Raw genomic sequence first — 49,184 nt, 5'->3', positions numbered from 1 at the left:
TGCCGCCTGCGCCGCCGCTGCCTCGCCCTTCCTTGCCGCCGCTGACGGCGCTGCACCAGGCGCTCGCGCGGCGGCCGGTCCGGCTGCAAGTGGAACTGTGCGACACCATGCTGACCTTGGCCCACCTCGACACGATGGCCGTGGGCGACGTGCTGGCGCTGCCGGCGCGCGTCGACCACCCGTTGCGTGTGGCCGTTGCCGGCGGCACCGCCATCTGCCACGCCCACCTGGGCGCCGTGCAAGGCCACCGCGCCGTTGAATTGCTGAATCAACTGAAAACACCGACATGAAAGAAAACGAATTGAAATCCCCGCCGCAAGTCATCGAACTGCCCGAACTGCATCCGCACGGCGGCGCCCACCCTTCGCTATTGAGCGGCAACATGGACGTGATCCGCAACGTCAAAGTGCGCCTGACCGTTCGCGTGGGCGAGGCGGAAGTCAGCGTGGGCGAATTGATGCAAATGAAGGAAGAACATATCCTCAAGCTCGACGCCACGCTCGACATGCCGGTTGACGTGCTGCTCGAAGGGAATGTCGTGGCGCGCGGCCAGCTGGTTGCCGTCGACGACAATTTTGGCGTGCGCATCACGGAAGTGCCGCAGGCCGGGCAGCCATGAAGTTGACCCGCATGATGGCGGCCTGCCTGCTCTGGCTGGCGGCGCAGGCAGCGGCCGCCTCCGACACGCCTGCCCCCCCGGCGGCCTCGGCGCCGCCATCCGCATCCGCATCAGCGTCAGCAGCCGCGTCCCCGATTCCATTCAAGCGGGAAAAGCACAGCGAAGATACGCTGGCTTACCAGAGCCTTGCGGCGCTGGTGCTGGCTGCGCTGGCTGCCTATGGGATTGCGCTGGGCCTGCGCCGGCTGCGGACCGGCAGCGTGGCGCTGCCCATGCAGCGTGCGCGGCGCATCCGCGTGGCGGAATCCGTGCGCCTGGGCCGCCATCACACGCTGCACGTGGTCGAATACGACGGCGAACAATTGCTGCTGTCGGAAGGCCAGCACGGCGTGACGGTAGTCAGCCGCAAGGATGGCGCCACGGGAGCGGCACATGACTAACCGCCAAGCCCTGCAACAAGCCGGCCTCGCGCTGCTGCTGGCCGCGATGGCGGGCGCCGCCTGCGCCGCCACCGGCGCGGACGTGGCGCTGCCCGGTGTGGACGTGCGCTTCGGCGCCGCGTCCGGCGGCCAGGTGTCGTCGGCGCTGAAAATACTGCTGGGCCTGACGGTATTGAGCATCGCGCCTGCACTGCTGGTTTCCGTCACGTCGTTCATCCGCATCGTGGTGGTGCTGTCGATGCTGCGCCATGCGCTCGGCATGCAGGAAACGCCGCCCAATACCGTGCTGATGAGCCTTGCGCTGTTCCTGACGCTGTTTACCATGTCGCCCGTGCTGACCCAGGTGAACGAGCAGGCATTCCAGCCCTTCATGGAAAACCGGCTGGAAGCGGCGCCCGCGTTCGACCGTGCGCTGGCGCCGATGCGCGACTTCATGGTGCGCCAGACCCGCGAACAGGACTTGCAGCTGATGGTGGAAATCGCACACAGCCCCATGCCGGAAACCGTGGACGACATCGCCACGGTGCAGCTGATTCCCGCCTTTATGCTGTCCGAACTGCGCTCGGCATTCCAGATCGGCTTCGTGATCTTCCTGCCGTTCGTGCTGATCGACCTGATTGTTTCCACCATCCTGATGTCGCTGGGGATGATGATGGTGCCGCCGGTGACGATTTCACTGCCGCTGAAGATCCTCGTGTTCGTGCTGATCGATGGCTGGAACCTGGTCGTACGCGCCTTGCTGGGGACGTTCCAGTAACGCCATGCCGCTGCCTTCGTTCGGTCCCGGCGCCCTGGCCGCCCTGCCCCTGCCCGGCGAAGAAACGCTGTGGGCCGCCGTGCGTGCCGGCGACGACGCCGCGCGCGCACGGCTGCTGGAAGCGTACCTGCCGTTTGCCGGGGTCATGGCGGCGCGCATGTACGCCGGCCGCATCGAACATGACCTCGACTACGAAGACTACCTGCAATTCGGCACCATCGGCCTGATCGAGGCGGCCGACCGCTACGATCCGGCCCACGGTGTGCTGTTCAAGACTTACGCGGCGCACCGCATCAACGGCGCCATCCAGAATGGCCTCGAGCAGATGAGTGAAAAGCGGGTGCAGGTATCGACACGCCAGCGGCTGCGCGCGGAACGGCGCGAAGGCGCCGTTATTGCGGAAGACAAGGACGTATTCCAGCAACTGGCCGATATAGCGGTCGGCCTGGCGATCGGCTACCTGATCGACGAACCGGAGGCTTACCTGCAGGAAGACGCATCGGCGCCGCCGGTGCAGTATGGCGGCATGGAACTACAGCAGTTGCGCAACCGCATGCAGGCGCTGGTGGACGGTTTGCCGCCGCGTGAACGTTTGGTGATAAAGTATCACTACCTTCAGCAACTGCCGTTCAACCTGATTGCGGAGTCGATGGGATTGACCAAAGGCCGCGTATCGCAAATCCACAGCAAGGCGCTGGCTTTGCTGCGGGAGGCAATGAAGGCAGTCAAGGCATGCGACGTGGCGTGGTAAGCTGCGGCAACAGCAACAGGAAACCATATAGATGCCAGCGATAAGCAGCGTCCAGCAAATCGTCGCCACCCTGCGCGCGGAAATGGCGGACCACGTGGCGCGCCGCCACCGGGCAGCGGGGACACGCGTCCCGGCCAGCCCGTCCGCGCAAGCCCCCATGGGCAGCCTGATCAGCCAGCGCGTGCAGGCGCTGGACCCCGATGACCCCAGGCGCAACAGCAAGGCTTTCCGCATCTTTCTGGAATCCGTGCTGCTGTCGGAATTTGGTATGGAGCTGATCAACGACCATGCGTTTTACCGCATGGTGGACCAGGTACAAGAGCAGATGGAACAGGATCCGCGCATTGCCGATGCGATTGGACGCGCGGTGGAGAGCTTGCTGAAAAAACCCTGAGCTGAATCGCGTGCCGCAAGATCAGGCGCCGCGCGCCGCCAGCAGCGCGGCGCGCAAGCGCTCGATCTGCGTATCGAGCCGCGCATCGAGTTCCCCGCCGCCGCCTTCGACAATACAGCCCCCCAGCGCCAGCGTGGTATCGGCCACCCAGGATACCGGCGCGCCATTGTCCGCCGGCGCTTCCAGCGCGCCCACGCTGCGCAATGCGGACAAGTCGTCCGGATGCAGGCGCACCGTGACGCCGTCGCGCGCCGCCACGTGGGACACGGTTTCACGCACGATGCCGCGCACGCCTTCGGCTGTGATGGCCTTGTCGCCCAGGATGCGGCAGACGGATTCAAACGCAATGGCCACCGCCATCTCTTCCAGGCCGGCCACGCCGTTTTCCACTGCGCCATGCAGCTTGTCGACAATGGAACGCATGCGCGCCAGTTCGGCGGCAAATGCCTGGCGCGATTCCGCTGCACCCGCTTCACGGCCTTCTTGCAAGCCGCGCTGGCGCCCCATTTCACGGGCGGTTTCCGCTTCCTGTTTGAACTGGGCCAGTACCGATTCGCGGGCCTGGTCGATCAGGGCTTGCAGGTCCGGCTGCGGGGCTGCGGCGGATACAGGAGACGCTGCGGGCGACGCGGTCGGCGATGCCTCGGAAGATGCTGCCGGCAACGTAGCCTCGGCCGGCGGCTGTACGCGCTGCCGGCGCGATGGCAGTTTGCGCTTCTGGTCGGACAGCGGAGGAGAACGGAGTATGGATGCCATGGAGTGTTATCAATGTGCGGACGACATGAGACTATGTCAGATGGCGGGCGTTTTGAGAAGCGGTAAGCAGCCCTTGCCGCAGCCATGTTTTCCATCGGCGGCCCGCAACGGCCGTCCAGATAGCCGGCCTTGAGACGAGTGGATGCGTTTTACGCAAGGACTAGTTGCTGCATGGTTGCGCCAGCGTCCTGTAAAACTGTGGGGAACATGTTAGTTTCCCCACAGTGTTCCCCCCTGGAAATTGGTTTATGTTATGGTACCTTCGCGAGGCAAGGAGGTGCTGTTTTTTGTGCGCCAATCCAATGTTCAAGCCGGACTGGCAGGAAGCGGTACAGTCCGATACTCACTTACTCGGCTTACGTGGGGCTCTTCAATGCAAATACTCGGTTTTCTTGCGCTTTTCTGCTTCTTACAATGTGCGCACGCATTGGGACCAGAGGAGCAAGAGTTTGTCGGCGTAATTAACAAGAGAATCATTACACTGAAATTTCTGGATGATCCTCATTTTTATGGGGGCGGAACGCCTCAGCTCTCCCGATGCGCGCACGAATGGATGGATGATCGGGGGCGTCTTACCTGTCATTCAAAAGACAAAGGCGACAGCGGCGTGATCTATGTCGTGGCGGAAAAGAAACCGTCCCGCCTGTTCAATGAGGCACGGCAGCTGTACAAGAGTCTCTATCCAAGCGGAAAGGTCGGAACTTGGAATGAAAAAGGTGTCTACTCCGATAATTTCTACGTTTGCACACAAGGCTGCTCGAAATCGGTTCCCGAGTTCTTCATTTTGATCACGCATGGTGACTAGCAGCGAATGTTGCCCTCGTCTAGCGATTAAGGTTGGATCGTGCACAGGGCCGCAGTAGGCGCTGGGTTTTTCTCAAGCAGGTTATATCGCTCCCGCAGGCTTACCGCCGCGTATACGCACCACAGCCTGGCGGGAAGCGACGTACAAATCCCCATTGGGCGCCACGGCCAGCGCCATCACTTCGCCGAACGCACGGGGCAACGTGGCAGCTGTTCCCGGCGGACCGCCCGCGCGGCCGGCCACCGTGCTCACGGCGCCGCTGCGCGCCATGCGGCGCACCAGCGGGCCGTCTGCAATGTAGGCGTTGCCGTCGCGGTCAAATTGCATGGCGCGGATCGCGGAAAAGGCAGCATCGCGCACGGCGCCGTCCCGATAGCCGGGTTTGCCCGGTTGGCCAGCCACGGTTTGCAGCGCGCCATCCGGGCCCACCCTGGCAATGGAAAATGCGTGCGCAATATAGAGCGCGCCGTCCGGCGCCGCCGCAACAATGCCACACGGCTCGGATATCGCGCCGCCGGCGCCGGGTCCGGCCGACAAGCGTATTTCCCTCGCCTGTCCGGATGGCGGGACAACGGTCAGCATGCCGCCGAAGCAGGAATACAGGTTACCGGCACGATCTGCGTGCAAACCCTGCACCGGATGCTGCAGCGCGAATGCAGCACGGCCCGGCGCCAGCCTCTGCCACCAGCGCTGCACCACGGCGTCCTGGCGGCTTCCCACCCGGCGAATGCTTCCGCCGGGGGCGATCTGGTAGACGCCCGCATCGACCCCGGCATAGATTCCCCCCCGCTCCGCAGGCGCCAGGTCCGGTCCGGGGAAAAACTGCGCGGTATCGCCTGCGCCGGCGTCCCGTACAGTGAAGCGGCCATCCGCCGTCAGCGTGGTAACACTGCCACCGGAAACGCGGCGCAGCCGGTCGCCATCCCGGACGTACAGCACGCCGCCGTCATCAAGGGCCATATTGGCGATGCCGGTAAACCGGGCTTGCTGCGCAGGTCCGTCGCGTCCCGGAGCAAATGCCGACAATGTCCCCTTGCTCCCGCTCCCACCCCACCGGAACAAGGCGCTACCGTCCCATGCGGCGGCGTACACTGTCCCTTGCCCGTCGTAAGCCACCCCGGCAAATCCCTGCTCCAACTCCTGTGCTGGTCCGGCCAATGCCATGGCGCGGCCGTCAGGCGCCACCTTGAACAGGGTTTCTTGCGAAGGCGACGCCACCAGCAGGCCGCCTGGCGCCGCCGCTACATTGACAGCATACGGGCGCTGCCCAGGCTGGTCACCGCCGCGGCTGTCAACCAGAACACGCCGCGGCAGGCACCGTTCAGGGTCGCAGCGGGCGCCGGCTGGCGCGTTGCGCTGCGCCACTTCCAGCCATGCCGCCGCCCCGCCCTGCGGCAGGCGCAGCACCGCGCTGCCATCGGTAACGAGCAACGTGCCGTCACCCGCCACCGCCAAGCCTTGCGGAACCAGTTCCGCCGCGCCCCCTTCCGGCCCAGGCTGTAGCGGCAATGCAGCGACAAAGCCGTCCGGGGCGATCCGGCGCACCTTCAGGTTGCCGCTGTCGGCAACATACAGCACGCCATTGCCGCCGGCCGCCAGCCCTGCGGGATACGCAAACCGCGCCCGCGCTGCAGCGCCGCCACTGTCGCCCCCCTCCCCCGGCCTGCCTGCCACCAGCGATACCATGCCATCAGCCGCAATGCGGCGTATCACGTGGTTCAGGGTGTCGGCCACATACAGGTTGCCATCCCCTCCAACAGCCAGGCCGGACGGCCCGCAAAAGCGCGCCTGCGGCCCCGGTCCATCACGGTAGCCGCATTGCTCGCGGTCACCGGCCACATCCACTATGCGTCCGTCGCCGCCGACTTTGCGCACGGCATTCCCATCGGTAAAGTACACGGCGCCATCGCTGCCGCCTGCCACGCCTTGCAGCCGCAAGCCGCCCGATGCCGTCTCTGGTACAGGCATAGTGGCGCCAGCCACCAGCTCCCAGCCTTCAGGCGTCGCGCCCATGGCGCTGGCGACGGCAGGCGCAGGGCCGGCGTCCCGGCAGCCCGCGAGCCAAGCCGCACCCACAGCCAGCGCCAATCCCGGCAATATCCAGTTTTGTCGCTTCACCATAAACCTGCCCTCAGATTATTTCCACATGGAAACAATACACGGATGGACTCGCTTTTACCAGCTTTGTCCATCCGAGACATCATTTCCCTTGCAGCTGCGCCAACAGCGAACCTGCCACCGACTGGCTCAACTGCTGCATCCAAGCCTCCATCGACAGTTCACTGCCATCCGCCTGCACCTGAACCTGTACGCCAGGTATCACAATCGACGCACCGGCCACAACCGGCGCCAGCGGCGTCGCCGTGACCGGCACATCGGCCTGTACCGCCGTGGCCGACGTATCGTTCAGGTAGCTGACGTATGGATTCAGCCCGGCCGGCGTGCCGCAACCGCTGCCGCCCAGCACCTGCACGGTGAAGCCGCGCGTCACCGTTGCGGCGGAACCGTTGGACAGCTCCGTGCTGGTGGCGCGCACCTGCAGCGCAATGGCGCCAGTGAAATCGCGTGGCGGCGTCAGTTTCAACGCCGCCAGGTTCCAGCCGCTGACGTCCACCACCGCGCCGCTGACGCCGATGCTCAACTGGCGCGTGCCGTCACTGAGCACGCTGCCTTTCGGCAAGCCGATCAGTTCCGTCTTCAGCGCGGCATCGACGTCGCCGTCTGCCAGGCGTGAGCCGATCACCGGCAGCGCAATGGCAGCATTGGCGAAGCCGTACGCCACGTCAGCGCTGCGCGGCAGGGTTTCCACCACTTTCAGCGCATCGATCATGGCGCCTTTGGCCGTACTGGTGTCGGTACCGCCTTCCAGCTGGATGCGCAGCGAGCGCGGCTGCCCGTTGCCCGTGAACGTGAAGCTCAGCGCTTCCCAGTTCAGTGCACTGTTGCTGCTGGTGCCTGCGTAACTGCCCACCTGCACGCCGTCGACATAGACGCCGATGCGGGTATTGGCTGCCGCCAGCCCCAGTGCGCCGGCATAGTTGAGGCTGAACGTGTAGGTGGCGCCCGCCACGGTGCCGATCTCGCGCTCGATGCCGACCGACTGGTAACGGCTGTTGCTGCCGCTGTTGACGCCATTGGTCAGGCCCAGCCACTCGCTGCCGGCGCCTGGCGCCGGGTGCACTTCCACGTTCTTGCCCAGTGCATTCGGCATCATGTCGCCATTGCCCCAGACCAGGAACGCGTCGTCCTTGCCGGCCCGCACCGGCAACCCATCCCATCCGGCGAACTCATCATCGTTGATGACGGTCGCGCCATAGGTCGTGTCGCACACATTTTCCCAGCTGGTATCGACCACGACACGCGATACGCTGGCGGCGGCCGGCGCCAGCACGACGACCGGCGCCTGGGCAACCGCATCCACCTGCACCGTGATGGCCTTACTGATGACAGCCTGGCTGCCGCCCACGGATTCGGTGGCGGTGGCGTTCACTTGCAGGTTCAGCGCGCCGCTGAACGTGACAGGCGGCTTGATGGCCAGTGCATACGTGTTCCAGCCGGTGATGTCGGCCACCGGCTGCGCCGCCGTCACCGTGAAGCTGCGCACGCCGTCGCTGATGAACGTACCTGCCGGCAGGCCGGACAGGGTCAGTTGCAGGGTTTCCGAACCATCCGTATCCGTCAGGCCAGCCTGGATGCCCTGCAAAATCACGCTGCCGCCCTGTGTGCCGCGGTTCAGCTGCACGCTCTGGTTCAGCGCAATGTTATCGACCATCATGCCGCGCCCGCTCTTCTCGCGCTCGGTCGCGTCGGTGACGATGCGGATGGTCTGCTTGCCGCCTTTGCCCGTGAAGTTCGCCACGGCTTTTTGCCAGTTCAGCGCATTCTCCCCGCTGGTGCTGTCATAGCTGGCGATTTTCACGTCGTCCACATACACCGCAATGCGGGTGGTGTTGGCGCCATAGCCGAGACGGCCTGCCAGGTCGAAACTCAGGCTGTAGCTGGCGCCCTTGTCGGTGGTGATCTCCCGGGCAATGCCCAGGGTCTGGAACTGGCTGCCGCCGGCGTCGTTGATTTCCAGCCAGTTGTTGCCGCCGCCGGACGCCGCCGCCACCGTGTGCAGGCGGTCATTGCTGTCCGCCATGCGGTCGCCCGCCGTCCAGATTTCAAAGCCATCCTTGCCGCCGCCCAAGCCTTCGCCCTGGCCGTGCTGGTCAGTGCGCGTGACCAGGGTCCAGCCGTCAAACACGCTGGCCGCGACCAGCGTCGATTCGTCGGACACGTTCGGCGCTGCTTCCCAGCCGGTGCGGAACACTTCGCGCTGCACGGTATTGCCCAGCAGCGCCAGGCTGGCCGCATCGGCCACGGCGCGCAAGTCCAGGTTCACGACGGCCGACGCGCTGGCGCTGCCATCGGACACCGTATAGGCCAGGCGCGCATAGTGCTCGCGCTGGTTGCCATAGCCGGCCTGCGCGTAACCCGCGCCGCCGGAAGCGTTGGCACCTGGCACGAAGCGCAGCTTGCCCGCATCCAGGTCGGCCTTGACGAAGCGGCTGCCCGCCGCCGTGGCGGCCCAGCTGCCGTTTGCCTGCAAGGTCTGCAACAGGCCGTCCGCAGGCAAGGCCGTGACCGTGATGGTGAGCGCGTCGCCATCCGCATCGGCCACGCTGAAGTCGCTCCAGCGCAGGGTCAATGCCGTGTCTTCCACGCCTACCGCCACGGAATTGGCGGCAGTCGGCGCATGGGACACCGGCGTCACCGTCAAGGTCACGGTCACCACGTTGGAATCAGCCGTGCCGTCGTTGACTTTATACGTAAAGCTGTCGGCGCCGTGGTAGCCGTGCGCCGGGGCGTACGTAAAGGTGCCGTTGGCGTTCAGCGTCACCGTGCCATGCGCGGCGCCTGCCACGATCACAGCCGCCAGCACATCGCCGTCCACGTCGGATGCCGTCGCGTAGGCCGACAACGTCACCGTGCCGTTTTCCAGCAGCGTGGCCGACTGGGCTGCCAGCACCGGCGCGTCGTTGACCGGCGTGACCGTCAGGTACACGGTGGCGATGCCGGATTCCGCCGAGCCGTCGCCGACCCGGTACGTATAGCTGTCCTGGCCATTGTAGTTGGCATGCGGACGGTACGTGACGAAACCGTTGCCGTCGATGGTCAGCGTGCCATGGGCCGGACCAGCCACAATGCGCGCTGCCAGCGTGTCGCCATCGGCATCGGAAGCGGATGCCAGCAAGTTGACGGCGACGCTGCCATCTTCGGCCAGCGTGACGCGCTGGTCCGCCACCACCGGCGCGTCGTTGACGGCCGTGACGGTGATAGCCAGCGTAGCCTCGTTCGACTGCAGCGCGCCATCGCCCAGCACGAAGCGCACGCGGTCGCTGCCGGCATAGTTGGCGGCCGGCGTGTAGCGGTAGCGGCCATCGCCTTCGCGCACCAGCGACCCATGCAGCGGGCCGGCAATAATCGACGCGTCCAGCGTGGTGCTGTCCACGTCCATGCCCAGCGTGCGCAAGTCGAACACGATGCTGCCGTCTTCCTGCAAGGTGACGGCGCCATCGCGCGCCACCGGCGCATCGTTGACCGGGTTGACAGTGATGCTGACGGTGGCCACGGCGGATTGCGCCTGGCCATCGCTGACGCGGTAGCTGTAGCTGTCGCTGCCGAAGTAATCGGCGTCCGGACGGTACGTCCAGCTGCCGTCGGCATTTTGAACCAGCGTGCCGTGCGCGGGACCATCGACGACCTGCGCCGTCAGCGCATCGCCGTCAATGTCGCTGGCGCTTGCCAGCGGCTGCATGGTGACGGCGCCGTCTTCATCGACCGCAAGCGACTGGCCGGCCAGCTCTGGCGCATCGTTGACGGCGTTGACCGTCATGGCCAGTGTGGCTTCATTCGAGGCCAGCTCGCCGTCAGTCAGTGTGAAGCGCACGCTGTCGGCGCCGTTGTAATTGGCGGCTGGCGTGTAGCGGTAGCGGCCATCGGCCAGGCGTTCCAGCACGCCATGGTCCGGCTGCGCAACGATCACCGCGTCGAGCGTACTGCTGTCGACGTCCAGGCCCAACTCGCGCAGGTCGAACACGATGCTGCCGTCTTCGTCCAGCGCGGCGTGACCATCGTGCGCCACCGGCGCATCGTTGACCGGGGTGACGGTGACCAGTACTTCGGCTACGCCGGACTCGGCCTGGCCGTCGCTGACGCGGTATGTGAACCGGTCCGCGCCAGCGTAGTCGGCATCCGGACGGTACGTGAAGGTGCCGTCCGCATTGACGGTGACGGAACCATGTGCCGGGCCGGACACGATGGCGCCGGTCAGCGCGTCGCCGTCGATGTCGCGGGCGCCTGCCAGCGGATCGATCACGGCTGCACCATCTTCGGCCACCGTAGCCGTTTGCTGTTCCGCGGCAGGCGCGTCGTTGACCGGGGTAATGGTCAGGCGCAGCGTTGCTTCCTGAGATTGCAGCTTGCCGTCGCTGAGCATGAAGCGCAGCGCGTCGTCGCCGTGGAAATCAGCGGCCGGGGTGTACGACCAGCGGCCGTCGGCCAGTTGCGCCAGCACGCCGTGCGCAGGCTGCTGCGTAACGATGGCCGTCAGCAGGTCGCCTTCCCCGTCGATGCCGAACGCCGCCAGGTTGAACACGATGCTGCCGTCTTCCTGCACGTCCAATGCGGCATCCTGCGCCACCGGCGCGGTATTGGCCGGCAGCACGGTCAGGCGTACGGTGACGGGCTGCGATGCGCCGCTGCCGTCGCCGATGACGTAGGTGAATGCGTCGTCGCCAGCGTAGGCGATGTCGGCCACGTACGTGAACGTGCCGTCGGCATTGCGCGTGACGGCGCCATGCGCAGGCTGGGCCAGCACGGTGGCCGCCATCGTGTCGCCCTCCACGTCGATTGCCCCGGCCAGCGGGTCGAACGTGTAGGGCTTGCCGGCCATGATGGTCCCAGCCGTGTCCGGGGCGGTCGGGACGTCGTTGACGGAGCGGACTGTCAGGCTGACGGTGGCCACGTTGGACGTGCGGCCGTCAACCGTGTAGCGGTAGGTGAAGGTGTCGGTGCCGTGGTAGTTGGCGTCGGGAATATAGCGAATCTTGCCATCGCTTTCCATGACGACACGTCCGTGCGCTGGCCCTGTAATAACATCGATCGCACCACCCGTCTCTCCCGCAAGCAAATCATTGCTCAGAGGAGAAAATACCAGTGGCGTATCTTCACTCGCCTCTATGACGTCATCCTCGGCAATTGGAGCTTCAACCAACCGGATGTCCCGTATTGTGACGGTGCTTTGTGCTTCACCAAATCCAATCAAGCCGAATGACAGGGTCACTGGCGATCCGCTAACGACACCAGCGCCGGCAGACACCTGGGACAAGTCCACATAGTAGGTCGTGGAGCCATCCGCATTGAACTGCCTGTGCACGGATGATGCAACGCGTTCAGCACCGCTCCCTTGTACATTTAACAAAGCATCACTATTGCTGAGGCCAATCGTTCCCGCAACGGATGCTCCGGTATTCGCATTCAACAAAGCGACTTCAAATGCATCATCAGGTGCCGCCTGATTTTCCACACCCTGCAAACCCTTTGCCACGGTAAAGGACAGGAACTTATCGTTGGAGTTGACCATGAAACTTTGCGTTAACCGCGCATTTCCAGTGTCATGTTCCGCCAGGATCGCCATGCCGCTGCGATAAGTCACATTGCCTTCGGCAACCCAGCTGCGTGCCATGCTTTCGCCAGCATCACTAAAGCCACCGTTCAGCAGCGTGCCGTTCACGACCACCTGAGTATTATTGGACACGCCCATAGAGGCGCTACTGTCTGTCAACGCCAGCGTCCAGCCGCCGTAATCTGTGCGCTGCAAGTTCCCATTGAGCGTGCCTTCATAGGCTGTCAAGCCACCTCCAGCAAGTACAGCCAGTCGTCCAAGTTCCGCCAACTGCTGCTTTGTCGGTAAACGCCGCATTCCGGGCATCAAACCAGCCGCCATGAAATCATCAGGATTCCCCGCGTGTTGCAACCCCAACGCATGGCCGAGCTCGTGCAGCACTACAGACAGCATATCCATCTTGCCGTCTGCCGCCGATCCCGGTCTTGCCTGCCACACGCCTTCCTGTGAGGTAGGCAAGAATTCACTTGTTTCATCAGGCGTGGTGTCGACGAACCAGCCATATCCGGCAGCATCATCATCGAGCACTATCGCAGCATTCCTGCCCACGCCTGAAGCTGTCCCCAACACATTGCCGCCCAAGTTTGTAAACCGGAGGTTGTTTTGCATTGGTGCGTAGGCCGTCCAGTCAGGGCCGTAGCCTGTCCCGCTCAGCTGTTGCTGCACATAACTTATCAAAGTACCGGCCGTAGTCGACAACAGGCTTTGCTGGACTATTCCCGTGCCGGTGACAGGCAATGCGTTCCCAGCCACGTCGCTGCCAGCTGCACCGATATCCGTTTCCAGATGATTGGCGCCGCCTATCGCCATTTGTACCGGAGGACGGATATAGATATGGAAGTGGTCTTTATGAGGCTCCACAAAACTGCTGCCGATCCTCAGCTCGTCAAGTACCTTGTGTATTCCCGGATATTTATTAAACCCGGGGTCACCGACGTGGATATACGAGATAAGACTGTCATTACTGGTGTTGTCGCCATGAAGCAAAGCGTTTTGAATTTGACGTTTTTGCTCTTCATTTCGGCCATTGGTGATAGCCCAGTTAGTACCGTCTTTCAAGTCATTCTGGGTAGCATAATACATTGCCAACATGGCCCGGGTGGCGTCACGTTGCTGGTTTTTCTGGCCATTGGTGTCGTTTTGCTGCAGAAGATTAGTCAAGTCCAATGCGCGTGAGTTCGACCATCCGGTACCGGCGTTCGCAGGAATAGTTACAGCCTGACCCGCACCACTCGAGCCAAAGTTATCGGGATGGACATAACCCTTCAGGCCGAAGTCCATCGCCATGCCGATGTCATGCGACTTATGGCTGCTACGAGAGGTCTGCAAATTTCCGTCAACGGTCCCATTAAAGCGCATGCGGCCCGGCTTGAACTCTGACGCGGCAAATTGAGCCGCCGCCATCAAATCACGCAGCCAGCTGGAAGCAAATTGCTCCGAATTACCAGCGCTGTATGGGCCGGTTTGCGTGTTATCCCATCCTGGCAAGGATGGGTTCGTTGCCTTACGGTCAAACAATTCCATCCAGTGCGGAGCGTTGTAGGCGTTTAGCCAGGACAACGTCTTAGTGCGTTCGGCCCCTGATTCTTCGAGCACCCCGTCAGCACCAACGTTATCAGCTATTGCAGGACGATTGGCCATCGAGGCAGCCAGTTCATCCATCGCTTTCGCTTTCGCCTGTGCAAAGACAGGATCGGTATGGTTTCGTACAGCGTTCTCGATATTTTCCTTCAGGGTGCGAAGCGCTGCCTCTGCATCGGCCTGCGCTTGCACCTTGGCGTCACCTGTCAGGTTAGGGTTAAGTGCGATCGGATCCGCACTATCCCACACAATTTGCCCATTCGCAGAATTCGCCAGCGAGGGAAGCCCGTTTGATTGGTTTTTCACGCCGGTTGCAGAGACATTCACCGTGTATTTCACAGTAACAGTAAATTTTCCTGGCGGAACAGATTTAACTTGTTTACTGCCGGATTTCGAGCCCTCACCGTATCCGTACCTGATCAGCTTCTCAAATACTTTAAGGGACAGCTTATCGTTCACATCGAATTTCCCGTCAACGGTAATATTACGAGGCTCGTTGCCGTTTGCAGCCGAACCCATGGCGGGAATGCCGAGATAGGCAAGACGCTGCTCCACCCGAAGCACATCAAGAATGTCGCCCTTGCCTTCAGCAACTTCACCTTTCAGCAAGAATTCGCTGTAACCCGGATTATCCAGCGGCCGATCTCCGAACAATGCTGATGGCGCACTCGCATAATCCTCGGCTGCCAGCGCAGCGAACCCTTCCTTGGATTCATTTGCCTTGGCCGGATCACTGGAATCCTTAAACGTGAAATACACTCCGGCGCTCTTTGACACCAGAGTTTGGGCAAGACGCAATTGCTTGACATCGTCCTTGCCCAAGAGCGGCACAAAGAACAGGATCCCCGACTCAGTGAAATCTGCGTCGACCAGGCTATCCTGGCTGCGGGCGTCCGCGGATTTGCGGGAGACCGGGATAGCTTTACCGTTAGCATCTTTTTGAGAGCCAACAACCAACTTGAAGCCCTCTTTCAGCGCGCTATCTGTAAGGCGCTCGAGGTCGTACGCTGCCAATTCGAACTTCGACAGTGTCGCCATGCGCGCCACCACGCGCGCACGCTCCGGCGCGGGCATATCCGCCAGCGCTTTGGTCAAATACGAGCTGTTCAGCTTGTTTTCCTGGACAAGCAATTTTTTTGCGGTCAATTCCTTCAGGTTGACTCCGATGACGTCCCCCATGCGGCCGAACGCCGCCACTTCCACTACCGGCGGATCAAATACGGTACCGGCAGGCGGGCTGGATGGAGCCGGCACATTAAGCATGTCTTGCGGCTGCAGGATGATGTGTTTCATTTCCCTGTCTTTTTCCGGCATCGCCAACGCAGCCCGAATGAGTGCATCGACGTTCCACGCAGCATTCTGATGCGGCTTTTGGGCAGGGTCGAAGATGTTTGCGCTGAAGCCGCCTTTAAGCTGGCCGAGCAACACTTTGCTATCCTCGGACAAGGACAAATTGATGACCCCGTAACCATCGAGCGGCAATGTCGCTCCCAGGTACTTGGGATCTCCATGCTTGCCGAACGGGTCCTTCACCACCCCCAGCTTCCCGCCAACGGAAACTTTTTTTGCCGTAGCGGAGCCGCCTACCGCCAGCGGCGGAGCCGATGGGGAATACACGAACATCGGCACCTCATACATGGCTTTCCAGTACGGGTCCAGGAAGTGGTAGTTATCGTCAGCAACAATTGCGTATTCTTCACCTTCAAACTCAACCAGCACCGAACTCTGTGCCCTCTGAATATCGAGACGATCCATCAATACGTTGCTTTGGTTCATCCGAATTGCGGACATAGTTGCCTGCGTAATACGGCCTTCGCTTCTGGTGATCGTCAACGTCGACAGGCCGCGATCATAGTCGGCTACGTTAGAGACAAGGAACCGGTCCGGGTCCTTCGTCGCACTGATCACTTGTGGCGCCTTGCCACTAATTGCATCGCCCGGCAACGTGGCCGTAACAGGCGCTCCAATCGTTCCCTTCGCAAAGTTCAGCGTATCAAGATCAAATACAAGAACGTTGCCTCGCTTGTTCTTGTCGCCCAACGTCACGCTATTCGGATTTTGAGGAACCGCCACGACCAAAGTATGCTTGTCTGGCCCCAGCGTCATGCCGCCCACGCCAAGCGGCGACGCTTCTATCCCCGTACCTTGCAATACAACCGATTTGCCTTTGCGGGAACCGGAACCGATGTCCATTGCAATCAGGCGGCTTCCGCTGGCGCCGCTGCCAAAACTGCGCCCTTCACCAATGAGCAATAAATTACCCGAGGTAGCCAAGCTGGTTACGTTGGCACCAGCGTCCAGCTTAAGGGTATCGATCAGCTTGAACGTCAATGTATCAATTTCGTAGACGACGCCTTTACCACCCACGTAGACCCGGGAAAGGTCTGAACTGAAGATGGCCGGCTGAATTTTGGCTCCCGTAAGATAAGTTCCGAATTCCACGCTGCTTCCCAGCAAACCGAGCAGTGGCGTTAAACCAACGGGCTTACCCTCGCGAACGAATTGGATACCTGTCCGTGTCAGCACGGCAGCCATATCAGATTTAGGCGAAATACGCGCAGTGGCTCCCGCAAACTCCAGCTTGTCTTTACCGATGACAATGCCGGAACCGTTCAATGTGCTTTGCGGAATAATCCGCACAGCCTGCCATTGCACGTTACCAACAGCAAATTCCTTGGGCGCGGGCACCACCAAGACGCCGCTGGCAGTTCCAGGGAATTTTTTCACGTCTTTAGTAGAGCCGTCACTGAGCACTGCACGGATCACAATCTCGCCGACAAACTTGCCCGGATCCGGGTTGTCAACGTTGAAAGTAATGATTCCGCCGTCACTGCTTACCTCTGCGGACGTAATGTTCGGAAGAACAACATTTCCAAACGGTGTTTCTGCAGGTGGCAAGCGACGCCCAATGTCCAGCGTGTAAGTCTCGTTCGGCGCAATTTTCGGCAACTCCACCTGCGAGAACCTTGGAACTCCGAAGTGATAGTCAGCGACCGTGGCTGTCGTGGCTGCGGACGCGATAATGCCGATCACGCTGACGGTCGTATCCAATGCCGCAACACCGATGCCAAATGCAATGCCAACCGAGCTGAAGTGAATCATGTTGCCCGGATCGCCGACCAGGTCAAACTTCCCGCCAATCACCCCCGGAATGCGTTTGCACACCACATACTCACCCGAAGAATCCACCCCCGGATACGGCAAGCTGGCCGTGCGCGCCACGCCATCCGCGCCGACGAAGCCGTTATCGACCAGCCACCACGTATCGGCAAAGCCGCCGCCTTCCACCGGCACCTTGCCCTTGCGGAAGAACACGACTTCGTCGCCCGGCGCGGCGCCCGCGCCTTGCAGCGGGATCGCCAGTTGCAGCGCGACCTGGGTAGGATCCTGTCCTGCCTGCAAGGTAAACGCGCCCACCGCCTGCAGCACGGTTGGCGCAGGCAACGGCATACCGGCGCGCGCTTCGATGTCCTGCAAATCAATGCGGGCAATCGACACGGCCGTGTCGGCCGCCAGCGCGCCAGCACCCACCAGCACGGTTTCACCGGTGACAGCGCTGACCGCGCCACCCGTGGCCGCCGCCACTACCACGCTGCGCGGCGCCGTGACGCCGGACGCATCGGTTGCTTTCGCCGCCTGCACTGTCAGTGCAATATCGCTCTGGCCGATGCCCTGGCTCAGCACGTGGCCAGCTTCGTCTTTCTCGGTCGTCAGGTGGATGACGCTGATGGTCACCCGGCCATCCTTCAGCGCTGTGATGACGCCGTTGGCGTCCACCGTTGCCACGCTTTCATCGCTGGACACATAGCGCGTGCCGTCCGGATAGCTGATGTAAATCGCATCGGCCCCGCCACCCGCGTTTTTCACCTTGATCTGGCGGCTGCCGCCTGGCGTCAAGGTCAATGTGGCCGGGTACAGGTCCGGTGCGAAGACCGACGCTTCACCGGCGTCCTCTTCCGAAGCCGGGTCCACTACCGCGCCGGTATTGAACGCCTGCGCCGCCCGTACCGTATGCCCTTGCGCATCCGTATGGCTGACCGTCACCAGCGCCGAGCCCTGCGCACGGGCGCGCAGCACGCCGTGTCCGGCGTCCAGGTTGATGGCCTGGCTGCCCACATAGCCAAGCGGCGCCAGGTCCTGGGCCGTGATGTCCAGGTAACCGGCATTGCCATCCAGGCTGACGTTGGCCTGATCAGCAAAGTCCGCCACCGCGTGCAGCAACACGTTCTGGCCCACCGTCAAGCCGGTTAGCGGCTGCAACCGCAGCGCCACCAGCTTGGCCCCGCTGACATCCACACCCAGTTCCATCGGCGCGCCGGACGCATAGCCGTCGTCCGCCTGCACCGTAATGACCGCGTGTCCCGCATATCCTGCGTCCGGCGTAAAGATCAGCGTCTGTCCGTCGGACGCCAGGCGCGCCGTGCCGTGCGTTGCGCCCAGCACGCGCCAGAACACGCTGTCGCCTTCGAGGTCCGGCGCCAGCGTATTCAACGCCACGCTGGTGCGCAAGTCCGTGTGCGTCTTCAGGAGGCTGCTCAAGTCGCCCGCCGGCGCGGCCGGCGCCACATTGGTGCGCAAGCCATAGTTGGCGTACAGCACCTGGCGGTCGGCCTGCGTCAGCTGGCCATTGCCGTCCACATCGCCAGCCATGTCGCCGGCATTGAGCGCCTGCTCGAACAGCGCGCTGTCCGTGCCATTGATATTGCCATCGTGGTTGACGTCGCCTGCCAGCGCCACCTGCACGCTGGCGTTGCCTTCCCCTTGCAGGGTCAGCAGCTTCATGCCCTCTTCCGTCACGCGCAGCAACGTCGTGGTGCGCGCGCCATTGCGTACGCTGCCCAGTACCGTGGCGCCAACCGTGTCCAGTTGCAGATCTGCACCTTCGGTCGTGACGGCAATCATGACGGCGCCCGCCGCCCCTGGCGTCTTGACTGTCGACGCCAGCTCGCTGGCGCGGACCGTGAAGCTCAGGTTGACCGGCGTGCCCGCTTGCAGCACGCCGCTCCAGTTGCCGCCACCGGCAGCACTGGTCCAGTTGACTGCCGCGCCCAGGCTGGCCGCCACCGGCGCCGTGATCGGCGTACCATCCGGGTAATAACCGTACTGTGCCCCGGTTGCATTGCCGCCCAGCGCACGGGCCAGGGTCAGGCGGCCAGCGCTGTCGTAGCGGTACGCAAACGATGCGCCGCCGTCAGCCGCGCCGGCAACCGGGCCCGCCACGTGCACGATATGGCCCTGCGCATCACGCAGGAAGCTGACACGCGCAGCGTCGCCACCGCCCGCCAGCACGATACCGGCGTCGCTGACCAGCCACTGCTGGCCATCGGCGAACTCCACCGCCAGCACTTTGCCGTTGGCGTCGAGCTGGTAGCGGGTGCCGTCCGGTCCCGTCAGCGTATAGGCTTCCGGCTGCCATGGCAGGCCCGTGACCGCGTCATACAAACGCTGGCCCTGGCGCTGCAAGCTGACCGGCTGCGTATTCGACCCATTTTGGGTGTCGTAAGTGGACGCCTCCAGGGTCCAGCCATTGCTGGTGGTGAAGTGCGGACGCACCACCACCGGCGCACCGGCCGTGATGCCCTGGCCGTTGGCCGCCACCGCCGACGTAGTTTGGAGGGTAAAACTCAGGTATTGGGTGGCAGCCTGCGGCAAGCCCAGGCTGCCCGGTACCTGCAGCCACACGCGGGCGCCTTCGCGCCACGCCATCGTGGCGCCGGAAACGTCGACGCCCTGCTGGTCGCCCGTCAGGCGGGTGTCAAGCAGCGGCAGCGTCCAGTTGCCGAAATCTTCCGCACCGGCGTGCGCGTTCAGCGTCCGGGTCAGGGCCAGCGCGTGGCCGCCCAGCTGGAATACCGCATCCGTGACGCTGCCCTGCTCCAGTTGCTTGTCCACTGAATCTACGACGATCCGGTTGCTGATTTCACTGGTGCGGCCCGCCAGGTCCCACGCCGTCAGCCGCAGGCGGTAAACGCCATTGGCAAATTGCGCGGGATCGATGGTGGCCAGGTCCAGCTGGCCCGAGACCTGCGCGGCGGCCAGGTCGGCGCCGGCCACACGGGTCCATGCGCCGTCCGTGCCGGATGCGATTTCCAGGCGCCAGCCCATCAATTGCGCGTCGGCGATACTTGCCTGCAGCAGCGTGGAACGGGTTACCGTGTACGGCGCCTGGTTTGCGCTGCCTTGCAGCGCGCCGCCCCAGCCCAGTGCCGGCGCGGCGGTATCGCGCGGATCGCGCACGCGGATGGTTTGCACCGTGGTGTGGCTGTAACCATCGACGTCGGTCGCCGTCACGCGCAATTCCACCAGTCCCGGCGTGGATGGCGTGACACGGACACGGCCTGCGCCATCGAGCGCCACGTCGGTCCAGTTGGCGGCGCCGGCGGCGCGCATTTGCGCCTTGACTTCGGCAATCGCGCCGAAGCTGCTGGCGCGCGCGGTGGCCAGTACCGTCTGGCCCGGCAACACCGGCGTGGCAGGGGTCAAGTCCACCAGCACGGCCGGTTCATTGGCAGCGGCATCGGCCGCCACGCGCAACGTGAACGTTTCCGTGACGGTATCGATACCGTCGCTGATGCGGGCGGTCACGACGAAATCGCCCACCTGGCCCGGTCCCGGCGTCCAGCGCAACTGGCCGGTGGCCGCATCATAGACGGCGCCCGGTGGCAGGTTGTCGAACGCGACGGAGAGCGCCGCGCTTTGCGCCGCGCCGTCCGCATCAGTCATGCGGATGGCATTGGCCGGCGCCGCACCGGCGCCTTTCACCACCGGCAGGCTCATGGCCTGGCCCACCACCAGCGCATGGCTGGAGACGTTCATGGCCGGCGCACGGTTCACGTCGAGCACACGCACCTGCACCGACGACAGCGTGGTCGCGGCGCCATCGGTGGCGGAGAAGCGGAACGTGTACACGCCGTCGCGCGCAGCCAGGTTATTGACCGCGCCCGCGTCCGGCGTCCATTCGAAGTAGCCGGTGGCGGCATCGAAGTGCACACCGGCCGGCGTGGTGTCATCATGCAGCAGCGACAGTACCGGCACGTCGCCATCGACGTCGGCAAAGCGCACGGTGAAGCCCAGCGTCTCGCCTTCGTGCACCAGTTGCAGCGGCGTCGGCAACGCGATCGGCGCCTGGTTGGTGTTGGCCACGCGCACTTCGATCACTTGTTCCGCCGTGGCGGCGCCATCGGTGGCGCGCACTGTCAGGCGATACACGCCGGACGGTAAACCATCTCCGGACGATTGCGCCGCCAGCACGCCGGGCGTCCAGCGCAGGGTCAGGCGGTCCTGGCCACCGCTGCCCGCCGCATGCGCCATGGTCATGCCGGCAGGCATACCGGACACGGTCCAGTGCATCGCGTCGAAGTCGGCGTCGCGCACCAGCACGCTCAAATCAAGCGCCGTACCCTCTGCCGCATTGACCACCGCCATCCCGGCGGCGGACGATACCGTCCCGCCGGCGGCATCCACTGCCAGCACTTCCGGCGCCAGGTTCGATGCCCGCACCACGATACGCACGTCGCGCACGGTGGTGTTGGGCTGCGCCACGAAGTCATCCGGCAAGACGACGCCGGCATGTTCCGGCGGCAAGCCGCTGTCCGTCACTTGCAGGCTGACGTCATAGCTGCCGGTCTGCGCCTGGGTGGGTGTCCAGACGATCCATGCCTGGCCGTATTGCGGGTCTTTCTCGATGCGTGCGCCGGACGGCAAGCCTTGCGCCACATAGCTGAGGGCATCCTGGTCCGGATCGGTCACCAGTACCGGAATGCGCATGGTCTGGCCGGCAATGGCCACCACGCGCGCAGGCACCGTGACTTCCGGCGGTTCGGTCAGGCTGGTGGCGGACAGCACGAAGCTGGCCGACGTCGCCAGCGCCTTGGCCGGATCGCCGTTACCATTGTTTTGCGCCACCACGGTGATGGTGTAATCGCCACGGTCGCCCGCACCCGGGGCAAACGTGATCAATGCCGTAGCATTGGCGCCGCTGCCGGTTTGCTGGAACGAGGCAAAGCGCGGCAGGCCGATGACGGACAGCGTCACCGGCTGGCCGTCGGGATCCACTGCAGACAGCGGAATGCTCAGCTGGCTGCCCTTGCCCACCGTGGCATTGGCAATACTGCCCAGCACCGGCGTGCGGTACACCTGTTCCACCACGATGGGGATCGTCACCTGGCTGAATGCCGGTACACCGCCGTCGCCGTTGTCGGTGGCCGTCACGGTCACGTCATAGCGGCCGGCCTGGGCATAGCCCGGCGTCCAGATGATTTCCAGCGTTTCCTCGTCGAAGCGGGCGCCGGCCGGCAAGCCGTCCACGCGGTATCGCACGCTGGAAGTGCCATTGCCGCCAACGGCAGGCTGCAATGGATCGAGCGGGTTGTAGCGGATCTTCGGTTCAAAGTCCGGATTGTCCGGATCGAACGCGAACACGCTGATCTGCAGCGGCTGGCCTTCCTGCACGTGCCAGGTTTCCTGCTGCGCAAAGCGTGGCGCGCCGTTGGCGTTCAAGACGTTCAGGCGGACGTTTTGCGTCACGGTCGTCGTGACTTCGTCGCTGCCGTCTGCCGGAATGCACGTGGCCGTCAACACCACCGGCAACGTCAGCTCACCATGCTGGTCGTAGCCCGGCGTCCATTCCAGCCAGCCCGTTTCCGGGTTCAGGGTGGCGCCACCCGGCAACATGGCGACGTCATAGCGCAGCGTAACGCGGGTGCCGTCCGCCTGCACCAGGCCGCCCGGCATGCTGCCGCCCAGCTGCAGTGCAAAGCGCTCGCCTTCGCGCAGGGTTTGCGGCGCCACCGGCGCCAGCACCGGCTTGGCGTAGCCCTGGTCCACGCGGATATTGAAGCGCTGTACCGTGCTGGTCTTGCCGTCGCTGGCAATGATGGTGACGTCGTGGTAATCGCCGGCCTGGTCATAGCCCGGGGTCCATGTCAGCATGCCCGTCGCCGCGTTGTAGGCGGCGCCTGGCGGCAGGTTGCGCACCGTGATGGTCAGCGCGTCGCCATCCGCATCGGCGGCCGTGACCGGCAACGCCAGCGCCTGGCCTTCGGTCAGCGTGATGTCGCCGCCGAGGTCCAGTACCGGCGCGTTGTTACCGCCTGCCACCGCAATGGTGAAGCGCTTCAGCGCCACGCCGCCACGGCTGTCCTGCACGCGCACAACAATTTCCGTATTGGCCAGCGAACGCGCGGTTGGCGTCCAGCTCAAGGTCGCCGTGTTGCGGTAGCCGGTGGCTTCCTGCGTCACTGCCGCGCCCGGCGTCAGGGTCAGACCTGCCGGGCCTTGCACGACTTCCCAGAAGAAGCGGCTGCCGTCCGTGTCGTCGGCCGTCAGGGTGGCCGTCCATGCTGTTCCCGCCGTTGCGGCCGGAAGCGCCACCTTTTCCGCTGCGGCAGCGTCACCCGCTGCCAGGACCCCATCGAGCACGGCGGCCAGCACCGTGCGTTCAGCCTGTGGCAAATCAGCCGGCAAATGTAATGCCGCCAGCAGTTGCGCTTCCGTTTCTGTCGCGTTGAAATCAATGTCCAGCAGGCGTGCTTCCAGTGCACTGCGGTTCGCCAGCCCCATACGGGACAGCAGCGCGGACAGCGCCACCGTATCGACTGCCGCAGCCGCACCGGCAACGCTGATCACCGGTGCGCTGTTCTGATACGGCACCGCATACACGCTATGCGCCAAATTGAATTTCACCAGCTGTCCGCTGCCCGCATCGGTGCCCACCACATTGGCGCCGCGCGTCACGGTCACGGTCTGGTCGCGCAGCACGGCGCCCGGCGCCAGCTTGCCGCCCATCGCATCGAGCGCGGCAGTCAAGTCCAAGGTCCACAGGCCGGCCTGGCTGCCAGCGCCGGCCAGGCCGCCCTGCACGGCATTGCCAAAGTATTGGCCCGGGTCCAGCAACAGGGTCAGCGGGCCGCGCAATTCGTCCGCACCAGTGTTCGTGATGGTGACGTCATAGCTGACGGCGCCCGTCGCGTGGTTGGCGCGGGTGTTGCTGAAGCTGAGTTTGACCATGCTGGAGAAGTCCAGCAACGTGGTGAACGCCGACACATAGTTCGACGCCAGCGGCGCCTGCACGGCGCTGCGCAGATTGGCCGACACGTCCAGCATCCAGCCGCCGGCCGGCAACTCCGGCAGGGTCAGGATGGCGGAGCGGGTCGCCGCGTTCCAGCGCACCGACAGCGGGTGCAGCACGAGGTTGCTGTTGCCGCCGCTGGCGGTCAGCGTATAGTTCATCGGGTTCAGTACGCTGGCCAGGTCTTCGGCATCCGCGCCATTGGCGCCCAGCCACATGGCCTGGTCGAAGTTGACGGCAATCGCATTGACCGGCAGCGGCACCATGGCGCCGTTCGGCACCGTGGAGGCCAGCACGTGCGGCGGACGCACCGTGGCGATTTCATCGATCCGCCCCGTCTGCGCCACCAGGATGCGGCCATCGTCGGTGGCAATGATGGCCTTGCCGACAGTGCCGCCGGACGCCACCTGCAGCACGCGGCGCGACTGCAGTTCCACCATGTAGACGCCCGCATCATGGGCAACGGCCGCGGCGCCCTGCGTTGCAGGACGCTGGCCCGGCGCGCTCGACGCCAGCAGCAGGCCCGCCAGCGGCGTGCCGTTGCGGCCGAAGCTGATGCTGTCAATGTTGGCGTTCAGGCGGTATTCCAGCTGCGCCTTGCCTTTTTGCTGGCCGCTCATCGGGAAGCTGATGATGTCGGATGTGGCATTCGGCTGCGACGACGTAATGTCGCCGCCGGTCCAGCGCACGCCCCACAGGCGGCCATCCGTGCCGAACGCGAGGTCGCGCACGCGCACGTTGGAGAAGTGCGTCCACCCGCCGCTGGACGGATCGTACGCTTCCACGCCACTGTTGGACGACACGTAAATGACGCCCGTATCCGGCGCAACCGCCAGCGCCTGCCCCAGCACGGCGCCGCCCGGTCCCGCCAGGCGGGTAATGATGGCGCCCGTCGCGGCGTCGGCCATCAGCAATTCATGGCCCGTCATGATCCACAGCTGGCCCACCCGGTCGAGCGCCATGTCCAGCACCGGCTCATCCAGCGTGAACAGCGGCGCCACGTTGCGGCCGCCCTCTTTCGGGAAGTAATACACCTGGTTGCGCAGTGCGCCCGCGCTGGCCAGGATGCCGCCATCGGACAGTTGCACCATCGCCTGCACGCCGATGCCGCCCTGGCTGGACGCAAAGCCGTCCGCATAGCCGCGCAGCGACAGCGGCGCCAGCACGGACCGCAATTCGCCCGGCTGGCCCGGCGCCACCAGGCCCGGCAAGCGGCTGGCCGCCAGGTCAAACAGCGCGCTCGATACATAGGTACGGTCCTGGCTCGCGGCCGGCAGTTGCGCCGTGGTCTGCAGCACGGTATTGCCGCCCAGCTCGGCCCGGCTGCCGTCGTCCGGCAGCACGGCGTTGGCGATCGTCGCCGCTTCGCGGTTGCCCGCCACGTCGGTGGCGGCCGCCAGGAATTCATAGCGGCGCCCCGCCACGCCGGTAAACACTTCATGGCCTTCCGCCGCAGGCAGCTGGCGCTGCCAGATGCGGAAGTCGCCGCCATCTTCGGACACGTACAAGGTCACGGATTTCACGCCGCTGGCGTCGTCCACCGACTGCCAGTGCACGTCGTAGCGCGGCGCGCCGCCATCGCCTGATGGCAGCGTCGTCACGTCCAGCGTGGTGCGCGGCGCAGCGGCATCGAGCGTCACGCCCGATGCCGCGCTTTCAATTGGCGGCGCGTCCCCGAACAGGATCTGGGCGCGGCTTTCGATGCGGGCGCCGCTGGCGCCGCCATCGGCAATGCCGGACGCCGCTACCGTATAGCTGACGAAGCCGCGCGCCGCCTGGGCGTCGCTGCTGGACGCCAGCAGCAGGCCACGGCGCGGATCGTTCATCGGTTCGCCCGTGGCCGGGTCGATGGCCTGCAACAGCCACGTGGCCGTGCCGGCCTGCGCATCCACACCCGCGCTAACGCGCAAGATGTAGCCCTTGCTGCCGGAAAAGTCGAAATCACCCTGGAACGCTGCGCGGTCATCGGGAATGTGCACATTCAAGTCGCCCAGTTTCAAATCGCCCAGGCGCAAGGTGCGCGCGTCGAGCGCCCGGTCGAGCTGGCTGACGATGCGCACCTGGCCCAGCGCATTGGCGCCCGGATTTTGGAACGATACCGTGTACGGCAAGGCAATGCCGGCCGGCACGTATTGCGCGCCATCGGCGCTAGGCAGCACTTGCGGGCCGCGCACGCTGACGGTAGCCGAACCGGCCGCCGCCTGTGCGGCGCTCTGCTGCAGGTATTGCGCCAGGTTCAGCGCCTGCGGACCGACTGGATTGAATTTTTCATCCAGCACGCCAATGTGGCGCAAGTATTCCAGCTCGGCGCGTCCGCCTGCAAAGACATTGAAGTTCAGGAAGTGCGTGGCGTGCGCCGCATTGGCGTCATAATCAGCCGCGTTCGGCGCCACCGGCACCGGCACGTCCACTTCCGCCGCCCCCGCTTCGCTGACGCGGTGCTCTTCATACTCGGTGCGGGCATGGGCAGCGGCCGTGTCGCCCGGGTAGCGCGACGTGTCGCCATACCACTGCTGTACTTTGTCGAAGAACGCCAGGATGCTGGCCTGGGTCTGGTAGCTGTCGCCGCCTTTGCCCAGCAGGATGCCGGCCGCCAAGGTGTCGTTCAGGCTCAGCACCAGCGCATCGTTGCGCACGGGAGGCGCCTCGCCTTCCGGACGCAGCAGCCCGGCCAGTTCCAGCGCGGCCAGCCAGCCTTTGGTCCACTGCTCTTCGTTGGCAGCCAGCACTTGCAGCGCGTTCGGCGCCTGGGCATCGGCCATGATGGCCGTGCGCAAACGCAGCGCGTAGCGGGTCTGGTCGGCAATGAATTCCGCGCGCGTGATCGGCGTGGCCGCGCCAAACACGTTAAAGCGGAACGGCATGGCCAGCCACTCTTCCTTGGTGACGTGGTCTTCATCGAACGGCGTGAGGAATTTCGCCGTCAAGCCTTGCTTGATGCTGTCCAGTCCTGCAGGGCCGCCATCGAGCAGGCCCGCTGCCTGCCAGTCCGGGCGCAGGCGGTACAGTTTTTCACGCAAGCCGCTGAAGTCGCGCGCAATCCACTCCTTCAGGCCCGGATACGTTTCAATCGAGAAGCTCGCGCCCACCATGCCGCGCGCGCCGATGTCGAACGCGTAGCCTGGCGCCAGGTTGAAACCGCTGGTATTGACTTCGCCATCCAGGCGCGCCCATGGAATGTCGGCGCGCGGCGTACCGTCCACCGGCGTCGGGCCATAGGTTTGCGTATTGACGCTGCCCGGCAGCGGCTGGCCCGGCGGCTGGCCGTTCAGGTTGGAGCCGAACACGACGTACGGCAAATTCAGCCCGCCCAGCACGTATTCGCTGTTACCCATGTCGGTGGCGCCCACGTCGAAGCGCACATAAGGGGTGTCGACGTTGGTCAGGCTTTGCAGCGCCACGCTGTACAGGTTGCCGTCGCCCGGTTCGATGCGCTGCGTGCCGCCGATGCCGATGGTGACGTCGGCTTCCACCATGCGTTCCACCACGTAGCGGTAAGGTTCCGTGACGGTCTTGCCGTCCGGGTTCATGACTTGCAAGTCGTACATGCCATGCGGCACGTCCTTGAGGTCGAACACGGCGCGGATGTGCGTCGCATCCAGCACTTGCCAGCGCTCCGGCTGCACTTCAAACATGCCGGGACGCGACAGCTTGACCAGCGCGCCCGCGGCAAACTGGGCGCCGCGGATATCCACGGTGACCCAGCGGTGGCCGTCGTCGCCGGTACCGCCCGCATCCGGCGTCACACTGGTGATGGCCAGCGGCAGCAATTCCGCGCGCAACGTCACCGGCGTGGCGTCCTCGGTCTGGCGCGAACGCACCAGCACATAATAGTCACCCGCTTTGGTGCTCGGGATCAGCGCCTGCTGGTCGGCCGACAATGCCTGCGTATAGGCTGCATCGTAGTCGTAGCCATTAGGCACGTCGCCATAGCGCACGTAGATTTCATTGGCGCCCTCGTCGCGCTGCGAATCCAGGCTGACGCGCAAGGTCTGGCCGGCCGCCACGCTGACCTTGTAGAGGCGGGTCTGGCCCGTCGACAGCGTGGTCGCCAGCGGATTGGCCACCGCCAGCGGCGGCACCGTCACCGCCATCGTGCCGCCCATGGCGGTCAGGTTGGCGGCTTTCGACGGCGGCAGATGCAGGCCATATTCGTCGTACGTGACGGGACCTTCATACACTTGGTTGTAAATGTCCGGCCGCACCACGATGCGCCAGTTGCCCTCTTTCATTGGCGGCAGCACGGCGTTCAAGCTGGCGGTATAGCTTTGATGGCCGGCCAAGCCGCCGTTATGGTCGACCTTGCCCAGCAGGATATCGTTCAAGCCCCACTGGTTGTCGAACGTCAGGTAGACCGCGTCGGTCCAGCTGCCCAGCGCAGGATTATCGGCCTGGTTGGCCACCGTGTAGCTGATCTGCACGTTGCCGCCCACGGTGCCGGCAGCCGGCACGGTGACGCCGGCAACCCGCATTTCCGCCGGCGGCGGCGTGACGATCAATACCGGTTGCGAGCGTGCCGCGGCATTGTTGTCCTTGTCGGTTTCAAACACGCGGGCGTTGCTGGACGAACCCAGCTCGCGGCCCGGATCGCTGACGACGAACACGTAATACGGGCCATCCATGCCGGCCGGCGCGCGCACGGTCAGGCTGGCGTCGTAGCCGCCGGCAGCCGCCAGGCCGCCGCTGTGGCTGACGTAGCCGAGGTAAGTATCGGATTTCAAATCCAGGTTGCGGTCGCGCGACAAATAAATCATGTCGTTCCAGCCGCCCTGGTCAGCCGGGGTATCGCCGCCACGGTTGTCGACGCGGTAGCTGACCGTAAACGGCTGGCCGGCCACGATGGAATCCGGCGCCGCCACGCCGCTTACCTGCAAGTCCGGCGGCGTCGCCAGCGTTACCGGCAGCGCGATGCTGGCCACGTTGTTGCCCTCGTCGCGGAATTCCTGCACCAGGTCGATGTGTGCATCGGACAGGCCAGGCAAGCCGGTACGTACCGTGCTGACCGCCTGGCCGATGGTATCGACGACGATGCCGGTATCGGCCTTGACGATCAGGCGGAACGCGCCATCGATCGACGACGGCAGCTTGAACGTGGCGGAATTCGTGTACGACTCGCCCGGCGCCAGGTAGCGCGGCAAGCCGTCGCGCAGGCCCAGCGACGTCTGGCGCACGTGCAGCGCGGTTTCCGCTTCATTGCCGCGGTCCACCAGCGCGAAGTCGCCATCGTCCAGCGACGCGTCGCGCGACAGGTAAACGCCGTCGAACCAGCTGTTGGCGCGGGTCGCGCGGGTGCCGTTGTTGGTGACGGTCCACGTCACGGTGACGGTCTGGCCGGATTTCGGGTTGGGTTCCGAAATCGTGATCTGGCCCACCTGCAAGTCCGGTTCCTTGTACGTCACGGCGATGCTGCCGCGGCCGATGTTGTTGGCGCTGTTGGCGCCCTCAAATACCGACGTGGCGAACAGCGCATCGCGCTGCCACGCATTGTCGTCGCTCCACGGCGCCTCATCGGCCGCGTGGTAATACGATTTCTGCGATTCGATCTGCGGCGCCAGCTTGCCGGCCGCATGTTCCGCGTCCGTAATGACGTAGACGTAGTATGGCCCTTCGATACCCGGCGGCAGCTTGACGCTGGCGCTGGCCGTGTAGGCTTGGCCCGCGCCCAGGCCGGCGCTGTTGCTGTGCACCACCGAACCGACTTGCACGGCGCGGCTGGCAATGAAGGTGGGGTCGGAACTGACGTAGATATTGTCGATCCAGCCGCGCGTGCCGCCCCAGACGGCGGCGCCGCTGTTGGTCACGGTCCACGTCACGGTGGTGGCTTCGCCGGAGTCGGCGGCGCCGTCCGTCTGCACCGACGTCACCTGCAGGTCGGCCGGCGCATTGGTCACGGCGCTGGCCACGGATTTCACGTTGTTGGTTTCGTTGAACTCGGCCACCCTGTGGTCCCAGTCCGTCTCCACCACGACAAATCCGCCCGCCACGGATGGCGACAGCTGCACCGTATCCGTCACCGTGTACTGCTCGCCGTTGCCCAGCGAGCGGTCTTGCGCGTAGGCGCCCACCAGCCACTTGTTGCGGGCTTTGGACAGGTCGGCGTTATCGGCGATCCACACCTTGTCCGTCCACTTGCCGGACGTGGGCGCGGCCGCGCTTTGCACCGTATAGCTGAACGTAAAGGCGGCGCCGGCCTGCGCCGCTTCCGGCGCCGTCACGTTGCGCACCACCAGGTCCGGCTTGATGGCGCCAATCACGTCGATCGCGCGCGCCTTGAAGTTTTCCGCCAGCGGCGTACCCGGATCATCCGGGTTGACGTTGACCGCCAGCGTATCCTGCACGATGGCGTTGTAGGTATCGCTCCACACGGTAATGTAGTACTTGCCGCTGGCGACATTGTCCGGCAGCGACACGGCAATTTCGCCGTCATAGCTGGCGTCCCGGGCCAGCATGCCGGCATGGGTGGTTTGCCCGATCAGGATGTCGCCCTTGCCCGGCGATGGCTTGCCCGGCGTGGTGGACAGCCACACGGTGTCGGTCCAGCCGGTCACACTGGCGCTGTTGCCGCGCGTGGCCGCCTCGCCCTTGTTGGTGACGGTATAGCGTACGTTGAACGACGAACCATACGTGGCCTGCGACGGCGCCACCACGCTGCCGGCCACCAGGTCGGCCAGCGGCACCGTATCGATGTGCACCTTGTGCACCGACACATTGTTGGTTTCGTTCGGATATTCCGCCACCTGGTTGTCCACGTCGGTGCGGACAATGATGTAGGCGTCACCACGGTAGCGCAGCGGCACGTCGAACGCGGCCAGCTGGCTGCTGTAGCTTTCGCCCGGCGCCAGCGCAGCCGTGTTGCCGATGCGGCCCAGCAGGATGGCATTGGCATTCAGGTTGCCATCGAGCGACAGGTAGACGGCGTCGCTCCAGCGTCCCGACGTCGGCAAGGTGCCGTTATTGGTGACCGTGAAGCTGACGCCGGCCGACGTACCGGCCGTCACATGGTCCGGTACCGTGATGGTGCCCACGCGCAGGTCTGGCCGCGGGGTCAGGCTGACCACCAGTTCACCGGCCGACAGCGCCACGTTGTTGCTGCGGGCGGCGCCGTGTTCATACACCTGGTCGCCGTTGCCGCCCAGCGCACTGTTGGTGGTGACGCGCACGCGGTAAGCGCCTTCGATGCGCTGCGGCAGGCGCACTTCTTCGCTGCGCGTGTAGCTGATGCCGGGTTCCAGGCCCTGCGCATACGTGTAGGTGCCGAGCAGGATGGCGGCGCCGTTGCCGCTGCTGTTACCGGATATAGGCACCAGCTCGACCTTGTCGGTCCACGATCCGCCCGCGCCGGCCGCACCCGTGTTTTGCACGGTCCACGACAACGTCAGCGGCGAACCTTCCTGCGCCGTGGCCGGCGCGGTAATGGCCTGCACCTGCAAGTCCGGCGTGACGGACAGCTGCACCGGCACCGCCAGCGACGCCAGGCGGTTATTGTCGGCGCGGTTGAACTCGAATACGCCGCCATTGTAGGCGGCCGCCACGTTGACATAGAACTGGCCGGCTATCCCTTCCGGCAGGATGACGTCCAGCGTGCGGCTGTAGCTGCCATCGACTGCCAGCTGGCCCAGGCGCGACGCGTTGGCCAGTTCATAGCGCTGGCCGGTGCCGTCCGGATTGGAACTGAGCCAGACGCGGTCGCTCCACGATGCCGCGTCCGTGATGCCGATGCCGCGGTTGGCAACGGTCCAGCTCACCTGCAGCGGACGGCCGCTGTACGCGGTACCCGACGTCGTCACCGACTCGACCTGCAAGTCCGCATACGGCTTGGGCATCACGTCCAGTGGCTGGGCCGCCTGGCCCACGTTATTGGCTTCCAGGCTGTTTTCCCATACCTTGGCGCCCGCGTCGGTACGCACGAACACCGTACCGGATCGGCTAAAGCCGGGGGCGAACTGGTATGTGACGGTACCCGTATATTCGGCGCCCGCATCGAGCGCGCCGTCATGCGCCACCGTGCCCAGCACGATGTCGTCGCTGTCGCCCAGCACCGCATTGGCGCTGTAGACCACCACGTCGCTCCACGAATACGTGCGGCCACGGCCCGCGCCCACGTTGGCGACCGTGTAGCTGACCGTTACGCTGGACGGATCGGCAATCACCTGGCGCGGCGCCACCACATTGCGCACGGCCAGGTCGGCGTACGCGTCGCGCGACACGTCCAGCACCAGGTCCGCCGTGTTATTGGCTTCCTGGCCATTTTCATTGACCACGTTGGCGCGGTCCGTCACCACGATCAGGCGGTAGCCGCCCGCCGCGTCGACCGGCAGCGTGTAGGCCAGCGTACCGGCGGCCACGGCGCCCGCCGCCAGCTGGCCATGGCTGACTTCACCCACCTTGATGTCGTCCGCACTGATGACGCCATCGCGCGACAGGTAGACCGTGTCCACCACACCGGCCGCGTCCGCACTGCCATTGTTGGCAGTGGTCCAGTTGATCTGTACGGCTGCGCCGCCCACCAGTTCGCCCGTCACGGCCAGCTGGCTGACGGACAGGTCCGGCGCCGTCACGCTGACCGGCAACGTGGCGATGTTGTTACTTTCATTCAACTCACCTACGTGGCCGCCCGCATCGGCAATCACTTCCAGGCGCCACTGTCCCGTTTGCATGGCGGGAACCGTCACGTTGACGGTTTGCGTGAACGCGCCGCCCGGCGCCACCTGGCGCGACGCGGCCGGCGTCGCCAAGGTCACGGTTTTCGATGGATCGGCCAGGTTGACCAGGCGGATGTGTTCATAGGTATACGAATTGGCCGCATCGTTGCCATTGTTGGTCACCGTGTACGACACTTGCAGCTGCTGGCCCACGCGCCATGCGTCCGGCGCGCTGACCTGGCTCACGGTGAAGTCCGGCTTCGGCTCCGCCAGCACGTCGGTGGCCGCCGTTGCCGCCACCACGTTGTTGGCGCTGTAGCCGGGTTCAAAGTTGCTGCCGAACGCATCGGTCTTGACGATGAAGTAATACTGGCCGCTGATACCGGCCGGCAGTTTCACATCCAGGCCGGCGGCATAGCTGGCGCCCGTGCCCAGCGCGCCACTGCGCGTGACGGAGCCCAGCAGCACGGCATTTTGCGCCAGCACCGGCGTCGGCGACAGGTACACCTGGTCCACCCACAGGCTGGTGTCGGTCGCCAGCGTGCCGAGATTGGCCACCGTCCATTCCACGCGCGTATTGCGGTTTGCATAGGCCGTGGCCGGCGCGGCCGTCACTTGCGGCGCCAGGTCGACGTAGGCGGCGGAAATCGCCACGCCGGACGACAGCAGCACGTTGTCGGCGCGCGTATCCGGCTCGCGGATAGCGCCATTGACGTCCGCCAGCACGGCAAAGCGGTAATTGCCGGAAATCCGGCCAGGGATGCGCACGGTGGCCGACTGCGTATAGCTGCCGCCCGCCTCCACCGGCGCCGTGACTTTCACGTTGGCCAGCAAGATATCGTCGGCATTGCCCGCCACGCCGTCGAACGTCAGCACCAGGCGGTCCACCCACGAGCCGGCCGCAGCGGCCCGGCCCTGGTTGGCGACGGTCCAGCTGACGGTCACTTCCTGCCCAGCCAGCGCAGACGACGGCGCCACCAGCGCGGTTGGCGCCAGGTTGGCGTAGTCGTGCGCGCCGGCGGCGAAGTCGCCGCTGGCCGCGTTGTTGGTTTCAGCGTTCCCCGCCACATTGGTTTCAAAGATGCTGCCCACGCCGGACGCATTGCTGTCGGCCGTCACCGTGGCCATGAACTGGCCGCTGCCGCGCAGGCCGGCCGGCAGCGTGAAGCGCAGCGAGCGGCTGCGCACGCCGCCTGCTTCCAGCGGCTGGCCGCCGTCGCCCGGGAAGGCCACCACGGTATCGAGCACCACGGCGCCCAGCGTTCCGTCCGCGTTGCGCTGGCGGATCACGACCCGGTCCTGGTAGCCGGCCGGCGCCGCCACCGTGCCCTGGTTGACGTCATCCCACAGCAAGGTCACGGTATCGCCGTCCATGGCGCCCGTTTCCTGCAGGCGCACGCTGCGCGCCAGCAAGTCCGGACCGACTGCCAGCTGGCGCTCCGCCACGTTGTCGGACTCCAGCGCGCCGGCCGCGCCATATTCAGGTACCTGGCCCAGCGTATCGACACTGACGCGCAGGCGGAACGTGCCCACCGCGTTCAGGCCCGCCGGCCACGTGAAGCTGGCGGAACGCGCCGCCTGCGCGCCTGGCGCCAAGTCCTGGCCGGTCTGCGGCAGGCTGATTGCCGCGATCACGGCATTGGTGGTCAGGTTGACCAGTTCCACCCGCTCCATCCAGCTGCCCTGCGCGCTGGCCGTGCCCGCATTGGCCGTGTTCCAGCGCACGGTGACGGTGTCGCCGCTCTGCCAGTTCGACGCCGGATCCAGCACCGGCTGGCCCGCCTGCAGGTTCGCGTACGGCGCCAACGTACTGGTGAAGCTGGCCGTAGCCAGGTTGTTGCGGGTATCGTCGCCCCGTTCATCCTGGGCGCCGGTGGTATCCGTTTCTATCGTTACCGTCAGGTTGCCGGCGCCGATCAAGCCGTCCGGCAGGCGCAGCTGCACACTGCGCGCAGCGGACTGGCCCGGCTGCAATGCCCCGGATGACGCTTCGGAATACGGCAGCGTCGCCTGCAGCAGTACTTCACCCGTACCGGCCTTGCGCACCACCACGCGTTCGCTGAAGTCGCCGCGCGTGGCCAGCAGCCCGGCATTGCGCGTGGTCCAGCGCACGTCGATGCGGGCGCCGGACTGCAGCGCGCCGCCATCGGCCGCCGCCACCGAGACATCCTGCACGGCCAGGTCAACCGCCGGCAGCGCATCCGACAAGTCGATCACGCGCGCCACTGGCGGCGTGTTGACGAACACCGCTAGGCTGTACGAAACCGCCACGTCGCCGGCCAGCGAATCGTCCAGCTCAATGGTGTAGCGGCCCGATACCGCCGCCACCAGTTCAGCATCCACCACGTCGCCCGTATACACTTCGGCGCCGTTCGGGTCGATGACGCGGATCTTTGCCGTGTAGTTGTAGCGGCCGTTGTAGGTACGCGCCGTCACGTTGCGCAAATCAATATACAGGCGGTCGCCCGCGCTGGCGGCCACGCTGTACGTATTCATCTCGCCCGTGTTGCGGATCACCTGGGCATCGACCCATTGGCCGCTGACCAGCGGCGTGGCGTCGGCCAGCGGCGCCAGGCGGAATGCATAGTTATTCGCGGCAAAATCGCTGGTGGTGACGGACAGTGTGTATTGCCCCGGCTGCAGCCACAGGTTGCGCGCCTGGTCATAGCTGTAGCTCGAGTTGTAAATAAATTCGTTGACCATGCCGCCGTCCGAATACGGACCGGACAGCTTCCAGTACACGTTGGCGCCCGTGTGGTCCGTCAGCCGGTCGAATGCGACCAGGCGCGGTTCGGTGACCGTAAAGGTATAGTCGCGGCTCTGGTTCTGGCCATTCAGCGTGCCGCGCACGGCCTGGCCCAGGGCCACCGGCGTGGCCGCGTTCTGGCTGCGGTTATCCAGCTGGAACGTGACGGACCCGGCGCTCGGGCTGCCATACGCAGCATTGTCGATCAGCAGGTAATACGGTCCGCTGTCGGCCAGCGTCACCGTGGACGAATCGGACGAAATGCCGGTGCGGGCCGCTACGGTCTGGCCATAGCGGTTCAACAGCGTCCACTGGCCGCTGCCGTAGTTGCCGCTGACGGCCACCGGGTTAAATTGCAGCATGTCGCCCGCCTGGCCGTCAATGCGGTACAGGCCGGTACTGAAATTCGACGTCAATGCCTGCGTGGCTTGCTGGCCATACGACAAGGCGGCCGGCAATCCCGCATCGAGGCGGCGCAGTGCGAAATTGAATGGAACGGCGGAGCCGCTATCCTGGCGCAGCGTGATGGTGTACACGCCGGCGGCCAGTTGGCGCGCCTGGCGGTAGTCGCCAATCACCGTGTTGCCAGCCGCATCGCTGACCACCACGTGCTGGTAATAGTAGCTGTAGAAATCCGGCACCGCCGGATGGTCGACATACCAGACGCCCCCTTCCTGCAATTCAAACTGGAAGGACTGCGGCGCGCCGTAGCTGACGGTCCCCGTCGCATTGAACGTCGACACCACGGTCTGCGGTGTATCGGCCGTACCCCAGCTGGCCGACAGCGACGCCGCTGCCGTGCCGTTGCGCAGCACGCGCACGAGGAAGGTGCCGCTCTGGGTAAAGTCATACGTGAAGGATGCGCCCTGGGCCGGTGTCCACGTGCGCAGCACGGAACCGGACGGCGACACCAGCTGGATCTCGCCCGTGCCGGCCCATTGCGGTACGGACAGCGTCAGCCGTTCGCCGGCGCGCGCATCGATGCTCCACAGGCCGGTGCCCGGGCTGCCCGCCGCCATGTCGAGCGCCTGCGCAACGCCATTCGGGCGGCCGATGCGCTGGCCGGACGGCACGGTGCGGGCCGTAAACTGGGCCGTGCCGGCAATCTGGTCGCCATTGGTGCGCACGCGCACCGCATAGGCGCCCGCTGCAGGCAGGTAAACCGACAGCGAACCATCCTGGCTGGCCGGCACACCGGTGCGCGAACCCAGCACGGCGCCGTCCGGCCCCACCACCTCGAACGCTACCGACGATGATGGCGCGCGCATGCCCTGCAAGTCGATCCAGCCGGCCTGGCTGGCCTGGAAGCTGTAGGCGTACTGATCCTGGCGGCTGCCCAGCTGCAGGGTTTGTTGCGTGTCCCACGCCAGCGCCGTGCTGGCAATGGCAGGCTGGCGCAGCTTGACGGTGAATTGCTCGTTAACGGTCGAGACGTAAGTCTGCTTGACCACCAGGTAGACTGGACCGGCCTGGGGTCCGGTAAAGCTGACGGACGAGTTGTAGGCGTAATTCGGACCGCTGATGACGCGGCCATACATATCAAGCAGCGTGTAGCGGGTGTAATCCTGGTACGGCGTCGGGTCAGTCAGGCTGAAGTTGTACAGCACGCCAGGGCTGGCATCGAAACGGTGCACGAACAGGTTCTGGCCGGCAGGCAGGCTGCCGGTGAAGGTGTCGGCCGCGCCATGGTCAATGGCCTCAGCCTCCAGCGACAGCAGGCGGAAGCCGAAATTCGGCATTGACGTGCCGTTGCCGCTGATGTTGACGGTATAGGTGCCGGCCGGCAGGCGGCGCACCCAATAGCTGCCATCGTTATCGGACAGCGTGGCGCTGTATTCGGAACCGCGCGGCCCGGTCAGCGACATCGACGCGGCGCCGCTCTTCGAATCAAGCACGACCGTGGTATCGGCCGCCAGCGTGAACGTGTAATGGTTGATGTTGCCCGGTCCGGCCAGCTTGCCGCTGACCAGCGAGCCCAGCGCAATCGGCGTGGACGGTTCGCTGTACTGGTACAGGCGCATCGTGTCCGTATGGGCCGCCGTGTCGCCGCTGTGGCTGCCCATCATCAGCACGTATTCGCCATCGCGCGGCAGCGTGAAGCGGTCGCCATTGTCATTGCCCTGGTAGCTGGTGGTGGAATACACGGTATCGCCGCTGGCGTCGATCAGGTACCAGTAGGTGTAAGGGTAGCCGCTGCCGTTGCGCGCATTGAACAGCAGTTGCTGGCCCGCCGTGCCCTGGATGCGGAACGCCGTCATGTAGCGGCCCTGGGCCACGCTGGACGTGACCGTTCCGCCAACGGCCAGTTCCGGCAGCGCCGACACCAGCGACGTGGAAATGTGGAACGCGCCTGGCGCCACCGTGCCCGGCGCCAGCTGCAATTCATAGCTGCCGGCCGCCAGGTAGACCAGGCGGCGTTCGCCCCCGCCGGACAGGTTGCCATTGCTGAAGACCGTACCCGGCACGTCGGTGCGCACCAGGCTGGCCGTGTAATTGTCGCCCACCACGTTGAGCCAGACGCGGGCCGGCTCGGCCAGCGTGAACTGGTAGCGGGTCTTGTCGGCCGGATGGTTGAGCGAAGCGTCGATCACGGAGCCCAGCACCAGCGGCTGCTGCAGCGATTGCGCAGTGCGCAGCGAGAACGCCGCGCTGGCCGTCAGCGGCGTGGAAGAACGGATGGCCGACAGTTGCACGGTATAGGCGCCGTCATAGGCCGCGTTGATGGCAATGCCGGTGACATAGGACGACATGGTGCCGGAAGCCACCACTTGGCCATACGGGTCGACCACGCGGTAGCCATAGCTGTCACTGCCGGCCGGCGGCGTGGACGGCGCAAACCAGTACGACTTGCCTGCCTGCAGCGATACTTCCAGCTGGCGGTCCGGCATGCCGCTGGTAAAGTTCACGTTCACGGCGCTGCCGCCGGCCGCCAACGTGTCCCGCGCCGTCACCAGGCTGGCCGTAAGCGCAAACGGCAGCGGCGTGGTCGGGGAATTGTACGAAGTAATGCGCAGCGTATACGTGCCGGGACGCACGCCGTACGCCAGCTTTCCGTTCGCCGAATACATGGTGCTGACAGTATTGCCGGTTGCGTCGTACAGCGCATACGAGTAAGGCGAACCGCCATTGCGGGTTTCATTGACGAACAGTTCGGATGCCGCGGCCGCCGTGAACGTATAGTTGTAATACTGCCCATACTGGACGAACGTCCCCTCGGTGCTGGCGCCGGTCTGCAGCGGCACGGCGGCCGCTGACGGTGTTTGCGTGACGTTGAAGCGCAGCGCGCCGCCGCCCTGGCGCGACACGGCCAGCAGGTAATGGCCGCTGCGCGGGATCGACAGGCGGCTGTAGTAGCTGGTAGCCGGGTCGCCGCTGCCAAGGTAAGTGCCGCCGGCATCGTACAGGCGGTAGGTATTGCCGGAAGATGCGCCCGGCAAGCCATGGAAGTCAACGTTGCGGCCGGCATCGAGCACGATATCAAACAGCGCATACGGTTCCGATGCGGCCAGATCCACCGACACTGCCGTGTCGGCGGCAATCGGACGGGCGTGGGCGGCATCGACCAGGCTGAAGGCGGCGGCGCCGCTGCCTCCCGTCAACGTCATCTGGTAATGGCCGGCCGGCACCCACAGCACCGGCATGCGCCAGCTGCTGCCGATGGACTGGCTGCTCTCCTGGCCGCGCGGGCCATTCAATGTCCAGGTCGACCAGTTACCGCTCTGCCACGATAGCGCCACCCAGCCATCTTCGGCCATGTCGAAACTGTAGTACAGCGGCGTACCGCTGGCGCTGCCGGCAACCGCCTGGCCCAATACGATCGGCGTGGCCGCCGGCACTGCCGGCTGGTTGACCTGGGTGCGGATCACGGTCAGCGTGGTGTTGCCTGCGCCTGCCGCCGTGCGCGTCAGGCGGAAGTAAATCGGGCCGCTGGCCTGGCTTTGCGTGAACGAACCGCTGGTACTGGTGGAATAATTGATCTGGCGGCCAAACGCGTCAAACGCGGTCAACTGGAACTGGCCTGCCGCGCCGGACAGCGTAAACGCGTAGCGGTCTTGCGGCAACGCTTCCGCCTGGAACAGCAGCGATGCGCCCGATGCCAGTCCGTTAATGGCTGCCGCCACGCCGGAATCGAGCTGGGTAGCGGTGGCAGCCGGCGTCGCGCGCAAGGTCCACGCGCCGCTGCCAGTGGTGCGGGCCGTCACGGCCAGGTCATAGTCGCCGACCGCCAGATAGACCAGCTGGCCCTGCGCTGCCGCGGAAGCGGTGAACTGGCGCGTGCTGATGACGGTACCCAGCGGGCCGTTCAACTGCCACTGGCCGTCGGCAAACGAATTGACGGATTCCAGCACGTATGCGCCTGGCTGGGTCACGCGGAACCGCGTGGACGACACCTGGCCCGGCACCGTGACGGCGCCGGACAATTCCGCCACCTGTCCCGGCTGCAGTACCCCCGCATCGGCGGCCGCGTCGCTGTAGGCCGTCACTGTCAGTGCGCCGGTAAACGCCGACGCATTAGGCAGGTAGCCGCCCGCCAGCACGTAATAGTCGCCGGACGACGGCAGCGCCACCGTTTGCACATTGTTGTTGCCGGCGCCGCGGTACGAACCGACCACGCGGCCCTGCGCGTCCATCACTTGCCAGTGCGCTGTGCCGGAACCGGACGTGATCTGCGTCACCAGCGACAGCCGGGCAGCGCCATCGACGTGCACCTTCACCATGCGGTCGGCATGGCCATCCGCCGAGCCCAGCGCGATGCTCTGGCCGGACGCCAGGTCCGCCGCCGCGCTTGCCGGTGTCAGCAGCATGCGGAAATCCGTGTCCGGCGTCTGGCGCGCAGTCGATTCCACCACCACTCGGTAACGGCCCGGCGCGGCCAGCACCGGCGCGTAATACGTTTCATCATTGTCGCCGGTACTCGACGCGATCACGGCGCCGGAGGCATCGAGCACGCTCCAGCGCATTTTCGACGTGTAAGCGGAAAGCTGGTCGAAGCGCAGCCAGCCGGTCTCAGCCACGTCCACGTACCACGTCGCCGCCGTTCCCGGCGTAGCCATCGCAGTATGGGCAGTGGCGCCCAGCGCCAGCGACTGCACTTGCGGCGTGGTACGGTACAGCGCGAAATTGTAATTGGCCGGCAGTACCGCGCCGGACTGGCTTTCTACGCTGACCCAGTAAGTGCCGGCGCGGTCAGCCACGATGACGCCGCTGTCATTCCAATTAGATGGCGTACTGAGCGTACGTGCGTCCGGGCCAAACACTGTATAGCGCAACTGGCTGGTGCTGGTACTGGTGCTGCCGGTCTGCAGGAACAGGCGGTCGCCCGCTTGCGCGGTGAACGCGTACAGCGCCGACGTAGCGCCAGTCTGCAGCGAACCCGTCACGTTTTCATTGACCGGCAACGGTTTGGCGCCCTGCTCGCCCAGCAGGCGGAACGTATAGTTGCCGGTGCGGTCGCCCACGCCGTCGACTGTCAGGCGGTACGTGCCGGCCGCCAATTCCAGGAATTTGTCGCCGCTGGCAGTCACGTCGCGGCTGGCCATGATTTGCTTGGCCCCCGTGTTCAGGCTCCACTGGGTCTGGTCGCCCAGCACGCCGTCGAAGAAGAAGCGGGCTTTTTCCGTGACGGTAAACTGGTAGACGTCCTGCTCACCTGGCTGTGCAATGGTGCCGCTGATTTCATGGACGCCGGGCGTTCCCTCTTCCGGATAACCCTGCACGGTGGTCTGGCTGATGCGGACGCCTTTGCCGTCGTAGCGGTACTTGATGCGGGTATCGGCGCCATCTTTCAGGCCAGCCGTCAGCGCGGCCAGTGAACCGCTGGCGCGCAGCGCCGCCGCAGGCTTCAGTGCATAGGTGCGCTGCTCGACCAGGTCGCGCGCGCCATCGTAGAAATACTGCACCAGGGCGCCATCCTGCGCCAGGGTCGCGGCCAGCAGGCCGTCGCCATCGTAGAAATGGCGGGTCAGCCGGTCGGCCGCGCTGTTGCCGACCATGGCCGACACGGCGCCAGCCTGCGGCGTCTCGCCGAGGCTTGCCGGCGCCACCTGCGACGCATGCACCACTTCGGCCACCACGTGCGATGCGCCGTCGTAGCGGTATTCCTTGACGCCGCCGTTGGCGCTGATTTCGTGCACCAGGCGCCCGCTGTCGTCATACGTACGCCATTCGGCCGTGTCTTCGGCGCCCGCCTGCGGACGGATGTCGTCCAGCGGCACGGCGCGCGGCATGCCTGCTTCATCGGCCAGCGCGTCCACGTCGACGGTTTCCGAGTAGCGCAGTGTGCGGGTCAGCTGGCCTGCCTCGTTGTAGCTGTACTCGGTCATGGCGCCATACGCGTCAACCTCGGCCGCCACGCGGCCGGCCGCATTGTAGAAAGTCCACTTGCGGCCGCCGGCGCCGTCCGCCATGACCTGGCGCCCCAGCACATCGTAGTAATAGCGCGTGCCGGTGGCGGAGCCGCCATGCGTTACCGCCACCAGGCGGCCTGCCGCATCATACGCGCTGACGGTCGAGACGCCGCCCGCATCCGTCACGATGACGCGCTGCCCGGCATCGTCGTACTGGGTCACGCTCGTGGCCTGCCCATTGCCGGCCGTCAGCTGGCGGCCCAGGCCATCGTAGGTATACGAGGTTTGCGTACCGGCCGCGACGTCGATCTTGCTCAGCAGGCGGCCCGACTGGTCGTAGACATAGCGCACTTCGCTGCTGCCTTCGGCCACGCCGGTCAACGCAGCGTCGGCCAGTACCTGCGCGTAGCGCGTCACGCGGCTCAACTGGCCGTAAGCATCGTACGCCATGTCCGTGCGCTGGATGTCGCGGCGCGTGAGGCCCTGCAAGTCCGCCGCGGGCGTGGCGCGCAGCACGATGGCGGCCACATCGGCCGCACTTTCATAGCCGGTCAGCGCGCCGGCGTCGACGGTCGGCGCCATATAGTCCAGCACGGCGATACGCTGGCCGTAGGCGTCATAGCGGTATTCCGTCACACGGCCTTCGGGGCTGATGGTAAAGCGCAGCAGGCCATGCAGGCCGGCGCCGCCTGGGGCCGGGTCGTAGTAGTGGCGCGTCGTGCGGGCGTCGGCCGGCCACTGGCTCCAGCCGCCGCCGTCGCCATCGGGCGTCAGGTACACGGTTTCGCTCAGCAGTTCATTGCGGTCGCTGTAGCGGTATTCCGTGGTGTTGCCCATGCCATCCTGGCGGAATTCCAGGTTGCCGCGGTAGTCGTAGCGCATCGTCACCGGGTTGCGGCCCGCTTCCGTCAAACGCGTCACCTGCGCGCCTTCGCCATATTCAAATTGCGTGCTGTCGTGCTCGCCGTTATTGCCGGGCAGCGCAATCGATTGGAGGCGGCCGTCGCTGTCGTATTCCAGGTATGTTTCGCCGCCCAGCGCGTCGGTGACCGTGGTGAGGTTGCCACTGTCGTAGCTGAACGACTGCCCCTGGCGCAGGCCATCGGTGCCGGCAGCCACCGTCAGCGTGAACGTGGCCGTCACATGGTAGCCCTGCAGGTCGGATGCGGTGACGGCAATCTCGATGCCGTCCACCTCGCCATGCAGCGGCACGCCAAAGAAGGTGCCGGTGACTGGATCAAATGCCAGCCAGGCCGGCAGCGGGTCGCCGTTGGCCAGTTCCGCGCGCAAGCCCAGCGGTCCGCCTTTGGGGTTGATGAAGGCGCCTTGCGGCAACGTGCAGCGGAACAGCGCGCCCTGCACGGCCGATTGCGGCGCCAGCGGGATCGCCACTTCAGGCGTGATGTCGGGCGGATTCGCGTCGAAGCCAAAGTACGCCCACGCGTGCAGGCCATCGTCATTGGTTGCCGAGATGCGCAGGCTGGTCCGCCCGGGGACGCCGGGCGTGCCGCGCAGCGTCTGCGTCGCGGCGTCATACGTCAGCCAGGCCGGCAGAGGAGAACCATCGGCCAAGGTCACGGCATACGACAGCGCGGCGCCTTCCTGGCTACTGGTAAACAAGCCTTGCGGCATTTGCCAAACCAGTTCTTCGCTGGCGTACACCCCCCACCATCCGGGGCTGCCCGACACTTGCGGCACGCCGGACAAGTCCACGCTGTCGCTGCCGCTGCTGCCGTCGGCGTGCGTCCATTCCGTGCCGGCGCGGTTGCCGTACCGGTCGTACAGCACGGTATCTCGGTTGCCCTGGCCATCGTCGCTGTACAGGCTGTAGCTGCCGTCCGGCCGGTCAATGCGGCCGGTGCTGGCGCCATTGGCGCTCAGCTGGTACGTGCAGGAAGAGCCATCGTCCGATCGGGACCAGCTGCCGCCGGTCTGCACGCCGTCGGCGCCGAATTCAGTGGTGGTGACGCCCTGGGCGTCGAACACGGTTTCCGTGCGGCTGCCATCGGCATGGTGGACGGTGTCGATCGAGCCGGTTGCCGTGATGACGGTCGAGCCATGCTCGCCGTCGCTGCGCTGCCAGGTTTCGCCCTGCGCATCGCCGTTCTGGACGGTTTGCACGCCGGCTGCGTCGCGCGAGGTGCGGGTGTAGCGGCCGTCGGCATAGGCAACCTCATGGTAGCTGCCGCCGTCCGCGTAGGCGATGTCCACCGTGGTCGTTGCCGCCGTGCTGCTCTCGCCGTCATAGTCATAGACGGTGATGGTGGTGCTGTAACCCTCGTACGATTCGCCACGCTCGGTCACGCGGCCCAGGCTGTCGGTGCGGGTATAGCTGGTGAAGTTTGAACTGTTACGCTCTGCTTCATAGCGGCTGCCGTCAGGCAGTTCGCGCTTTTCCGACAGCACCGTGCCCTGGCTGTCGATGGTCATGGTGATGACGGCGCCGTGGCTGTCGTGCTCAGTGCGGATGATATTGCCGGTCTCGGTGAACCGCAGCGTGACGTCCGCCCCCGCTGCGCCTGCCAGGAAGTAGCTGTCCGGCAGGCCGTCAACCGTTTCGGTGCGGGCCTGCAGCGCGCCGTCGCTGCCGATATGCGACACGATGCGGCGGTTCCACTCGCTGGCGGCCACATTGTAGCTGCCGTCGGCATTGCCGCCGCCCCCGTCGGTCACGCTGGCCACGCGGAATTGCCCATCCAGCTCGGTATAGCTGATGGACAGCGTGGCGCCATCGCTCTGGCTGATGCGCGCCAGGCGCGCGCTGTCGCCGTCGTAGCCGTATTCCGTGCGGAATACCTGGCCGTCGGCGATGCTGTTGTCGCCCGGCGTCAAGTCCACGGTGACCGCGGACAGGCGGTCCATGTCATCGTATTCATAGCGCACGCGGGTCTGGTCATGCCATGCGCCGGCCTGGTCCTGGATGCGGGTGCGCACGTCGGCCAGCAGGCCGCCGGCATAGTCATATGCCACCGACACGCCGTTGCCTGCGGCGGCGGCAAGGCGGCCGTCACTGGTGTAGCTGTAATCGATGCGGTTGCCCGCCGCATCCGTGGCCGATTGCAGGCGGCCGCTGGCCGCGTCATACGTTTCGCGCAGCGTACGGCCGGCATCGATCCATACCAAGCTGCCATCTTCGGCCACCTCGACCGAACCCTGCTCGGGGCCGCCAACGGCAACGTAATAGCTGTCTTCCGCGCCCATGCGGTAGTCGATGTCGGCGCCTTCGGCCGTGGTGCGGCGCACCGTACTGTAGCTCTGGCCCAGCTCGCCTTCGGCCAGCACCAGCTTTTTCGCTTCGAAGCCAACCAGCCAGTTGTCGCTATTGTCATCGGTCATGCGGCCCTGGCTGTTGTAGGTGCGCAGTACGCCCAGGTCCAGGCCATGCACCAGCAGGCGCTCATCCTGCATCTGCACCACGAGGTTGCCGCTGGCGCCATTGACGTAGACTTTGGGTCCGTTACGGCCGGCCTGCGCCTGCCCCGGCATCGTCCGCCCGCCCGGCAAAGCCGTCAAACCTGCATTGATCCCCAAACCCTGACCGTTAACAATCGCTACCATTTTCAAAAACTCCCAGTAAAGCCGCACCCATATGGGCTGGATTAAGTTGCCTTTTGGGCAAAATTTAGCTCGCGGCGGGCTTTGCCCCCGCTATCGAACTAGGTATCCGGAAGTTATTAAAAAAGTTTAGCGGAACGGCAACTAAATGCTTTGCGGATACTTATTCCGCAAAAAGGAGGCCGCTGGCGGTCCCGCATGCAGGCACCTGAATTTCCAGCGACTCAACCTTATCTTTAACGCATGATTAACGGTCGAGAATCTATTCTGCCGAGCAACGTACGCCCAATGCCACATTTTTTAATGGATTCACAAGAAAACTGGAAAATTCTGCTTAAAAGACTGGCACACAGTTGAATCTCCTCTTTTCAGCACGCGCCAGAACGCATAGCATGGAGGACTGCCCTCCTTCATTTGGTGAATAGCTATGCAGCAACAAGAACATTTTCATATCTATGTCCGAACCATGACCGGCGAGCGCCTGGCGTGGACGGAAACCACGACGTCGGATTTGGCGATGGCGGACGAAGCGTATTTGAATTTGATGATGCAACCGGACTTTGAAGGCAGCGATTTTGTCCTGGTCGCCGCGTTCGACGAACGCGTATTTTGTGTGTATGACTTTTCCGGTGAGCCGGACCAGACTGGCTGGTCCACGGACTGGCTGCGTAACCGCCCACTGCACTAACTCAACCAGCGGAGCCGGCATTGCGCCGGCTCCCCATCTTGCCCGCTCAGCCGTACGGCTGATATTCCACGCCGTTGCTCATCACGCCCACCAGTTGCGCATAGTTTTCCTGGCTTTCGCTAAAGTTTGCCAGCACATTGGCCAGCGAATCGTGGTGGCCGTTCAAGACATCGACCCAGTAATCGTAGCCCGCCTTTTCCGGCGCGCGGTGCAGCACGTTCCAGTACAAGTTGTTGACGATGCTTTCATTGGAAGCATGGGCGCCGTACCTGGCAATGAACTCGGATGAATCGACAAATGCCTGCGACACTTGCGTCAAGCTGGCGCCATGGTCCAGCTGAGCGATCCAGTAGCCCAGCCCGGGCTTATCCGGCGCGCGGTTGAATGCCGCCTGGTACAGCCGGTACGCCTGGCCGCCGGCGCCATCGATATCAAGCGCCACGCTGACATCGCTGAAGTCCAGCCGTTCCACATTGACCAGTAAATCGCTGCCTTCCGTGCCGACCTTATCCGTCACGCGGAATCCATCGCCATCCTTGGCCACTGCATAGTCGCTGTGCCTGCCCAGGTAATACGCGGAATCCGTGCCCCAGCCGCCATCGAGGAAATCATTGCCCCGGCCGCCGAACAGTGAGTCATTGCCGCTCATGCCATACATGTCGTCATCGCCCGCCGTGCCGTCGAGCTGGTCGCCGCGCGCCGTGCCTGCCGTCACCACGACTTTATTGCTGCCCAGGTCTTCCAGGATGCCCAGCGATACCTTTTGCTGGCTGCTGAGCGCCCCCTGCACCCACGATGCATCGACGTAGTAGGTGCCGGAATACGGTGCGACAAAACTCACATGGTCGCTGCCCCTGGCGCCGCCGCCATCATCTTCGGCAATGGGATTGCCGTAGCTGTCGAATACCATCAACAATGCCGGGTCAGCATAACTGCCGGACGTGATGGAATAAACCGCGCCCGCTTCACCATGCCAGCTGAACACGGCGTGATTCGCAGCGCCGGCATAGTCCGCCTGATACAAGGCCGCATAATCAAACACAGACGTCGCGCCATTGCCCGGGTTATATACCGACAATGGCAGCGGCGTGGCGGTAGTCATTTCACTGTTCGTCAAGCCCGCATATTGGGTAAGGATGCTGTAGCTCACTGCGCCTCCAGAAAAATCATTGTGATGATTGATCTTAATCAGCCCCCTTATAAGACACGGTAACAATTACATTTTGTTGCGGGGGTTACAGCTCTGCGGATTTCCCCGTATCGGCTGGTCCCGATGGCGGCAATCCCGCGCCGCTGTCCAATGCCGCGGGTGCCAGCGCCGATACTGCCGGGCCATGCAGCACGGCACCCTGCGTATCGAAGCGCGACCCATGGCACGGGCAATCCCAGCTGCGCTCGCCCGCGTTCCAGTGCACGACACAGCCCAGGTGCGTGCAGCGCGCCGACAGCGCATGCAATCCGCCGCCGGTATCGCGGTACACGGCCAGCTTGTGCACGCCCTGCCGCACGATGGCGCCCTGGCCCGGCGGAATTTCCGCGGCGGACTCGACTTCGCCGCCCGTCGCCCATTCCGCGTAATACGACAGGGTATTGGCTTGCTCCGCCACAAAGTCCGGCAAGCCATGCACGACCTTGCGCGCCGGGTCGTACAGCTCCACCCACGGATTGTCGCGTCCCATGATCAGGTCGCTGACGATCATGGCGCCAATGGTGCAATGGGTCATGCCATTGCCGGAATCGCCCGTGATGACGTAGACATTGTCCTTGTCCATGGGATTGCGGCCCAGATAAGCCAGCCCGTCCGCTGGTTCCATCACTTCGCCCGACCAGCGGTATTCCACTTGCTGCGCCATGGCAAACCGTTCCCGCGCCCACCGCTCCAGTTCGATGTAGCGGTGTTCCGGATGGTCATCCTGCCCTACCTTGTGGTCGGCGCCGCCCACGATCAGCAAATCATGGTCCGCGCCGTCCGGCGCATGGACGCGCACGTAGTAATACGGGTCGCCCGTGTCCCATAGGAGCACGTGCGGCAGCGCGTCCCGGGGAATGCGCAATGCAATCACATAGGTGCGGTAGGCCGCCTGCTTGGTATGCATGACGACGCGGTTGTTAAACGGCGTATTGGTGGCGGCCACCACGGCCTGCGCATAAATGTCGCCATGGTCCGTGCGCACCACCTGCACTGCCTTGTCGCCATCGATGGCGTGGGCGCGTACACCGCAATAAATGCGTCCGCCATGCCGCAGCAGTGCTTCAGCCAGCCCGTCCAGGTAACGCAGCGGATGGCACTGCGCCTGGTTGTGGAAGCACACGCAGGGGCCCGTATCAAAGCTGACGCCGGGCGCGCGCTGCAGCAGCGCGACATCGGCGCCGGCCCGCAGCGCCGCATCATATTCATGGCCCAGGTCCTGGAAGCCGTTTTCCGGCAGCGCGTACAGGTAGCCATCGACCCGTTCAAACGCACAGTGGATTTGTTCGCTGCGGACGATGGATTCCACCAGGCCGGCTGCCTGTTTAAAGCTGTCCGCCACCAGCTTTGCCTGGGTGGTGCCAAAGCCCGCTTCGATGCCCCGGTACCATTCGTCCGGAGGAAAAAAGTGCGCCGTCGTCCGGCCGGTTTCACCGGCGCCGATACCCAGCGCATCGATCAGCACCACGTGCCTGCCTTCGCGCGCCAGCAGGTAAGCGGCAGTCAGGCCGCCGATGCCGCCGCCAATGACGCACACTTGCGTATGCAAATCGCCTGGCATCGGTGGAAATTCCGGCAAGCCGGTACTGTCCAGCCAAGGGGACAGCGATGCGCCGTTCGTGATGTTCATGACCCACCTCTTGATGCGTTTCGGATGCCCCAGTGTAGGAAAAAGCGTTGAATTGGTGCGCGGAATAGCCAGCGTAGCGGCTGCCGCCCGCCTCGCAGCCGGGCGGCGCGCTACAATGCCGCCCTCTTCCACTTTGCCAACCGCCATGCCATCCATCACCGACTTTTCCGCCATGACCACGCAGCCAGCCTTTGACCATCCGCGCGAAGACCGGCGCCTGTCCGGCAACCCACTGCGCACCACGTGGAACCATTTCACCAATACCAGCGGCGAAGTCGATGCCGGGATCTGGGCTTGCGAAGTGGGCAGCTGGCGTATCGCCTTCCCGGATAACAAAGATGAATTCTTTTTCGTCACGGAAGGCCGCTGCCGCCTGACCGATGAACACGGACATGCCGTGGAAGCAGGTCCGGGCAATGCACTGGTGATACCAGCCGGTTTCAAGGGCGTTTTCGACGTGCTGGAACCTGTGAAAAAACACTATGTCATCGTGGAACGCAAAGTGTCCACGACAATCTGACAAGACTGATAGGAATTTTCCTATCG

At 64.6% G+C, this 49,184-nt stretch carries 14 protein-coding genes; 9 read left to right on the top strand and 5 right to left on the bottom strand.

Annotated features, from left to right (window positions below; translation table 11 throughout):
• The 6 genes from GM668_RS14415 to GM668_RS14390 all read left to right on the top strand — a co-directional run.
• Window positions 1–290, top strand: a 290-nt coding sequence (locus GM668_RS14415; RefSeq protein WP_170305643.1) for a FliM/FliN family flagellar motor switch protein, incomplete at its 5' end; no start/stop codon positions are given.
• Window positions 287–619 carry a FliM/FliN family flagellar motor switch protein gene (locus tag GM668_RS14410; RefSeq protein WP_155439650.1) on the top strand — a complete coding sequence of 111 codons (333 nt, stop codon included), beginning with the start codon at window positions 287–289 and terminating at the stop codon, window positions 617–619. The genes GM668_RS14415 and GM668_RS14410, both read left to right, overlap by 4 nt.
• Complete coding sequence (locus tag GM668_RS14405) at window positions 616–1,059, top strand: flagellar biosynthetic protein FliO (RefSeq protein WP_155439649.1); 444 nt, start codon at window positions 616–618, stop codon at window positions 1,057–1,059. Before GM668_RS14410 ends, GM668_RS14405 begins: the two co-directional genes overlap by 4 nt.
• Window positions 1,052–1,816 carry a flagellar type III secretion system pore protein FliP gene (fliP, locus tag GM668_RS14400; protein WP_155439648.1) on the top strand — a complete coding sequence of 255 codons (765 nt, stop codon included), beginning with the start codon at window positions 1,052–1,054 and terminating at the stop codon, window positions 1,814–1,816. Before GM668_RS14405 ends, fliP begins: the two co-directional genes overlap by 8 nt.
• A 4-nt stretch (window positions 1,817–1,820) precedes the next feature.
• A complete protein-coding gene (locus GM668_RS14395) occupies window positions 1,821–2,567 on the top strand; it encodes a sigma-70 family RNA polymerase sigma factor (protein ID WP_170305642.1) in 747 nt (248 codons plus the stop codon).
• A 31-nt stretch (window positions 2,568–2,598) separates the two neighbouring features.
• Window positions 2,599–2,961, top strand: coding sequence for a hypothetical protein (locus tag GM668_RS14390; RefSeq protein ID WP_155439646.1), 363 nt, complete (start codon window positions 2,599–2,601; stop codon window positions 2,959–2,961).
• Between the two features lie 21 nt (window positions 2,962–2,982).
• Here GM668_RS14390 and GM668_RS14385 read toward each other — a convergent pair whose 3' ends face one another.
• A complete protein-coding gene (locus tag GM668_RS14385; protein WP_155439645.1) occupies window positions 2,983–3,717 on the bottom strand; it encodes a FliH/SctL family protein in 735 nt (244 codons plus the stop codon).
• A gap of 373 nt (window positions 3,718–4,090) precedes the next feature.
• Between GM668_RS14385 and GM668_RS14380 the strand changes: the two genes are divergently transcribed.
• A complete protein-coding gene (locus GM668_RS14380; RefSeq protein WP_155439644.1) occupies window positions 4,091–4,522 on the top strand; it encodes a hypothetical protein in 432 nt (143 codons plus the stop codon).
• An 81-nt stretch (window positions 4,523–4,603) separates the two neighbouring features.
• Here the strand turns inward: GM668_RS14380 and GM668_RS14375 are convergent, their stop codons facing one another.
• Window positions 4,604–6,643: an NHL repeat-containing protein gene (locus tag GM668_RS14375; protein ID WP_155439643.1), complete on the bottom strand. Its 2,040-nt coding sequence runs from the start codon at window positions 6,641–6,643 to the stop codon at window positions 4,604–4,606.
• Window positions 6,644–6,722: 79 nt separating this feature from the next.
• Window positions 6,723–45,134 carry a tandem-95 repeat protein gene (locus tag GM668_RS14370; RefSeq protein WP_155439642.1) on the bottom strand — a complete coding sequence of 12,804 codons (38,412 nt, stop codon included), beginning with the start codon at window positions 45,132–45,134 and terminating at the stop codon, window positions 6,723–6,725.
• 424 nt (window positions 45,135–45,558) lie between these two features.
• Here GM668_RS14370 and GM668_RS14365 point away from each other — a divergent pair, with 424 nt between their 5' ends.
• Window positions 45,559–45,819 carry a hypothetical protein gene (locus tag GM668_RS14365; protein WP_155439641.1) on the top strand — a complete coding sequence of 87 codons (261 nt, stop codon included), beginning with the start codon at window positions 45,559–45,561 and terminating at the stop codon, window positions 45,817–45,819.
• A 46-nt stretch (window positions 45,820–45,865) separates the two neighbouring features.
• On the opposite strand, the gene GM668_RS31195 is transcribed toward GM668_RS14365, so the two are convergent.
• Together GM668_RS31195 and GM668_RS14355 are read right to left on the bottom strand one after the other, a co-directional pair.
• The gene (locus GM668_RS31195) at window positions 45,866–46,969 is read right to left on the bottom strand and encodes a DUF4214 domain-containing protein (RefSeq protein ID WP_155439640.1); all 1,104 of its coding nucleotides are present in this window, start codon (window positions 46,967–46,969) and stop codon (window positions 45,866–45,868) included.
• Between the two features lie 85 nt (window positions 46,970–47,054).
• On the bottom strand, window positions 47,055–48,638 hold the full coding sequence (locus tag GM668_RS14355) for an FAD-dependent oxidoreductase (RefSeq protein WP_155439639.1): 1,584 nt from the start codon (window positions 48,636–48,638) through the stop codon (window positions 47,055–47,057).
• Between the two features lie 115 nt (window positions 48,639–48,753).
• Between GM668_RS14355 and GM668_RS14350 the strand changes: the two genes are divergently transcribed.
• Window positions 48,754–49,158 (top strand): cupin domain-containing protein, encoded by a 405-nt coding sequence (locus GM668_RS14350; RefSeq protein WP_371868703.1) that lies wholly within the window; start codon window positions 48,754–48,756, stop codon window positions 49,156–49,158.
• Window positions 49,159–49,184: the final 26 nt, after the last annotated feature.

It is taken from the genome of Pseudoduganella ginsengisoli (assembly GCF_009720865.1).
In the GTDB taxonomy this organism is placed as follows: domain Bacteria; phylum Pseudomonadota; class Gammaproteobacteria; order Burkholderiales; family Burkholderiaceae_D; genus Rugamonas; species Rugamonas ginsengisoli.
Note: the sequence above shows the minus strand (reverse complement) of the source record. Positions and strands in the feature narration are given on the sequence as shown.

What these genes read in the sequence shown, in the direction of transcription:
- GM668_RS14365 (WP_155439641.1), top strand. Translation starts at nt 45,559, where the DNA reads ATGCAGCAACAAGAACATTTTCATATCTATGTCCGAACCATGACCGGC.
- GM668_RS14410 (WP_155439650.1), top strand. Translation starts at nt 287, where the DNA reads ATGAAAGAAAACGAATTGAAATCCCCGCCGCAAGTCATCGAACTGCCC.
- fliP (WP_155439648.1), top strand. Translation starts at nt 1,052, where the DNA reads ATGACTAACCGCCAAGCCCTGCAACAAGCCGGCCTCGCGCTGCTGCTG.
- GM668_RS14390 (WP_155439646.1), top strand. Translation starts at nt 2,599, where the DNA reads ATGCCAGCGATAAGCAGCGTCCAGCAAATCGTCGCCACCCTGCGCGCG.
- GM668_RS14395 (WP_170305642.1), top strand. Translation starts at nt 1,821, where the DNA reads ATGCCGCTGCCTTCGTTCGGTCCCGGCGCCCTGGCCGCCCTGCCCCTG.
- GM668_RS14375 (WP_155439643.1), bottom strand. Translation starts at nt 6,643, where the DNA reads ATGGTGAAGCGACAAAACTGGATATTGCCGGGATTGGCGCTGGCTGTG.
- GM668_RS14350 (WP_371868703.1), top strand. Translation starts at nt 48,754, where the DNA reads ATGCCGCCCTCTTCCACTTTGCCAACCGCCATGCCATCCATCACCGAC.
- GM668_RS14380 (WP_155439644.1), top strand. Translation starts at nt 4,091, where the DNA reads ATGCAAATACTCGGTTTTCTTGCGCTTTTCTGCTTCTTACAATGTGCG.
- GM668_RS14370 (WP_155439642.1), bottom strand. Translation starts at nt 45,134, where the DNA reads ATGGTAGCGATTGTTAACGGTCAGGGTTTGGGGATCAATGCAGGTTTG.
- GM668_RS14405 (WP_155439649.1), top strand. Translation starts at nt 616, where the DNA reads ATGAAGTTGACCCGCATGATGGCGGCCTGCCTGCTCTGGCTGGCGGCG.
- GM668_RS14355 (WP_155439639.1), bottom strand. Translation starts at nt 48,638, where the DNA reads ATGAACATCACGAACGGCGCATCGCTGTCCCCTTGGCTGGACAGTACC.
- GM668_RS14385 (WP_155439645.1), bottom strand. Translation starts at nt 3,717, where the DNA reads ATGGCATCCATACTCCGTTCTCCTCCGCTGTCCGACCAGAAGCGCAAA.